At 69.9% G+C, this 57,671-nt stretch carries 40 protein-coding genes, 1 tRNA gene and 3 pseudogenes (2 of these 44 cut by a window edge); 26 read left to right on the top strand and 18 right to left on the bottom strand.

Annotated elements, in window-relative coordinates; all coding sequences use genetic code 11:
- Together ABD481_RS21560 and ABD481_RS21555 are read left to right on the top strand one after the other, a co-directional pair.
- Positions 1-774, top strand: partial view of an AMP-binding protein gene (locus ABD481_RS21560; RefSeq protein ID WP_344667517.1) — the final stretch only. Its footprint begins 834 nt before the window's first position; the window shows 774 of its 1,608 coding nt (coding positions 835-1,608); the start codon falls outside the window, past its left edge; the stop codon is at positions 772-774.
- A gap of 17 nt (positions 775-791) precedes the next feature.
- Positions 792-929 (top strand): hypothetical protein, encoded by a 138-nt coding sequence (locus tag ABD481_RS21555; protein ID WP_344667516.1) that lies wholly within the window; start codon positions 792-794, stop codon positions 927-929.
- Positions 930-1,097: 168 nt separating this feature from the next.
- Here ABD481_RS21555 and ABD481_RS21550 read toward each other — a convergent pair whose 3' ends face one another.
- From ABD481_RS21550 to ABD481_RS21530, 5 genes are all read right to left on the bottom strand, one after another.
- Entirely contained in the window at positions 1,098-1,649 is a 552-nt protein-coding gene (locus ABD481_RS21550) for a DUF2087 domain-containing protein (protein ID WP_344667515.1), read from the bottom strand.
- A 30-nt stretch (positions 1,650-1,679) separates the two neighbouring features.
- Positions 1,680-2,021 (bottom strand): DUF6204 family protein, encoded by a 342-nt coding sequence (locus ABD481_RS21545; protein ID WP_344667514.1) that lies wholly within the window; start codon positions 2,019-2,021, stop codon positions 1,680-1,682.
- Positions 2,018-3,640 carry an MFS transporter gene (locus ABD481_RS21540; RefSeq protein ID WP_344667513.1) on the bottom strand — a complete coding sequence of 541 codons (1,623 nt, stop codon included), beginning with the start codon at positions 3,638-3,640 and terminating at the stop codon, positions 2,018-2,020. The genes ABD481_RS21545 and ABD481_RS21540 overlap by 4 nt, the downstream gene beginning before the upstream one ends.
- A gap of 208 nt (positions 3,641-3,848) precedes the next feature.
- Entirely contained in the window at positions 3,849-4,511 is a 663-nt protein-coding gene (locus ABD481_RS21535; RefSeq protein ID WP_344667512.1) for a TetR/AcrR family transcriptional regulator, read from the bottom strand.
- A gap of 50 nt (positions 4,512-4,561) precedes the next feature.
- Entirely contained in the window at positions 4,562-5,773 is a 1,212-nt protein-coding gene (locus ABD481_RS21530) for an MFS transporter (protein ID WP_344667511.1), read from the bottom strand.
- Positions 5,774-5,889: 116 nt separating this feature from the next.
- Between ABD481_RS21530 and ABD481_RS21525 the strand changes: the two genes are divergently transcribed.
- Positions 5,890-6,726 (top strand): helix-turn-helix domain-containing protein, encoded by an 837-nt coding sequence (locus ABD481_RS21525; protein WP_344667510.1) that lies wholly within the window; start codon positions 5,890-5,892, stop codon positions 6,724-6,726.
- Between the two features lie 292 nt (positions 6,727-7,018).
- Here the strand turns inward: ABD481_RS21525 and ABD481_RS21520 are convergent, their stop codons facing one another.
- On the bottom strand, positions 7,019-8,620 hold the full coding sequence (locus ABD481_RS21520) for a serine/threonine-protein kinase (protein WP_344667509.1): 1,602 nt from the start codon (positions 8,618-8,620) through the stop codon (positions 7,019-7,021).
- 374 nt (positions 8,621-8,994) lie between these two features.
- On the opposite strand from ABD481_RS21520, the gene ABD481_RS21515 reads away from it, so the two are divergent.
- Positions 8,995-9,228 carry a hypothetical protein gene (locus ABD481_RS21515; protein ID WP_344667508.1) on the top strand — a complete coding sequence of 78 codons (234 nt, stop codon included), beginning with the start codon at positions 8,995-8,997 and terminating at the stop codon, positions 9,226-9,228.
- Positions 9,229-9,242: 14 nt separating this feature from the next.
- Here ABD481_RS21515 and ABD481_RS21510 read toward each other — a convergent pair whose 3' ends face one another.
- From ABD481_RS21510 to ABD481_RS47420, 4 genes are all read right to left on the bottom strand, one after another.
- A complete protein-coding gene (locus ABD481_RS21510; RefSeq protein ID WP_344667507.1) occupies positions 9,243-9,557 on the bottom strand; it encodes a hypothetical protein in 315 nt (104 codons plus the stop codon).
- Between the two features lie 198 nt (positions 9,558-9,755).
- Positions 9,756-10,073 carry a hypothetical protein gene (locus ABD481_RS21505; RefSeq protein ID WP_344667506.1) on the bottom strand — a complete coding sequence of 106 codons (318 nt, stop codon included), beginning with the start codon at positions 10,071-10,073 and terminating at the stop codon, positions 9,756-9,758.
- The gene (locus tag ABD481_RS21500; RefSeq protein ID WP_344667505.1) at positions 10,015-10,941 is read right to left on the bottom strand and encodes a hypothetical protein; all 927 of its coding nucleotides are present in this window, start codon (positions 10,939-10,941) and stop codon (positions 10,015-10,017) included. Before ABD481_RS21500 ends, ABD481_RS21505 begins: the two co-directional genes overlap by 59 nt.
- Positions 10,887-11,243 carry a helix-turn-helix domain-containing protein gene (locus tag ABD481_RS47420; RefSeq protein ID WP_425559246.1) on the bottom strand — a complete coding sequence of 119 codons (357 nt, stop codon included), beginning with the start codon at positions 11,241-11,243 and terminating at the stop codon, positions 10,887-10,889. Before ABD481_RS47420 ends, ABD481_RS21500 begins: the two co-directional genes overlap by 55 nt.
- A 649-nt stretch (positions 11,244-11,892) precedes the next feature.
- Here ABD481_RS47420 and ABD481_RS21495 point away from each other — a divergent pair.
- The 3 genes from ABD481_RS21495 (at position 11,893) to ABD481_RS21485 (ending at position 15,115) form a co-directional block, all read left to right on the top strand.
- Positions 11,893-13,125 (top strand): extracellular solute-binding protein, encoded by a 1,233-nt coding sequence (locus ABD481_RS21495; RefSeq protein WP_344667504.1) that lies wholly within the window; start codon positions 11,893-11,895, stop codon positions 13,123-13,125.
- Positions 13,122-14,126, top strand: a complete 1,005-nt coding sequence (locus ABD481_RS21490) for a carbohydrate ABC transporter permease (RefSeq protein WP_344667503.1) — start codon at positions 13,122-13,124, stop codon at positions 14,124-14,126. Before ABD481_RS21495 ends, ABD481_RS21490 begins: the two co-directional genes overlap by 4 nt.
- A 140-nt stretch (positions 14,127-14,266) precedes the next feature.
- Positions 14,267-15,115 carry a carbohydrate ABC transporter permease gene (locus ABD481_RS21485; protein WP_344667502.1) on the top strand — a complete coding sequence of 283 codons (849 nt, stop codon included), beginning with the start codon at positions 14,267-14,269 and terminating at the stop codon, positions 15,113-15,115.
- On the opposite strand, the gene ABD481_RS21480 is transcribed toward ABD481_RS21485, so the two are convergent.
- Together ABD481_RS21480 and ABD481_RS21475 are read right to left on the bottom strand one after the other, a co-directional pair.
- Positions 15,081-16,388, bottom strand: coding sequence for an MFS transporter (locus ABD481_RS21480; protein ID WP_344667501.1), 1,308 nt, complete (start codon positions 16,386-16,388; stop codon positions 15,081-15,083). The two genes, ABD481_RS21485 and ABD481_RS21480, sit on opposite strands and share 35 nt — an antisense overlap.
- Positions 16,389-16,464: 76 nt before the next feature.
- Positions 16,465-17,127, bottom strand: coding sequence for a response regulator transcription factor (locus ABD481_RS21475; RefSeq protein WP_344667500.1), 663 nt, complete (start codon positions 17,125-17,127; stop codon positions 16,465-16,467).
- A 469-nt stretch (positions 17,128-17,596) separates the two neighbouring features.
- On the opposite strand from ABD481_RS21475, the gene ABD481_RS21470 reads away from it, so the two are divergent.
- The 12 genes from ABD481_RS21470 to ABD481_RS21415 all read left to right on the top strand — a co-directional run bounded on the left by ABD481_RS21470 (position 17,597) and on the right by ABD481_RS21415 (position 47,138).
- Positions 17,597-19,075: a cupin domain-containing protein gene (locus ABD481_RS21470; RefSeq protein ID WP_344667499.1), complete on the top strand. Its 1,479-nt coding sequence runs from the start codon at positions 17,597-17,599 to the stop codon at positions 19,073-19,075.
- On the top strand, positions 19,068-21,455 hold the full coding sequence (locus ABD481_RS21465) for an amino acid adenylation domain-containing protein (protein WP_344667498.1): 2,388 nt from the start codon (positions 19,068-19,070) through the stop codon (positions 21,453-21,455). The genes ABD481_RS21470 and ABD481_RS21465 overlap by 8 nt, the downstream gene beginning before the upstream one ends.
- A gap of 8 nt (positions 21,456-21,463) precedes the next feature.
- Entirely contained in the window at positions 21,464-22,450 is a 987-nt protein-coding gene (locus ABD481_RS21460) for a hypothetical protein (RefSeq protein WP_344667497.1), read from the top strand.
- A complete protein-coding gene (locus ABD481_RS21455) occupies positions 22,447-27,765 on the top strand; it encodes an amino acid adenylation domain-containing protein (RefSeq protein WP_344667496.1) in 5,319 nt (1,772 codons plus the stop codon). The genes ABD481_RS21460 and ABD481_RS21455 overlap by 4 nt, the downstream gene beginning before the upstream one ends.
- Positions 27,762-37,373, top strand: a complete 9,612-nt coding sequence (locus tag ABD481_RS21450) for a non-ribosomal peptide synthetase (RefSeq protein ID WP_344667495.1) — start codon at positions 27,762-27,764, stop codon at positions 37,371-37,373. The genes ABD481_RS21455 and ABD481_RS21450 overlap by 4 nt, the downstream gene beginning before the upstream one ends.
- Entirely contained in the window at positions 37,370-41,101 is a 3,732-nt protein-coding gene (locus ABD481_RS21445) for a thioester reductase domain-containing protein (RefSeq protein ID WP_344667494.1), read from the top strand. Before ABD481_RS21450 ends, ABD481_RS21445 begins: the two co-directional genes overlap by 4 nt.
- The gene (locus tag ABD481_RS21440) at positions 41,101-42,075 is read left to right on the top strand and encodes a thioesterase II family protein (protein WP_344667493.1); all 975 of its coding nucleotides are present in this window, start codon (positions 41,101-41,103) and stop codon (positions 42,073-42,075) included. The genes ABD481_RS21445 and ABD481_RS21440 overlap by 1 nt, the downstream gene beginning before the upstream one ends.
- A 13-nt stretch (positions 42,076-42,088) precedes the next feature.
- Positions 42,089-44,728 (top strand): penicillin acylase family protein, encoded by a 2,640-nt coding sequence (locus ABD481_RS21435; RefSeq protein WP_344667492.1) that lies wholly within the window; start codon positions 42,089-42,091, stop codon positions 44,726-44,728.
- A complete protein-coding gene (locus tag ABD481_RS21430) occupies positions 44,710-45,252 on the top strand; it encodes a hypothetical protein (protein WP_344667491.1) in 543 nt (180 codons plus the stop codon). The genes ABD481_RS21435 and ABD481_RS21430 overlap by 19 nt, the downstream gene beginning before the upstream one ends.
- Positions 45,245-45,466, top strand: coding sequence for an MbtH family protein (locus ABD481_RS21425; protein WP_344667490.1), 222 nt, complete (start codon positions 45,245-45,247; stop codon positions 45,464-45,466). The genes ABD481_RS21430 and ABD481_RS21425 overlap by 8 nt, the downstream gene beginning before the upstream one ends.
- Positions 45,467-45,468: 2 nt before the next feature.
- The gene (locus ABD481_RS21420) at positions 45,469-45,696 is read left to right on the top strand and encodes a hypothetical protein (RefSeq protein WP_344667489.1); all 228 of its coding nucleotides are present in this window, start codon (positions 45,469-45,471) and stop codon (positions 45,694-45,696) included.
- Positions 45,697-45,791: 95 nt separating this feature from the next.
- Complete coding sequence (locus tag ABD481_RS21415; RefSeq protein ID WP_344667488.1) at positions 45,792-47,138, top strand: MFS transporter; 1,347 nt, start codon at positions 45,792-45,794, stop codon at positions 47,136-47,138.
- A 58-nt stretch (positions 47,139-47,196) separates the two neighbouring features.
- Here the strand turns inward: ABD481_RS21415 and ABD481_RS21410 are convergent.
- Positions 47,197-47,289: pseudogene (locus tag ABD481_RS21410) on the bottom strand (thioredoxin-disulfide reductase); the annotation flags it as partial.
- A gap of 282 nt (positions 47,290-47,571) precedes the next feature.
- Entirely contained in the window at positions 47,572-48,189 is a 618-nt protein-coding gene (locus tag ABD481_RS21405) for a hypothetical protein (protein ID WP_344667487.1), read from the bottom strand.
- 736 nt (positions 48,190-48,925) lie between these two features.
- Between ABD481_RS21405 and ABD481_RS21400 the strand changes: the two genes are divergently transcribed.
- Entirely contained in the window at positions 48,926-49,171 is a 246-nt protein-coding gene (locus tag ABD481_RS21400) for a recombinase family protein (protein ID WP_425559247.1), read from the top strand.
- Positions 49,172-50,000: 829 nt separating this feature from the next.
- Here ABD481_RS21400 and ABD481_RS21395 read toward each other — a convergent pair.
- Positions 50,001-50,162: pseudogene (locus tag ABD481_RS21395) on the bottom strand (transposase); the annotation flags it as partial.
- Positions 50,163-50,435: 273 nt separating this feature from the next.
- Positions 50,436-51,356, bottom strand: coding sequence for a hypothetical protein (locus ABD481_RS21390; protein WP_344667486.1), 921 nt, complete (start codon positions 51,354-51,356; stop codon positions 50,436-50,438).
- Positions 51,357-51,758: 402 nt separating this feature from the next.
- Between ABD481_RS21390 and ABD481_RS21385 the strand changes: the two genes are divergently transcribed.
- Together ABD481_RS21385 and ABD481_RS21380 are read left to right on the top strand one after the other, a co-directional pair.
- Complete coding sequence (locus ABD481_RS21385; RefSeq protein WP_344667485.1) at positions 51,759-51,905, top strand: hypothetical protein; 147 nt, start codon at positions 51,759-51,761, stop codon at positions 51,903-51,905.
- A gap of 21 nt (positions 51,906-51,926) precedes the next feature.
- Complete coding sequence (locus ABD481_RS21380) at positions 51,927-53,492, top strand: asparagine synthase-related protein (RefSeq protein WP_344667484.1); 1,566 nt, start codon at positions 51,927-51,929, stop codon at positions 53,490-53,492.
- Here the strand turns inward: ABD481_RS21380 and ABD481_RS21375 are convergent.
- Entirely contained in the window at positions 53,485-54,078 is a 594-nt protein-coding gene (locus tag ABD481_RS21375; protein ID WP_344667483.1) for a GNAT family N-acetyltransferase, read from the bottom strand. The two genes, ABD481_RS21380 and ABD481_RS21375, sit on opposite strands and share 8 nt — an antisense overlap.
- Before the next feature lie 276 nt (positions 54,079-54,354).
- On the opposite strand from ABD481_RS21375, the gene ABD481_RS21370 reads away from it, so the two are divergent.
- The 4 genes and pseudogenes from ABD481_RS21370 to ABD481_RS21355 form a co-directional block, all read left to right on the top strand.
- Positions 54,355-54,426, top strand: a tRNA-Ala gene (locus ABD481_RS21370).
- 258 nt (positions 54,427-54,684) lie between these two features.
- Positions 54,685-55,062, top strand: a complete 378-nt coding sequence (locus ABD481_RS21365) for a hypothetical protein (protein WP_344667482.1) — start codon at positions 54,685-54,687, stop codon at positions 55,060-55,062.
- Between the two features lie 282 nt (positions 55,063-55,344).
- Complete coding sequence (locus ABD481_RS21360; protein WP_425559244.1) at positions 55,345-55,581, top strand: transposase; 237 nt, start codon at positions 55,345-55,347, stop codon at positions 55,579-55,581.
- A 157-nt stretch (positions 55,582-55,738) separates the two neighbouring features.
- Positions 55,739-56,308 (top strand): annotated as a pseudogene (locus ABD481_RS21355) (helix-turn-helix domain-containing protein); the annotation flags it as partial.
- Positions 56,309-56,579: 271 nt separating this feature from the next.
- Here ABD481_RS21355 and ABD481_RS21350 read toward each other — a convergent pair.
- Positions 56,580-57,671, bottom strand: the 3' portion of a protein-coding gene (locus ABD481_RS21350; RefSeq protein ID WP_344667481.1) for an IPT/TIG domain-containing protein. Its footprint extends 1,500 nt past the window's final position; only the last 1,092 of its 2,592 coding nucleotides appear in the window; its start codon lies off the right edge, out of view — the gene reads right to left on this strand; the stop codon is at positions 56,580-56,582.

Here is a 57,671-nt window from a genome sequence, read left to right as displayed (position 1 = left end):
CGCCGCCCGGACCTCGACCTGTCCGCGGTCCGCTACGTGTGCACATCCGGTGGCGCCGTTTCGCAGCACATGATCGACGAAATCGCCGCCACCTTCCCGAACGCCCGGCTGTACCTCATGTACGGACTCACCGAAGCGTTCCGCTCCACGTACCTGGAACCGGAGCAGCTCGCCGCCCGCCCCGGATCGATCGGCCGCGCCATCCCGGACGTGGAGCTCCTGGTCCTGGACGACGACGGCCGCCCCGTGGCGCCGGGCGAGCGCGGCGAGCTGGTCCACCGCGGCGGCTGCGTGGCGAAGGGCTACTGGAACGCGCCGGAGCAGACAGCGGAGCGTTTCCGAACGCTGCCGCAGCATCCGGGCGAGACCGTGGTCTTCTCCGGCGACATCGTGACGGCCGACGAGGACGGCTACCTCTACTTCATCGGCCGCCGCGACGCCATGATCAAAACCAGCGGCTTCCGCGTCAGCCCCACCGAGGTCGAGGAAATCGCCATCCGCTTCCCGCACATCGAGCAATGCGTCGCCGTCGGCGTACCCAACATCGAGATCGGCGCCGACATAGCCCTCGTCTACACCGCGCTCCACCCCATCGACGAGACCGCCTTCACCACCTTCCTCCGCGACACCCTCCCGCGCCACATGGTGCCCCGCCACCTCCTCGCGCAGAGCACGCTCCCCGCCACCGGCAACCAGGGCAAGATCGACCGCGCGAGCGTCGCGGAGTCCGTTCTGGCCCGACTGGGCCCGCGTCCGTCGAGCTGGCGAGTGTGATCAGGGATCTGCGTGCGGTGCAGACGATCGCTGTCGACACGTCCGGCGGACGGTGGTTCGGCTCGGGCTTCCTGGTGACCTCCGACCTGGAGCTCACCGTGCCGCCGCCGGAATACGACCCGGACCCGGAGCGCTCGCCGTGCGAGGGGATGTGATCGGGCGTGTGACCTGGGCGTGGCCTGCCTGCGGTTGTCGAGCTGCGATCCTGGCCAGATGTTCTTGTCGCTCGCGTACCGTGCAACGCGCCGTGTGAGTGACGCAGTGCGCGCGGAACCTTGTCATGGATCTCGGCGGCCGGGCCATCAGTCTCATCCCCCCTCGCGTCAGCTGAACAGCGACCGGTAGCGACCGGAATCACGGCTCAAGAACCCAGCGTCGACCAGCGCGCGCCGAAGCGAGGCGACGTCCAGAACACCGCCCTCGCACCAGGGCCGCAGGCGGTCGTTCACCGTACGCTCGTCGTACTCGAAAAACTCGCCAAACTCTTCGTCAGCCGTGAACGCACTGGCGGCAATGCGTCCGAGCACTATGCGATAGGCGGAGTCGTCCTGCTCCGGCAGGTTCACAAGGACCCTGCCACGGAGGAAACCACGCAGCAGTGGGTCGGGCTGGTCGGCCGCCGCCTCGTCCGCCAGCCGTCGGGCCGCCCTCTCGCCGGCCACGGCGAGGACGGCGTCGTCCAGAGCCACTGAGCCGCGGCCCTGGACGAACAGGCCCGCGCGGACGAGCCGCCCGATGGCCGGAGCGGCTTGCGGCGCGCCCAGTCCGGAGGCGGCGAGGATCTCCGGAGAGGTCGACGCCCCCAGAGCGACCGCCGCGAACACCCGGCGGAGCACCGGATCGGCGAGTTCGACGGCGAGTTGTTCCGGAGTCATGAGAGACGAAGTCCTTTCCCCGGGCCGGGTTCAGCGGCCCTTGCGCTTGATCTTGATACCGGACAGGTCGGTGGCGGCGGACCGCAGATCACCGCACGTGCCCCCGAGCTCGGCGATGGCCGCCGCGGCGAGATGCTCGGCCTTGCTCAGCACGTCGGCCACGTCGGCCTCGCCGGTCTCCTCGGTCGCGGGCACGAGGCAACGGAACGTGAAGGTGAGCAGCGCCGGCTCATAGGTGACGGTGCCCTCCTCGGTGAAGCGGGCTTTGTACAAGTCGTGGTCGTCCGCCTGCGCGATCAGGGCGGCACGCTGCTCGTCGGTAAGGACGTCGAACTTGCCGTGTGTGATGACCTGGTAGGTCTTGGGACTCACGGTGCTTCTCCAGGTGTCGATGCAGTCGGCCCCAGCCGGTGGGCATGGTGCGGCAGGAGGAACAGCAGACCCGCGATGAGAACCAGGCCTCCGGCCGCCCAATACAGAGCCTTGCTATAAGCCGCGATGAAGGTCTTCGAGCGGATCTCGCTGAGCGTGCTGTTGATCACCTGTCGGCCGGCACCAGCGTTCTGGCTCGGGTCCTGAATACTGGCGAGCAACGTGGCGCAGCTGGCGGGAACCTTGGTCAAGTCGGCTTGGCCGAGTTGATCGGTCGCGCAGGTTCGCAGCGTCGCTGCTTGGGCCGGTGCGACCGCGCGGACAGTGGCGATGACCTTGTCAGCCTGCTGACCCGCGTTGCCCGCCAACGCCGAGAAGAAGACGCCGCCGATGATCGCCACGCCGAGGGCCGCGCCGAGTTGGCCGACCGTGTTGATGACGCCGGACGCGGCACCGGCCTCCTGCGGCTCGACCTCGCGCAGGATCAGACCGGTCAGCGGGGCCATGAGCAGGCCCATGCCGGAGCCGAGCAACAACATCGACGGGGCGACGTGCCAGGAGGTGACGCCGTCGCCGGCGTGCTCCGCGACCCACGCGTAGGACGCGATGCCGAGGATCATCATGAGGGCGCCCGCCACCAAGGAGTACCGTCCGAACCTCGGGAAGATCGTGCGGACGGCGATGGTGCCGACGATCGGCACCCCCAGCGAGAACGGGATCGCCGTCAAGCCGGTGTGCAGCGCCGACCAGCCCAGGCCGCCTTGCAGATACAGCGTCCAGCTGAGGAAGAACCCCGCCGGAACCGCGCTGAAGAGGAGTTGCGCGAAGACGCCGATGCTGAACGCGCGGACCTGGAACAGGGAGAGGATCACCAGCGACGAGCCGTCCCGACGGGTCTTGAACCGCTCGTAGAACACGAAGCCCACCATGACGGAGCCGGCACCGACCAGACTGGCGATGCTCCAGGCGGGCCAATCCAGCTCGCGCCCGAGCATGAGCGGAAACATGAGCAAGAGCAGCCCGACGATCGCGAGCAGCACGCCGATCAGGTCCAGCCGGGTCGTGTGCGGGGACTTCGACTCCCGCATCCACTTCCGGGCGCCGATCAGGGCCGCCGCCCCGACCGGCAGGTTGACCACGAACACGCTCCGCCAGCCCAGACCCAGCGGGTCCGCGTCGACCAGCACGCCGCCGAGAATGGGGGCGGCGACGACGGCCAGGCCGATCATGCCGGCGTAGAGGCTGACCACGCGGCCGATCTCGCGGGGGTCGAACGTGACGTGGATGACCGCCAGGACCTGGGGCACCATCACCGCGGCGGCCACACCCTGCAGGATGCGGGCGGCCACCAGCATCTCAGAGCTCTGTGCCGCGGCGCACAGCGCGGAGGCCACGACGAAGCCGGTCACCCCCGCCATGAACATCCGCTTGCGGCCGAAAATGTCGCCGAGCCGGCCGCCGGTGATCAGGACGACCGCGAAGGACAGCGTGTAGCCGGCGGTCACCGCCTGGATGGTGACCGCCGAGGCACCGAGGTCGTGCTGGACGGCCGGGATCGCCACTGTGACGATGTTGACGTCCAGCAGGTCCATGAAGGTGGCGACCAGCAGGACGGTCAAAGCGAGCCACCGCTTGGGATCCGGCGCGGGCGCGGGCGCGGGCGTGGGTGCCGGTGCGGGCGCCGGCGCCGGCACCGGCGCGGGGGCGGGGACGGGGACGGGCGTGGGGACGGGGGAAGCGGTCGAGGGGGAGGACAGTCCGACAGCCGGCCGCTGCCCCTGCCTCGTTTCGCTGGTCAAGGCTTCTTCTCCGTGTTCGAAGTTCGAACTAGTTCGTGTCCGGCGCTTGGCGGGCGAGGGCGCTCCAAGAGCGCATCAGCAGCTCGACGGCGTCCACAACGACGTCCGCGTCGCTGTCCTCAGGGGAAAGCACCCGCTGGATGGACAGGCCGTCGCCCAGCGAATGCATGATGAGGGCCAGGAACTCCACCGGGGCCGGAGGCGTCACCGAGCGGGCGGCGAAGCCCTGCTCCAGCGCCTGGGCGAGCGCGGCCCGCGAACGCCGCTCCCGGTCGGCCAGCACCGGCAGCAACTCCGGGTCCCGCATGCCGTAGAGCCAGAGCTCAGTACGTAGAGCCAGCCAGCCGGCGAGCGTCTCGTCCCGCTCGCGGTGCCAGGTCCGCAGGTGTTCCAGCAGACCGTCGAAGGACTCTGCCTCCTGACTGAGCGCCTGCATCTCCTCCAGCTCGCGCTGAGTGCGCTGCTCCAGCAACGCGAGCACGATCTCGCGTTTGCCATCGAAGTTGCCGTAGAACGCGCCGCGGGTGTACCCGGCGCGCTCGACGATCTGCTCGACCGAGGTGCCGTTCACCCCGCTCTCGGCGAACAGTTCGGCCGCCGCCTGGAGCAACTGTTCACGGGTGAGTTCCCGGCTCTGCTGCCGGGTGAGCCGCTTGGTGACGGGGATCGCCTCCTGCCAACTGAGATACAAAACTGTATTCCAATACAAGACTGTATCTGAAGTCGGACCCGAGTGGTGACCTAGGCAGGCCTCACCGTGCCCCGGCCCGCCACCATCGCGACCATCGCCTGGCCGGCTGCGGCGACGCAGAGCAGGACGACCGGTGCGTGCCACCCGGAACTGACGGTGTGCAGCAACCCGAAGACCACCGGCCCCACGGCGGCCACCAGGTAGCCGATCGACTGGGCCATCGCCGACAGCGCACCCGCGCCGATCGCGTCCTGGGCGCGCAGGCTGAGGAAGGCCAGTGCGAGCACCAGGCTCGCTCCGCCGCCCAGCCCGAGGACGACACTCCACAGCGGTGCCCATCCCGGCGCCGCCAAGAGCCCGAGGTAGCCGACAAGCAGGACCACGGAGCTCGCCGTCGCCACCGCACGCTGATCACGGGCCCGCCGCAACACCGCGGGCACCGCCAGACTGGTCAGCACCGCGACCGCCTGGAACAGGAACAGCGTCCATCCCGCCCCGGCCGCGCTCATCCCTTCGTCCTGGAGGATCTGGGGCAACCACGTCACGACGACGTAGAAGCCCAGCGACTGCAGTCCCATGAACGCCGTGACCGCCCACGCCAGCGCCGATCCCCACGGCAGCCGGTGCCTGCGGACCGCGCCCGGGACCGGCCGCGAAGCGTGCGTCTGCGGGAGCCACAGCACGACGGCCACGAGCGCGAACACGATCCAGCAGCCCAGCGCGGTGTGCCAGCCGCCGGGGGCGGCCTGGCTGATGGGCACCGCCACTCCGGAGGCCACCGCGGCGACACCCCCCATCACCGTGGCGTACGCACTGGTCAGCAGGCCGACCTTGGCGGGGAAGTCACGCTTGATCAGGCTCGGCAGGATCACGTTGCCCACCGCGATCCCGGCCCCGATCAGCACCGTTCCCGCGAACAGGCCGGCCGTCGCAGGCACCCACCGGACCGCGATTCCCAGCGTCAGCACGACAAGCGCACCGCCCAGGAGCCGCTCCGGTCCCCACCGGGCAGCCAGCCGCGGGACCAGTGGAGACACCGTCGCGAACGCCAGCAACGGCAACGTGTTCAGCAAACCGGCCACGGCCGGGGCCAGCCCCAGGTCGTCCTGCACCCGGTCCAGCAGCGGCCCGACGCCGGTCAGGCTCGCCCGGAGGTTCGCCGCCACCACCAGCAGACCCCACACCAGCAAGGCCTGCCCGGAACGCCGCCTCGCGCCCTTCTCCGGCCCCTTGTCCGACCCCTTATTCGATGACTTCTCCATACCCGCCACGATCACGTCACAGCGTGGCGGGCAGCCAGGCCGGGTTCGAGGGTGGCCCCGCACAGGGCCACCCTCGGCACTGCCCCCTCAGCACCGAAACGCCATACGCTCGCGGCATGGGCACGCCGTTGGGGAAGTTCATCCGCGCCAAGCGCGACAGCATCCAGCCCGAGACCCTGGGACTGCCGGAACAAGGCCGCCGCCGGTCTCCCGGGCTGCGGCGCCAGGACCTCGCCGCGCGGGCCGGCATCAGCGTCGAGTACCTGACCCGCATCGAGCAGGGCCGCGACCGCAACCCGTCGACGGCGGTCGTCAACGCACTCGCCGACGCGCTCAGCCTCGACGTCCCCGAGCGCAACCGCCTGCGCTACCTCGTGAAGATCACCGGCGGCGAATGCGCCGTGCACTTCCGCCCCGCGCCCCCGCCCCGGCAGGTCAGACCCCTGGTCCTGAAGACGCTCCAGCTCCTTGAACCGGACATCGCCATCGTGACCAATCGTCTGGGCGACATCCTGGCCCGCACCAGCGGCTACGCGGCGATCACCGACGGAACCGGACTACTCGACGCCGCTGCTCCCAACCTGACCCGCTACATCTTCACCGACCCCCGGGCCCGGGCGTTCTTCGCCGACTGGGACGACGTCGCGGACGAACAGTCCTTCGACCTATGGCTCGCCCCCTCGGCCGAGAACCTCGAATGGCTCACCGCCACCCTCGCCCCCGTCGCAGGCCCCGAATTCACCCGCCGCCTGGACCGCCACACCGTGCCACACCGCGGAACCCTGCGCCTCAGCCACCCAACCGGACCCGAACTCCGCCTGCTCCGCGAGACCTTCGAGCTCCCCACCGACTCCCAGCAACTCGTCGTCTTCCACCCCGCGGACGAGCAGACGGCCGAGGCGGTCGACCGACTTCGTCGGCGGCCCCAAGGCCGCCTCAGGTCGGTCTCGTAACGCCGGCAAACAGACCTGAGGGTGCCGACGAAACCTGTGCGACCAGGCTGTATCACGACGAGCTCTGCGGTTATCTGGAAAACAAGCACTCCGTACCTGCGCTACGACACCGCCCTGGCACGCGGCTGGGCCGATCGCCACCGGCATCATCTACTACACCCGGTACCTGCGCCAAGAACAACAACGCATCCACCAGGCCCGCTCCGTTCTGGTCATGGGCGTGGTGATCTGACGGACGAGGAGTGGGCGCGGTTGCTGACGCGCAAATCATCTTGGCGACATCTCGGTGGGGTCAGTGCGACCTCGTTCTTGGCGCCGTCTCCCAGAAGGTCTCGCTATCGCACAAGAGTTGTTCGACGCCGAGGGTTCGCAGTGCGGCGCGCAACGCCGGCTCAGTGACGCCCGATGCATCAGCGGGGGCGATCACGTAACAGCCCGTCACCTCGACAAGCCCGCGATGGGAGACCTTTTCGACGGCCTTGGGGGTGATGTCGCTCGCCAGTTGGTCGGATCCCTCCTGCACGATCTCGGACTTCTTCCAGGCTCCTCGGGTGCTCTGTATGAGCACGGACCTTGAGACGGACCGCCCCTTGTTCTCAGCCATGACACCGCGGACAAGCCGACCGTCGACGATCGAGATGCGAGCGATGTCCGCCCATGGGATCTGGACCTGTGCCCGTGCGCCTCGCTCCCGACCGGAGATCATGATCCCGTCCGTTGCCACGCCCAGGAATCTCACGGTCCTCGTCATGACGCCAGCGAAAAGCCCCCCGATGCCCATGACCACCCCAAACAGGCCAATGCCGGTGACGAAGAGACGGGCAACGATACCGCCGGTGCCGTATCCAGCAAGCGGAAGGAAGGCCATAGGCGAACTCACGACGATTGCGACGATGCCGCCGAACAGTGGGAGTGGTTCGATTCTGCGGGCGGGACCGGAGAACACCGTCTCTTGGCGGTCGAGCTCTTGCCGGTCGAGTGCGGTCGGCGCGGTGGCTGCGATCGCGATGCCGTGCAGTACGGCGACTTTGGTGTCGGCAACGGTCGGCGTTTCGACGCTTAGCGGAGCTTCCCGTTTTCCAAGTCGCCCCTGGACCTGCTCCAGGATCTGTTGGCTGTGCGCGGCCGACGGCCGTTCGTCGGGGTCCTTTGCGAGGAGCCGATGTATCAGGTCGCCAACGTGGTCGGCGGCCCCTTCCCAGCGCGGGGGTTCCACGTCCAGGTGCTGGCGCATCCATGCAGCAGCGGTCGGGCCCGGGAACGGGTAGTCACCCGTCAGGAGCGCATACAGGGTTGCTCCGAAGGCGTACATGTCGGCCGCGGGAGTGGCTTTCTGGCCCAGCCACACCTCCGGAGGCATGAACGGAGGAGAGCCCATGACCACGCCGGTCGAGCTAAAGTGTGCGGTCGCCTCGGCATAGCTGGCGATCCCGAAATCCAGGATCTTCACCGAGCCGCCGGCCAAAAACATCAGGTTCGCGGGTTTGATGTCCCGGTGAACCACGCCCCTGCGATGGGCGTAGCCCAGGGCGTCGGCGACGGTGAGCATCAGGCCCACCGCCCGCTCGACGGGCAGCCCTTGGGGGTGTTCCTCGAGGAGCTGACCGAAGGTGCGTCCGTCCAGGTGCTCCATGACGAAGTAGGGATGGCCGTCCTTCTCCCCGACGTCGTGGACCACCGTGATGTTTGCGTGCTGGAGCGCGGCGACAGTCCTGGCCTCCTGCTGCAACGAAGCTCTGAGCCTCGGGTCCCCGCCAAGCTCCGCGAGGACGATCTTCACCGCGATGTCCCGGCGCAGCTGCTCGTCATACGCTGCCCAGACCTCCCCCATTCCGCCACGTCCCAGCCGGGCCATCAGGCGGTACTTCTCACCAAGCAGCTCGCCAGCCTCCACCTGCGACACCCTCCCCAGTCCCCGAGCCGAGGCGCTCCGACCGACGACAAGTAAATCAGCAACCTGGGTACATCCGACGAGTAGCGTCCCTTGCGATACCGAGCGTGCGACTGCCCGGCAAGTCGTCAGCGTTCCTCGACCGCTGCGCGACACCCAACGCTTCGCAGGGACTGCGCGTACGGCAGAAGGCAGCCGAAAGCGCAGTTCCGTCGTCGGCCACAGCGGCCCAGCTGTGCCACGGTCTGAACCCGAACCCTCGGGCACTCACATGTCCCGCACCCTCATGGGCACCGCGAGCCGGGTGTCGATCTTGCGCGGCTGTTGTCGAACGCTTCGCCGGTCGCCGGTGTCGTCCGCGCGTCGGAGGCACTGATGTGTGCTTCCGACGGCTGCTCGAGGAGCTCAACCTCACCGACGAAGAGAAGGAAGCCCTCGAAGGTGGCCACGAGGTCATCACCGCTCTGCTCGACCGCCTCGCCGACACCCCCACCCCGGCAGGGCCCACGCCCTGCGAACTCGGCACGACCAGCATGTTCATCCCACTGGGTGCCTTGACGGGCGGTCTGACCAAGCCATCGGAGACCCTCGACGACAAGGAAGCCTTCTGAACCTCAAACCGCAGTCACCGCACCGCCGCGACCAAGACCGACATCAGCAACACAATCCCGAAGATGGCCGCCACGGCCCTATTGAACGCCACAACGGTCCTGTTGCGCTCCGCATCGGCCTCCCTTCCCAGCCACGGGAACCGATCCGCGATGCCACGAACGTTAAGGGCAATCAAGATCAATGTCAGGCCAAGAGCGATGACCCCGAGCAGAAACCCCACGGCAGCACCGCCGTGAAGCTCGGTCGGCTTCCCCGCGATGACGACACCGAGCGCACCACTCGCCATCTCACAAACCTCCACGTCGAAAGTCCTGCTCAGCACCGGCATGCTACGACGCCACCCGCGAAACAACGCCAGAGGGCCAGCCCCAGTCCCCAAACCTCTGTCCGCACTGGCTACCTGCACCACCCCGCGAACCGACCAGGACCGTTACCGAACATTCTCAATAACGTGCCTTATGTGGCATCTGTTTTGTCAAGCCAGCGATGGATTGGTGTAGTCAGGATTGGCTTGCCAGGCTTGGGATCAGCCAGTCCAGCCGGTGCCCGGTCCGTCGATCACCTTTGCGAAAGTCCAGTTCACCGTGTCGATCTCGACGGTGTATGCCGTCAAGACCTCGGCGATCGCGCTGAGCATCGCCTTGTTGATTGCTTCACGGCGCTGTTGGATCTGGTCTTCGGCCTGTCCGGAGCTTGCGGGCTTGCTGGTTGAGTCGGTGAGGGTGACCGGAGCGTTCCAGGAGATGACGACATGACCGCCAACGTCTTCGACGAGGGCTCCAGGGCTACTGGCGCGAGGCCAGCCGGGTGGTAGGTCGGGGAGAACGGTGATGCCGGCCATCATGAGGTCCCAGCGGACGCGGCCCGCTGGCGGCATCCAGTTCTGATCGGCCAGGCTCATAGTTCTCCCCTTTCAACAAGCGTGCTATGCGCCTTGGCACTCTAACCGTGCAGTTCATGGTGCTCCATGGGGGCTCAGATGTCGGTCCTGGCGCAGCCGACTTCTGTGTGACCTCGATGGTCGGAAGGAGCGTCGCCTGGGCCGGGTTGCCGATCTGTTGCGGCGTAGGTCCGGCAAGGGTGGGGACGTCGGCGATGACGCGCGGGTTCGGTCCGAGCAGCGCGGCGACACTGCGCGGGGTGGCCAGCACCCGGTAGGGGTCGAAGCAGCGTGGCATCCACTCCCAGTCCTGGGCGTCCAGGAAGAACCGGCGCAGCGCGGAGATCCGCCCAGCCTTGGTCGGGGCCTGCAGCGGCTTGCCGAGCGTCTCGCCGAAGCCGACGGTGCGCTGGACGTAGTCCCAGACGCTCATCCGGTCCAGCGCCGTGACCCAGGCGGCGCAGGTCTGCCGAGTCCAGACCGCCGGGTCGGCGGCCTCCGGGCACTGGTCGGCGGCCCAGCGGCCGACTTTGAGCAGGTTGGAGCGGATGCTTCCGCGAGCTCTCGGCGTGAGCGTCGAGGTGGCGTGCCGACGGTCCACCCACTGCTCCCACGCCTCCGGGCCGCCGCTGGCCCGGCTGCTGTGTCCTCCGGTCTTGTGTTTCGGCGGATCGCAGAACCCGAGCGCGGCGGTCGCGCGCTGCATTGCGAACAGCGTGTTCAGCCGGAGGCCCGGCAGCATCCGCTCGGCGCGGATCCGCTCGAACGGCTCGGTGGTCATGTCCTCGACATGCGGGCTGCCGGCCAGCAGAACCACCTGGCAGACGACCATCGGCAGCAGCCGGTCCTGCTCGTCGCCGAGCTTGTAGCCCCAGGACGGAGCGCCGTACGAATCCTGCCGACCTCGACGTCCAGGTCTGGTCCGGGCCGGCCGTGCGTGACCGGACCACGTTCCAGTTCGGCCTCCAGCGCCGCCAACTGCTCATCGGAAAGCTGCGGATGTTTTGGCGGCCCCTTGCTGGCCAAACCCACCTGGCCACCGGCGGTCCAGGCCGCCTTCCAGCGCTGCACCGTGCGCACATGCAGCCGCAACGCCTTGGCCACGGCAGCGTTGTCGTCCCGGGCATCAGGCATATCGCCGAAATCCAGACCCCGTCAGTCCCCTGCGACATCACTCTTTGAACCCCAGTAACCAGATTCGACGCGGCGCCGGCTTTGGCGAACTGATCCGCGAATACGAGCACGCCGCATAAAAGGGCCGGCTCGCGCCAAATAGCCGATTTTTCGACCATCACGCAGAGAGCCCCGTCGCTGGGAAATCGGTCCCCGGCTCGGGGCGACTGGGCAAACGCCGACCACTGTCCTGGCGCGCCTCACTCGACCTTGAGGCGGTCACCGTCGCGCAGGCCGCCCGCAGGCCGCCCGCAGGCGCCGTAGGACGCACTGCGTCCGAATAGGCTCCGATTTACCTATTCGGCTCTATAGCTGCGCATTTCCCGCGCATCCCTTCGGGTGCCGTTGACAACCTTGTCAGCGATCTCCTACTCTCGCCCCACCTTATTTTGTAGGCAACTTTACTAACAGGATGGCTTTGATACGTCCGCGTCGATCCCGGATGGCCGCCACCCCATCTGCGCGCACTGCACCTCGCCTGCGATCTCATATCCGCCTCCTGCTGTGCGCCGCCCTTGTCACCATCTCGGGGGCGGCGTGCACGGGGGCGCCGCTGCCCGATGTCAGGCCGCCGGACTCGGCGACCGCTTACGGTCCCGAGCGGCCGCCGGTGACCTTGACCGTTTGGCACGGGTGGACTGACGAGCGGGAGGCTTCGGCGTTTCAGGCGATGCTCGATCGCTTCCACCTGCTGCATCCGAACATCGGTGTGCGGGCGGTCGGAGGCGTCACCGACAGTCAGATCATCAACGGCATCCGCTCCGAGCAGAACGTCGATGTCGTGTCCTCCTTCACCACTGACGACGTGGGGCTGTACTGCGGCAGCGGTGCCTGGGTCGACCTGAACCCGTTCTTGCGGTCCTCGGGGATCGACGCTGCGAAGACGTTCACCGCGCCGTCGCTGGCGTACTCCGCCTATCACGGCGACCAGTGCGCGCTGCCTCTGCTCGGCGACACCTTCGGGCTCTACTACAACAAGGCGATGTTCGCGAAGGCCGGTATTGAGCGGCCGCCGCGCACATTGTCGGAGCTCGAGGCCGACGCTGCGAAGTTGACCGTCCGGGCCGCGGACGGGTCGCTGCGGGTCGCCGGGTTCCTGCCCGACGTCGATTGGTACGAGAACGCCCCCGACCATCTGCAGTCGGTCTTCGGCATCCGCTTCCAGGACGCCGACAACCGTTCGGTGCTGGCCGGCGATCCGGGCGTCGCCTCCGAGTTGCGCTTCCAGTCGCGGATGATGGCGGTGCTCGGTGGGGCGGACGAGGCGCAAGCTTTCGCAGCCGGGCCGGCGGCCGGTGACGAGAACAGCGCGGCCAACGCCTTCCTGACCGGCAAGGTCGCCATGGCGGTCGGGGGAGAGTGGACCACCGCCGAGATCGCCGCCGACGCGCCCGACCTGGACTACGGGACGGCGCCGTTGCCGGTGGCCGACGACCGCGTTGCCGCCTACGGGTCCGGCACGGTGACGGGCACCGTCATCGGCATCGCGCGCACGACGCGGCACTCGGACGCGGCCTGGGAACTGGTGCGCTTCCTGACCACCGACACCGGCGCGCTCACCGCGTTCGCCAACGCCATCCACAACGTGCCGACCACGTACGCGGTCGCGGCCGATCCCGCGCTGGCCGCGGATGACCGCTTCCGCACTTTCATCGCCATCGCCGCCGACCCCCGGTCCACGAGCACGCCGCCGTCGCCGAACGGCGGCTACTACAAGAGCTCGTTCCAGCGGTTCGTCGCCGCCTATGAAGCCGGTCGGGTCACCGATCCGCAGTCGGCGCTGCGTGCCCTGGACCGGGAGATCGACTCGGCCACCGACCAAGGACGGGAGCCCACCCCATGAGTGCTGCCAGGACTGTGCGGCACGACGCCGCCCGCCCGGTGCTGCCGGGCGGGACGCCCGTGCACCGGTCGGTGCGGCGCGTACGCCGGCGGGAGATGGCCACCGCCGCCGCCCTGATGGGGCCGTGGATCGCCGGCGTCGGGCTGTTCGTGGTCTACCCGCTGGCCGCGACCGTCTACTTCTCTTTCACCCACTACAACATGCTCGACAGGCCGCGGTTCGTGGGTCTGCACAACTGGGCTTTCGTGCTGGGGCACTACCCGCCGTTCTGGACGTCGCTGCGCAACACCCTGTGGCTAGTCGCGGTGATGGTGACGTTGCGCGTGATCGCCGGATTCGGGCTGGCGATGCTGGTCGTCCGGGTGCGGATCGGCGGCCGGCTGATGCGCACGGCGCTGTTCGTGCCCTATCTCGTCCCGCCGGTCGCCGCCGCCCTCGGCTTCGTCTACCTGCTGCGGCCCGGCGACGGCCCGGTCAACCGGCTGCTCGGCGCGGTCGGGATCGGCGGACCCGGCTGGTTCGACGACCCGGCGTGGTCCAAGGCCGCGCTGACGCTGCTGGCGTTGTGGGGCGTCGGCGACGTGATGGTGGTGTTCCTGGCGGCGCTGGCCGACGTGCCCAAGGCTCGCGTCGAGGCGGCGTTGATGGACGGCGCCACCGGCTGGCAGCGGTTCCGCCACATCACGCTGCCGGAGATGTCGCCGACGCTGCTGTTCGCCGCGATCACGGGGGTCATCGCCGCGTTGCAGTACTACACGCAGGCCATGGTCGCGTCGCAGGCCGCGAGCGGCGATCTGGCCGCGCCCGGGCTGACCGCCGAACCCGGCTTTCCCGAGCAGTCCACACTCACCTTGACACAGACCTTGTACTCCCTGGGCTTCATCCACGCTGACACCGGCGCCGCCAGCGTCGTCGCCGTGATCCTGTTCGGGTTGTCGATCGGGCTCACAGCGCTGCTGCTGCGCCGCCGCTCCGGGTTCGCCGCGGGCGTGCTGCGGTGACCGCGCCGCTCGCCGCGGGACCGCTGCCGGATGGCCCTCAGCCGCCGGCCGACGCACCGGTCAGGCGCCGGAGCGCCGGACGGCCGGCCCACCGCCGGCCCGCCCGCACCGGCGCTGTGGGCCGCGGTCGTCCGCCCGGTATGCCCAGGCCCCGCCTGACCGCCGGCCGGCGCAGGATGCTCCACTGGGTTGCGGTCCATTCGCTGGCGATAGCCGCACTGCTCTGCTTCATCGGACCACTGTTCATGCTGGTGGCCGTCAGCCTGATGACCCCCGAGGAGTCGCTGTCAGGCCATTTGCTGCCGGAGCACCCGCAGTGGCACAACTTCGTCGACGTCATGCGCCGGGCAGGCGTACTGCGCTGGTGGTTCAATACCCTGCTCTACGCGGGAGCCGCGACCGTGGCGACCGTGGTGTCCTCCGCGCCGGTCGCCTACGCCCTGGCCCGTTTCGACTTCCCCGGCCGCCGTGCCGCATTGCTGCTCCTGCTCACCGGCATGATGCTGCCGCCGCAGGTCACCGTGGTGCCGATGTACATCCTGTGGGCCAAGCAGTTCCACCTGGCCGGGACGCTGTGGCCGCTGATCGTCCCGCTGCTGTTCGGCGACGCGTTCTCGATCTTCTTGCTGCGCCAGTTCATCATCGCGGTTCCCCGCGACCACATCGACGCCGCGCGCGTCGACGGCTGCGGCGAGCTCCGGACGATGCTGCGGGTGGTGCTGCCGATGGTCAAACCGGCCCTGGCGGCCGTCGCGCTGCTGCAGTTCTTCCTGCGCTGGAACGACTACTTCGGACCTCAGGTGTACGTCGCCACGAATCCGAAATGGTGGACCCTCTCCTACGGCCTGCAGACGTTCCAGGCATCCGAGCACGTCGAATGGAACCTGCTGACGGCCGTGAACCTGCTGGTGACCGCACCCGTCGTGCTCGTCTTCTTCTTCGCGCAGCGGGTGTTCATCCAGGGGGTGACGCTTCCGGCCGCACGGTAGCCGCAGAGCCGTGGTGTGGCAGCTCCACACCCTCCATCGTCGCCGAGGCCGAGGTGCGTCGCAGCGCCGTCACCGCTAGGACCGCCCCGATGGTCGCTACGCCCGCGCCGCTCCACCACACCAGTGCGTCGCTCGCTGCGGCGTGGATCTCGAGTGCGGCCATCGGGCCGATGGCGTAGGCCAGGGAGACGGAGCCGTCGAAGGCGCCGAGGTAGGCGCCGCGTTGCTGGGGCGGGGCCAGGTCGGCGGCGAGGGCTTGGGCGGTCGGGGTCCAGGCGATCTCGCCGAAGGTCGACAGTACGACCACTGCTGCGATCGTCACTGCGGAGGTGTTCAGCAGGAACAACAGGAACGGTCCGCCGGTCAGGGTCGCTGCCACGATCACCAGTACTCGGCGCGGCAGGGTGTCGCCGAAGCGGGTGGCTCGTGCTTGGAAGATCACGATCAGTACCGGGTTCAGGGCGATGAGCGCTCCCCAGGCCGCGACCGGCAGGTGGTAGGAGGACACGGCCGCCACGGGGAGGAACCGGTCCGTCGCGGCGAGGGTGAGCGTGATCATCGTGACCGAGGACAGGAACAGCAGGAAGGATCCGTCGCGCCAGAGCGCGCGGTCGGGGGTCTGCTCGCCGGGTGGTGCGTGGTCGCGGCGTGGGGGATCGTGGATCGACAGGCGTGCGGTGACGACCGCCACCGCGCCGCAGGCGGCGAGTCCGCCGAACATTGTCGGCCAGCTGCCGATCGCCACCAGGAGTGCCGCGCCGGGCGGGCCGAGGATGACCGACATGCTGCGCAGGACGCGCATTGCCGCGTACGCCGATGCGCGCTCGCCGTCCGGGACCGTGTCGGCGATCAGTGCCGAGGACGCGGCGCTGCCCGGAGGGCCGAGCGGGCCGAAGGCGACGACCAGGGCCAGTCCGAGCAGCACGTGGTCGCCGGCGGCCATGAAGGCGGCGATGCACACTGTCTGCGCGGACCAGCTCGCCAGGATGACCGGCCGTCGTCCGCGCCGGTCGGACAGCCGGCCTCCGAGGTAGCCGGAGCCGATCCCGGACGCGGCTCGGAAGAACAGCGCGAGGCCGACCGCCCCGGGTGCGGCGTGCAGCCGTTGGACAGCCCAGATCGCGACGTACGCCGAGAAGCCGGAGGTGGCGAGCCCCTGGATCGCCGTCGCCGTGATCAGGGGTCTGATTCCACTCGGGACGTCGGTCAATCCGAACAGTCGGAGGATCCGGTTGCCGACGCGCGCCGGGTGGGCTCCGTCGCTTCGGCTCATGTCATCTGCATAGCAACGCCGGGGCGTCATGGCGAGCGGGCAGGTTCAGCGTTTGCGGTGCGGCGAGTGCCACGGATCAGACCAGTCCGCGCTTCGCGGCGGCCACTCCGGCCTCGAAGCGGCTGGAGGCGTGCAGCCGATCGCACAGCGAGGTCACCCGCCGCCGGTAGGTGCGCACCGAGATCTCCAGCCGCCGAGCCGCCTGCTCGTCCTTCAGCCCCGCCGACAAGCATCGCAGGATTCGTACTTCCAGCTGCGACAGCTGCGGCAGCGCCGTTCCTAAGGGCGGCGCCGGCCGGGCCTGGTGGAAGGCCCAGGTGGCGACGGCGAGGACGGCCGGGGCGCGCAGCACCGTGCGTTCCCGCTCCGGCCGATCCTGCTGTTTGGGGAGCACCACGGCGATTGAGTCGATCACGGCGAGCCAGGTGGTCAGTCCCGGCAGTATCCGGATCTCGACGCCGGGCCGGGTCGGCGGGGCGAAGGACTCCAGCTCGCCGGGGCCGCCCGCGGTCGTGGGCATCCGGGCGGCCCGCTGGATCTGTAGCAGCTGGCCGACCTGCGGCGGGTTCTTCAGGCACGATTCCTCCACCTCGCGCAGACAGCCGAGGATCTCCCGGTCGGCGCTCTCGACGGCCTGCTTGCGGTCGTACGCGCCCAGCACGTCGTCCACGGCGGCGTGCAGGCGTGCGGCCAGGTCGGGGCAGTCGGCCCGGTCGAGCACCGCCGCGGTCTCCGCCATGGGTCCATTGGCACCCCCGAGCATCGATGCAACCCCTCCCAAAGGCGGATCGAAACGCCTCGCGAGATTCGTCCCGGGCCCGCGGCGCACCCGATGCCCGGGTGCGCCGTTGTCTCCCGACGTGCCGGCGCCGGGCCCGAACCGGCGGCCGTCCGCCGCCCTGTGGCCTGGGCGGCTAACCCCTGCATTACCTCGAATCATGACCATGCGGTCCGCTGTGAGGCAAGCCTGACTTACCCGACTGGAACCACTATAAGGGTTCTTATATGGCGACGTCCCAGATGGCGGCCGTCAAGGGGTTCGGACGATGACCACAAGTCGCCAACCCCCGCCGGTCCACCGATGTTGGCCATTAGTGGGCAATTGCTTGCTGTCCGCCATATGCCCTGGTGAACATGCGTGTCATACCGGGGCGAACGCCGACCGGGCGCGAGCGGCCGACTGCCCGCAGACACGCGAGGGGGACACCGTGACCCTGATTCCCACTATCAAGCCCGGCGAATACTCCGCCGAACTCCCCGCCGAGTTCTCCGCCGCCGAGCTGGCCGACTATCTGAGTGTCTACTGCGCCAACCCGCTGTTCCGCAGTGCGCGGTTCGAGGAGCTGGAGATCGACGACGATCCCTACCGCCGCCCGGTGCGCCCGGAGGATCTCAGCTTCCTGCGGTTCGACCGCCCCTTCGGCCGCCCCGACTCCTCGCGGCTGTCCGCGCTCATCGGGCACCGCATGCTGCTGAACATCCACGACACCGCCAAACCGATGTTCGCCGCGAAGATGACGCCGGAGCGCTGGGAGGAGTACCGGCTGTTCTACGGGGAACGCAACCGGGTCCTTGGCGAGCTGGTACGGCCGTTGCTGGAGAACCACGTCTTCGGCTTCGTCCACGAAGCCGTCGCCGAACAGGTCGCCGACACGGTAGAACCGGGTGTCGCGGACCTGCGAAGCCTGCTTACCGACCTCGCCGAGGAGCGCCATCGCGCGGCGGAGGAGGTCGTCGGCCTGGTCGCCGCAGCCGGGGCTGCTGACGAGGCCGCGAAGATGACCGCGGTCCAGCTGCTGGCCGGCACCATCAACGCGCCGCTGCGGATCAGCCCACTGATGATCCCGGGCCCGGACGGTGCGGGTGGCGGCGGCCTGGCGCCCCTGGCGGCCCTGGCGAACACCCGCGGCGAGCCCCACCCGATCGACACCATCCTGGCCGCGATCATGGACGTGTGCGGATTCGGCGTCCAACCGCACCGCTACTACCAGTACTACCTGCCCTCCACCCTCGCCGCGATGAACTACCTCAACGCCACGGCGCGCGACCACGGCCGGGTCTTCGAGTTCCTCGGCGCCATGTGCGTGCGCACGCTCGACTCGCTCGCCCTGATCGGCGGCCACGGTGGCCGGCTGGCCGAACTCGCCGGTCCCGCCGACACCGCACGGACCGAGGCCGCACTGGCCCACACCGCCCCGGAGGCGGAGACCGCCGCGGCGATCGAGGAGATCACCCGCACCGTTCTGGAACCGCTGTCCCACCGCTTCGGCCCGCCGGCCCTGGCCGCCTTCAACCGCGGCGCGCGCGAATACGCGCTGCTGCTGGACGTCCACCACGACGACCTCACCGTGCAGCTGCGCTGGATCGACAGCGCCGAGGCCTACCGCGCCAAAGCCGAGCGCCTCCAGGCCGCCATCGACGAGCACCACATCCCCGTCGCCCTGGACACGTTCGTCGAGTCCTGGGAGGAGTGCTCCACCACCCACGTCCACGACGACGACCGGCTGCTGGTCATCGAGAGCGGCGAGATGGAGTTCTGGAACTGCTTCTCCGGAACCCACAAGTTCCGCCCCGGGGACAAGCTGTTCATCCCCAAGCACCGGCTGCACGGCTCGGTCGTGCTCTCCGGCGAGTGCGTCTACCACCAGCCGGTGATCAACGCCGACCTGGACCAGCGCTATGGCTGAGTCGACCGTCGGAGGGCTGCTGCCGGACATCCCCGGCAAACGGCTGTTCCGCACCGATCGCCCGGAGGTGCCGCAGGACGCCCCGCAGTGGCTGGTCCAGGCGCTGGAGGTCTTCCGCGCCGACGTCGGGCACGCCGAGTACCCCTGCCACTTCGGCCGTAACGCGCTGCACCTCGGCGAGTTGTTCGGCACCTGGATCGGCGAGGACGGCGAGGACGGCGACCTGGCGACGCTGCGCGACGACCTCGCCGCCTTCCTCGACGCCACCCGGCCGTTCGCTCACCGCCGCATGGCGCTGTCGGCGTTCTTCGCCCCCGAGCCCGGCGCCGACCACACCGCGCACGGCCGCCGGTTCTGGACCGTCCTGCGCCGGCTGTGCGACGCCGACGACCGGCCCTGGCCCGACGAGATCCCCACGGCTCCGGAGCACAACCGCTGGGAGTTCTCCTTCCACGGCGTCCCGATGTTCGTGTTCGCCGCCGCCCCGACCCACATCGCCCGGCGCAGCCGCAACCTCGGACCGGGACTGGTCATGCTGTTCCAGCCGCGCAACGTCTTCGCCGGGATCGAGGGCGGCAGCCCGGCCGGCGTCGTCGCTCGGCGCCGGATCCGGGAACGGCTGGCCGCCTGGGACGCGGTCGAGCCGCATCCGTTGATGGGCGACTACGGTGACCCGTCGAACTTCGAATGGAAGCAGTACTACATCACCGACGCCGACGACGGCGCGATGTACGAAGCCTGCCCGTTCAACCACGGGTTCCCCGAGACCGCCGATGACGCCGCCGATGACGCCGCCGCTGGCGCCGACGCGGACGCCCACGACAACGACGACGCCCTCGCGGTCTCCGCGCCCGCCGACCTCGACGGCTTCGTGTCCCGACAGTTCGAGGAACAGGCGGCGAAGACCCCGACCGCGGTCGCCGTGATCGCCGGTGACGAGGTCCTGGACTACCGGACCCTGGATCGGCGCGCCAACCACCTGGCCCACACCCTGATCGCCGAGGGAGTCCGTCCCGAGGACCGGGTCGGCGTCGTCGCCGACCGCGTCGCCGACACTGTCGTGGCACTGCTCGGCGTGCTCAAAGCCGGTGCCGCGTACGTCCCGATCGATCCCGCCCTGCCCGAGGACCGCAGGGTCCTGATGCTGGACGAGTCGGGCGTCGACGTCGTCGTGGCCGCCGGCCGGCGGTTCGGCCAGGTCCCGGTCGGCCCACGCCGCCTGGTCGCCGCCGACGCGTCCGGCGAGCCGACCGAGGGATCCCCGGTCACGGCGGCGACCCCGGACAACCTCGCCTACGTGCTCTACACCTCCGGCTCGACCGGCGTCCCCAAAGGCGTCATGGTCACCCACCGTCAGCTGGCCCTGGCCACCCTGGCCCAGCGGGTGCCCGAGCGGCCCCGGCCCGAAGCCTTCCTGCTGCCGATCTCGTTCTCCTTCGACGCCTCCGGTGTCGGCCTGTGGTGGACGCTGACCAGCGGCGGCGCGCTGATCATCCCGGCGGACGGCGACCATCGCGACCCGGCCCGACTGCGCGAGCTGATCCAGCTGTACGGCGCCACGCACACCGACTGCACGCCCGCGCTCTACGACCTCATCCTTGGCAACGACCCGGCACCGCTGGCCAGCCTGCGCTGCGCGATCGTCGGCGGCGAAGTGCTGCCGCCGGCCCTGGCCGCCCGACACCGCGCCCTCCTGCCGGAGTGCCTGCTGGAGAACAACTACGGGCCGACCGAGGTCGCGGTCTGGGCCGCGACGCACCTGCTTCGCGACGACCATGACCTGCCGGGCGACCGCGTTCCGATCGGGCGCGCCATCGCCTGTACCCGGGCCCACGTACTGGACGACGGCTTCAGTCCGGTCGCCGACGGCGAGATCGCAGAACTCTTCCTCGGCGGCGGCAACGTCGCCCGCGGGTACCAGCTGCGACCCGGCCTGACCGCCGAGCGGTTCCTGCCCGACCCGGATCCTTCGGCATCGGGAGCGCGGATGTACCGCACCGGAGACTTGGTCCGCCGCACCGAGACCGGACTCCTGGAGTTCCACGGCCGGGCCGATTCGCAGGTCAAAGTCCGCGGCCACCGGGTCGAGCTCGGCGAGGTCGAGGCCGCGCTGCGCGTCCATCCGCAGGTCGTCGAGGCCGCCGCCGCGCTGCGCACCGTCGCCGGCGAACCGGTGCTCGTCGCCTATCTGGCGTTCGCTCCCGGGGCGCAGGTGTCGGACGTCGCGGTGCGCGCTCATCTGGCTCCGCGGCTGCCGGCCTCGTTCCTGCCCTCGCGGATCGTGCGGATGACGGCGCTGCCCCGGCACGCCAACGGCAAGCTCGACCGGGCCGCGCTGCCGGATCCCGCCTCCGAGGCCGATCCGGAAGGCCCCCGATGAAGCTTGTGATGGTTCGCCCCACATATCTGCCCACTGATGTCGGTTCCCTGCGATCCGGCCCGGTCACCGCCGCCGTCGCCGAGCTCGGCCCGCTGGTCGCCCGGCGGGCCCTGAGCGACACCGAACTGCTCGCGCGCCTGGCCGACGTCCCGATCCGTCCGCCCGGGATCAAGCTCGACCGGTCGGCGTTCACCGGCGGCCTGCCGCGCAAGGAACGGCTTTTCGCCGTGCACGACGGGTTCTTCGGCGTGTTCCGCGCTGCCGACGCCGCGACCGAACTGCTCGCCCACTGCGCGCTCGTCGGCTACCGGACCGTATTGCGCGAGGCCGTTCGCTGCGGTGCGACGCTGGACGACGAACAGTGGGGGAGGCTGCGGCACGGCATCGAGGCCACCATCGCCTACATCCTCGGCCTGCCCATCGGCGCGCCGCAGCCCGCTCCGGTCCCGATCGGAAACGCGGCGCTGGATCCGCACCGCCGCTGGCGCAGCGGCCATCACATGTTCTTTCCGCTGATCCAGGCCATCGTGCTGGGCCTGGGCTGCTTCCAGTCCGCGGTGAACGCCGGTCGGATCGAGGCCGCCGACGAGGCGTTGGCCTTCGCGACGGTCGTCATGTCCGCGTCCGGTGACGCCATGTGCTTCGCCTCCGACTTCCAGCCCGGCGACTACGGCGGCGCGGTCCGGCCGGCCATGGCGCCGCCGTATCTGCCGGTCGGCCTGTCCGGGGTCATGTCCGAGGACCACGACCTGCTCATCCGGCGCTTCCGCGAGCTGCGCGAGGTCTTCCCGACCCTGGACGGGCCGCTGGCCGCGCGGCGCGAGGAGTTCATCACGGCCGTCGAGGCCACCTACGACGCCCACAAGCGGGTGTGCGCCAAATTCGACGGCGAGCACGTGGTCAGCCTGCGCATGAGCACGGACAGCACGGCCAAGGCCGTCGGGGTGCTGGAACAGCTGGAACGGTCCCGCCTCAACACCCTGAGGTCCCTATGACGATTCCGGAGACCCTCGCCGAACTGCTCGTCCGCCGCGGTGCGGAGCAGCCGGGCCGTGAAGCCCTGACCTTCCTCGGCGACGACGGGAGGGCCGTCGAGCTCACCTACGCCGAGCTGGACGCGCGCGCACGGGCCATCGCCGCCGCGCTGGCCGACACCTGCCGCGCCGGGGAGCGAGCGCTTCTGCTGTATCCGCCGGGACCCGAGTACGTCGCGGGCTTCTTCGGCTGCCTGTACGCCGGAGTCATCGCGGTGCCCGCCTATCCGCCGTTGGACGCCCGCCAGGCGGCCCGCCTGACGGGGATCGCCGCGGACGCCACTCCCGCCGCCGTCCTGACCGAGGCCGCGTTCCTCGGCATGGCCCGCGACCTCCTCGAACCGGTGCTGCGCGGGACCGGCGTGGCGCCGACCTGGATCGCCACCGACACCGCCGCGTCGGTGGGCGGGCCGTGGCGAGTGCGGCACAACCCGGAACGGGTCGCGTTCCTCCAGTACACGTCGGGCTCCACCGGGCAGCCCAAGGGCGTCGTCGTCACCCACGCCAACCTGCTGCACAACTCGGCCTTCATCCGCGACCGGTTCGGACACTCCGAGTCCAGCCGCGGCGTGATCTGGCTGCCGCCGTACCACGACATGGGGCTGATCGGAGGGATCCTCCAGCCGGTGTTCGCCGGGTTCCCCGTGACGCTGATGTCCCCGCTGAGCTTTCTGCGCGAGCCCTGGCGATGGCTGCGCGCCGTCTCCGATTACGGCGCCACCACCAGCGGAGGTCCGAATTTCGCCTACGACCTCGCGGTCCGCAAGACGACGCCGGCCCAGCGCGAGGCGCTGGACCTGAGCCGGTGGACGGTGGCCTTCACCGGCGCCGAGCAGGTGCGTCCGGCGACACTGGACGCGTTTGCTAAGGCTTTCGCGGCGGCGGGTTTCCGCAGGCGGGCCTACTTTCCGTGCTACGGACTGGCCGAGGCCACGCTCATGGTGACCGGAGTCCGCTTCGACGCCGATCCCGAGGTCACCGCGTTCTCCGCCGATGCCCTCGCGGCCGGTGGCTGTGCGCTGCCGCCTGAGGTCACCGCCGGCGCCGGCGCCGACGCCTCCGAGCGGCGCCTGGTGTCCTGCGGGACGCCTCCGGCCGACGGAGCCGTCGCGATCGTCGATCCGGACAGCGGCTCGCCGGTCGAGGAGGGGACGATCGGCGAGATCACGGTCTCCGGGCCGTCGGTCGCCGCGGGGTACTGGGGTGACCGCGGAGCCGCCGAGTTCGCCGACGGCCGGGTCCGCACTGGCGATCTGGGATTCCTGTACGGCGGCGGGCTGTACATCACCGGACGTCGCAAGGACCTGATCATCGTGCGCGGTCGCAATGTCGCCCCGGACGACGTCGAGCACACCGCGGCGGCCGCGCACCCGGCACTGCGTCCCGGCTGCGGCGCGGCGGTCGCCGTGGAAATCGGCGGCGAGGAGCGGTTGGCGGTCGTGCACGAGGTCCAGGGGCCGAAGCCGCTGCCGCTGGCCGAGATCTCGGGAGCGGTGCGGGCCGCGGTACTGGGAGACCACGGCGTGGCCGTGTCCCGCGTGGTGCTGCTGGGCAAAGGCGGTCTGCCGAAAACGTCGAGTGGGAAGGTACGGCGCTCCGAGTGCCGCCGGGCCTTGGCTGCGGACGAACTGCCGGTGCTGTTCGACGACGGTGCCGGGACTAGCGCGGCGCTGAGAAGCACCGCCGCCGAGCCGACACTGACACCAGCGCCAGCACCGACACCGACACCGACACCGACATCGACACCAGCGCCAGCACCGACACCGGCCCCTGACGCGGCCGAGACCGGCCCGGCCACCGAGGCGCTCGTCGACCTGCTCCGGCAGGCGGCGGCCGGGGTGCTCGGCGTCGCGACCGGGACACTCGACGCCGACGTGCCGCTGGCAGCGCTCGGGCTGGAATCGGTCAAGGCCGCTGACCTGGCGGTGCGCGCCGAGGCAGCCGGCATCCGGTTGCATCTGCCGGACCTGATGTCGGGTGCTGACCTGCGGACGCTGGCCCGTTCGGCGACCGGCACCGAGCCTGCGCCGTCCGCCTCCACCGACGCCCTCACCGAGGGCGAACGCGCGATGTGGTTCCTGCATCGCCTGGCTCCGGACTCCACCGCCTACCACCTCGGCCACGCGGCCGACGTCGCCGGCGCCTTCGAACCTGCCGCGTTCTCCGCCGCGCTGAACACCGCGATCGCCCGTCATGCGGCTCTGCGCACGAGGTTCGGTGTCCGCGACGGCGAGCCCTACCGGATCGTCGGCCCGTCGTCGGTCGACTGGGCATCCGTCGACGCGACCGGCTGGGAGCCGACCCGCGTGGACCGTGCGATCCAAGCCCTGGTCGACGAGCCCTTCGACCTGGAAACCGGGCCGCTGTGGCGGATCCGCCATTGGCGGCTCGGTACCGATCGCCATGTCCTGGCGCTCGCCGTTCACCACATCACGGCGGATCTGTGGTCCCTGACCGCCCTGATCCGCGAACTGATCGGGGCGGCGGCGCCTTCCTCGCCGACGCAGGGCCCGGACATGGCCGCCGCCGTCCACGCCGAGCGCGCCTACCTCTCCACGACCGAGGCACGAGAGGCCCTCGGCCGCTGGCACCACCGCCTGGCCGATCCGCCGGATCCGCTCGACCTGCCCACCGACCGGCCCCGCCCCGCCGTCCAGAGCTTCCTCGGCGTGCGCCATCTCCACGACCTGTCGCCGGACACCGCGCGAGCGGTCGACGCACTCGCCGCGTCCGAACACGTCTCGCCCTACACCGTTCTGCTCGCCGCCTACGCCTGGCTCCTGCACGCCTATACCGGCGCATCCGACCTTGTCATTGGCGCGCCCGCGCCTGGACGCCTGACCACGGAGACCTCCGGCGTGCTCGGCCTCGCGGTCAATGTCGTCCCGGTGCGGTGCGAGCTCACCGTTGACGGAACCTTCCTGGAAACGGTCCGGCATGTCGCCTCCCGCGTGCGCGAGGCGCTGGCCGGACAGCGGATCCCGTTGCCACGCCTCGTCGAGATCGCCCATCCCGACCGTGACCCAGGTCGCAGCCCGCTGTTCCAGACGCTGTTCGCGCTCCAGCAGACCTCGGCCGACGACCCGTTGACCTCGTTCCTGCTCGATGCCGGATCCGTCGACGTCGGCGACCTCCGTTTCACGTCGCGGCCTGTCGCCACCACCGGCGCGCAGCTTGACCTGTCTGTGGAGATCGTCCGCACCGCCGAGAGTCTGCGCTGTGGTCTCACCTATGACAGCGCGCTCTGGGATCCCGACACGGCCATCCGCTTCACTGGCCATTTCGCCTTGCTGCTCAGCCAAGTCGTCGCTGACCCGGCGATCACCGCTGAACAGGTCGATCTCCGCTCCCCAGCCGAGAAGACCGACTGGAACGCCCCGGTCGCCGCAGTATCCGACGAGCTCATCCACGAGGCCGTCGATCGCCACGCATGTCAGACTCCGCATGCCATCGCCGTCCGAGACGGTGACCGTACGATCTCCTACGGCCGCCTGACGCGCTGGAGCGACGCCCTCGCCGACCGCCTGCATCAGCTCGGCGCCAGGCCGGAGGCTCGGGTCGGAATCCTCGCCGACCGTTCCGCCGACTTCATCGCCGCGGCTCTCGCGGTTCTCAAGGCCGGCGCGGCCTATGTCCCCCTGGACCCCGATCACCCCACCGCGCGCCTCGCCTCCCTGGCCGACGATGCCGGGATCCGCCTGCTCATCGGCCCGGAGCCGTACGCGTCCGACCTGGCGCGCGCCCTCGGGCGGGGCGTGTCTCCGGTGGACTCGGCCGAACTAGACGCCGAGCGCGCCGCGCCGCGCAAGATCGCACGCCCGGACAACGCGGCGTACGTCATGTACACGTCGGGTTCCACCGGAGAACCGAAGGGCGTCTGCGTCACCCACACCGGAGTCGTCAACCTGCTCGATGCTCTGGCGAGCGAGGCCGGCGACGTCTGTGCGTGGTGGACCAGCGGCGGCTTCGACGTCTCCGTGTTCGAGATCTTCAGCGCATTGCGCGCCGGGGCCACGGTCGATGTGGTGCCCGCCGAGATCCGGCCGCACGCCGAGCAGTACGTGCAATGGCTCGCCGAACGCGGCATCACTCATGCCTACGTCCCGCCCTTCGCGCTGAGCGCCCTGGAAGCCGGGATCTCGCGGTCGGGATTGCGGCGCCTCATAGTGAGCGTCGAACCGACCCCGGAGCCGTTGCTGCGGCGCATCGCCGCCGGGCTGCCGGGGCTGCCGGGGCTGCCGGGGTTGTCGGGGCTTTCGGTGGTCAACGGCTACGGTCCGACCGAGGCCACGATCTTCGCCACCCTGCACCGGCTCGACCCGGACGGTTCGGGTTCCGGCATGGTGCCGATCGGCCGTGCGGTGCGGAACTGCCCGGTCCGGGTGCTGGACGCCGCGGGCCGTCCGGTCCCGGTCGGCGTGCCGGGGGAGTTGCACGTCGGCGGCGTCGGCCTGGCGCGCGGCTACCTCGGGCGTCCCGGAGCGACCGCGGAGGCGTTCGTGCCGGATCCGTTCGCCGAGCGGCCCGGTGCGCGGATGTACCGCACCGGGGACGTGGTGCGGTACCGGCCCGACGGACATCTCAGGTTTCTGGGACGCCGCGACCAGCAGGTCAAGCTGCGAGGGGTGCGGATCGAGCTCGGCGAGGTGCAGGCCGTGCTGGCCGCCCAGCCGGGCGTGGGATCGGCGCTGGTGGTGACGCGGCCGATCGGCGGACAGCCGGTGCTGGTCGGCTACGCGGTGCCGGACGGGCCGGTCCCGCCGGCGCCCGCCGACCTCCGAGCCCGTCTCCGCACCGTCCTCCCGGCGCCGATGGTGCCCTCGGCCGTCGTCGTCCTCGACGCCTGGCCGGTGACCGTCAACGGCAAGCTCGACCGCCGCGCCCTGCCGCTCCCGGAGGCGGTTCGCGGCCCGGCGTTCGAACCTCCGGCCGACGACCGCGAGCGCACCGTCGCCGACATCGTCGGCGAGCTGCTGGGCGGACGCCGCGTCGGACGCCACGACGATTTCTTCGACCTGGGCGGTCACTCCCTGCTGGCCGCGCAGGCCGCTCTCCGGATCGGAGCCGCGCTCGACGTCGACGTGCCGGTGGTCGCGCTGTTCAGCCACCCGACGGTCGCGGGGCTGGCCGAGGCGTTGGCCGCGGCCACCGCGCCGGCGGCGCCGATCACCGTCCTGCCCCGGGCGTTCGACGACCCCGCCGCCCTGGCCGCGCGCATCGCCGCGTTGCCCGACGACATCGTCCAGCTGCTGACCGACGAGGTGAGTGGAGCATGACCGACCTGTCAGCGCCGAGGCGCCAGCTGGCCGAGCGCCTGCATGCCGACGCCGAGCGCGGCCTCACGACGTTTCCGGCGACCGCCGCACAGCGCCGCATATGGCTGCTCCATCACCTGGCGCCGCACAGCTCGCGCTATACGATGCCGGCCGCGCTGCGCCTGTATGGCGAGCTGGACCTGCCCGCGCTCCAGCGCGCTCTCACGGCCGTCGCGACCCGGCACGAGGCGCTGCGCACCGTTTTCTCCACGATCGACGGAGTCCCGGTGCAGCAGGTCCATGCTGAAGCCGATATCCGGCTGGAGATCCGTGAGCGCAACGGGGTGGAGCCCCTCGACGCCCTGCGCGCGGCTGTCGCAGAGCCCTTCGACTTGGCCGCCGGTCCTGTGGTGCGCGCGATCCTGTGGCCGATGGACCCCGGCGAGTACCTGCTCCTGATCGCCGTGCACCACATCGCCGCAGACGCCTGGTCTCTGCCGATTCTGCTCACCGATCTGGCAGCGGCCTACCGCACCGAGCACGACGGCGAGACACCGGCTTTCGCGCCGCTTCCGATCCAGTGCGGTGACTACGCGGTCTGGGAAGCCGGAGCCGATGCGCGTGCGCAAGCTGACGCGGCCGTCTCGTACTGGCAGCACACTCTCGCGGATCCGCCCGAGCCGTTGGACCTTCCGACCGATCGTCTCCGCCCGACGAGCGAGGCGGGCCCGGCCGCGACGTATCGCACGGTGATCCCAGCACACGTCGTGGGGCAGCTTCGTAGCCAGGCCCGCGAATCCCGGACCACTCTGTTCACCGTTCTGCACGCCGGGCTGGCCGCCGTCCTGCGGCGGTTCACGGGCTCCCACGACCTGGTCGTCGGCGTCCCGGTCTCCGGACGGATCCGTCCGGAGACGGCCGCCCTGGTCGGCTGCTTCGTCAATACGTTGCCGCAGCGCACCGTCATCGACGACGGCACCGGCTTCTCGGCGCTGGTGGAACAGGTTCGCGACCGCGGTCGCGAGGCCCTCGCCCATCAGGCCGCGCCGCTGGAGCGGATCGTCGCGGCATCCGGTGCCGCGCGGGTTCCGGGCCGCGCGCCGTTGTTCGACGTCGGACTCACGCTGCAACCCCGCCTCGATGTCTCCGACCTGCTGGCCGGAGTGCGCGCCGAGCCGGTGCCGATCGACGCCTCCGATGCCAAGTTCGACCTCGGCTGTCTGATCGAGGAAGACGGCGAGGCCCTGCACATCGCCTGGGAGTACCGCTCCGATCTGCTCGACGCCGCCACGGTCGGCTCGTTGGCCGACTGTTTCGCCGGGTTCCTGGCCGCGGCGGTCGCCGACCCGGCACGGCCGATCGGTGAGGTGCCGCTGGCCACGGACGCTGCCGAAGCCGAAGGTCCTCAGGCGCGGTCGCAGCACACTGGGACAATCGTCGACCTGTTCGCCGCGATGGTCACGGCGAGCCCGAACGCGCCGGCCATCGTCGATGGCGACCGTACCCTCAGCTACCGCGACCTGGACCGGCTCACCAACCAGATCGCCCGGGCCCTGCGCGGTCGCGGAGTAGGCCCGGAAACCCCGGTCGGCGTGTGCCTGCCACGGTCCGCGGACTTCGCGGTGGCGTGCCTGGCAGTGCTGAAGGCCGGCGGGCACTACGTGGCGCTGGACGCCGGATATCCGCAGCAGCGTCTGGAACTCATGCTCGCCGAAGCCGGAATAGCCCACGCCATCACTACGACTCCGGGTGCTGATTTCCTCGCGACGGTCGACACCCTGTTCATCGATCACCGCGACTCCTGGGCCGAACAGTCCGAGAGCGCGTTCGAGGAATCGCCGCATCCTGACATGCTGGCGGCTCAGATCTTCACCTCCGGCTCCACCGGACGCCCCAAGGCCGTCGCGCTCACGCATCGCGGCGTCGTCGACCTGGTCCGGCCCGGCGACTACAGCGGCCTGGGCCCGGACCGGACCCTGTTGTGGCTGTCGTCAGTGTCCTTCGACGCGGCCACCTGGGAGATCTGGGGCACGCTGTTGCACGGTGCGTGCGGCGTGGTGCATCCCGAGTTGGCGTTCACCGCTGAAGCGATCGGTGCCGCCATCCGCGAGCACGGTGTCACTGCGGCTGTCATGGCGACCGCGCTGTTTCACGCGGTCGTGGACGAGGATCCGGCAGCGCTGTGCGGGCTGCGGACCGTGCTGATCGGCGGCGAGGCGCTGTCGGTTCCGCACGTACGCCGCGCTCTGGCGGCTGCGCCCGGCCTGATCGTCGTCAACGGTTACGGCCCGGCCGAGGCGACTACCTGTGTCACGGCGTATCCGGTGTCGGTTGGCAGCAGGGATATCAGCGGTCTGCTGAGCGTTCCGATCGGCCATGCGGTCAACGGCAGCCGAGTGGTTTTGCGCGACGCCGACGGCCGTCCGGTGCCAAGCGGGGCGGTCGGCGAGGTGTGGATCGGCGGTCCCGGGCTGGCTCGCGGCTACACCGGTCAACCTGCGCGGACAGCTGAGCGTTTCGTCCCCGGGCCGGACGGCGAGCGCTGGTACCGCACGGGCGATCTGGCCCGCCGGCTCGGCGACGGTTCGCTGCTGTTCCGAGGACGCGGCGACTCGCAGGTGAAAATCCGCGGCCATCGTGCGGAGCCGGGCGAGGTCGAGGCCGTGCTCATGCGGCACCCAGCGATCACGGCGGCCGCCGTGACCGCACACCGGCTCTCAGCCACGGACAACCGACTGGCCGCGTATGTGGTCATCGACCACCCGACCGCCATGGCGGAACTGCGCTCCTGGCTGGCCACGACCCTGCCGGACTACCTGGTTCCCGCCTCGCTCTCGGTGATCGACTCCCTCCCGCTCACCCGCAACGGCAAGGTCGATCCGACTCGGCTGCCGGTACCCCGCTGGGCCGAACACTCTGCCGACCCGGCCCGCCCTCGGACCGCGACCGAGGACGCCGTCGCCCGGATCTGGGCGGAACTGCTGGGTGTGGAGGACTCTGCGATCGGCCCCGACGACGACTTCTTCGACCTCGGAGGCCACTCGCTGCTGGCGTCGCGCCTCGTCTCGCGCCTGGCCGCACGGCTTGGCGTCGCCCTCGACCTGATCACGGTGTTCACCCGCACCACGCTCGCTGCCTTGTCCGAGGTCGTGGCGGCGGCCGAACCCGGCTCGGCGGCCGGCGCGATCGAGCCGGGACCACGCCCGGCGCCACTGTCGTACGCACAGGAGCGGTTGTGGTTCCTGTCCCGCCTGGAGCCCGATTCCCCGGCCTACCATCTGCCGCTCTCGGCGCGGATCATCGGGCCGCTGGACGCTGCCCGCCTGGCCACGGCCTGGGACACGGTGGTGGCCCGGCACGAAGTCCTGCGCTCGGTGGTTCGGGAAGGTGACGAGGGGCTCTTTTCCGTCCTGGCCGAGCCGGTCGCGCTGCTGTATGTCGACGCCGCCGCCGATCCGGCGCTCGCCGACCGCCTGCTCCTTGACGTCGTGCGGCGGCCGTTTGACCTGGCTCGGGAGGTCCCGGTCCGGGCCCTGCTGGTCCGCGTCGGCGACGAGGAGTACGTGCTCTCGGTCGTCGTCCACCACATCGCCGCGGACGGCTGGTCGGCGGCGATCCTGGCCGAGGAGATCGGTGCGGCGTATTTGGGCCGGGCCGAAGTCCCGGCCGAGTCGGTCGTCGTCCAGTACGGCGACTTCGCACACTGGCAGCGGAACAGGATGACCGGGGCGGCCCTAGGCGCCCTCACCGCCTTCTGGCGCTCCGAACTGAACGGCGCCCCTCTCGTGGTGGAGCTGCCGGCCGACCGCCCGCGGCCGCCGCGCCAGCGGTTCGACGGAGCTGCGCTGCCGCTGGTGGTCCCGGCTGCGCTGGCGGTCCGGATCAGGGCTTTGGCCGCCTTGGCGGGTTGCACCGAGTTCATGGTGCTGGCGGCCGCATTCGCCGCCATGCTGTCGGCCTACAGCGGGCAGCACGACGTGCTGTTCGGGACGCCCGTCGCGGGCCGCCCGCACCCGGATGTCGAGCGCACCGTCGGCAGCTTCGCCAACACCGTGGTGCTCCGTGCGGACCTGTCCGGGGAGCCGACCGCGCGCGAGCTGCTGGCGCGGATGCGGCGGGTGTGCCTGGCGGCGTACGCGCACCAGGACCTGCCGTTCGAGAAGCTCGTCGAGGCGCTGGCCCCGGAGCGGGACCTGTCCCGGAACCCGGTGGTGCAGACGATGCTCGCGCTGAACAACACCGCCCCGCCGCGCCTGGAGCTGCCGGGACTGCGGGTGCGGCCGCTCGCGGCCGAGTTGCCGGTCACGCGGTTCGACCTGGCGCTGTGGCTCACCGATGGCGACGACGAAGGCGGTGACGGTCATGACCGTGGTGGCGATGTCGGCGGTGGCGGCGATGGTCGCGGCGAAGGCCGTCACGGCCGTGTCGGTCCTGGCGGTGAAGACCGCGCTGGTGACGCTGGTGGCCGGGGGTTCGGGGGAATCGGCGGCTTCTGCGAATACGACACGGCGTTGTTCGATCAGCAGACCGTGTCCGGAATGCTCGGGCACTTCGTCGAGCTCCTGGACGCGATGACCGCTGACGCGGACGTCGTGCTCGAAACGATTCTGACAGAGACCGACGCGCAGTCCTTGAGCGATTGGGGTGACGGATCCGAGCTGCTGGTCGGTGAATCCGTACTGGCCGCAGTCGCCCGAACCGCCGCCGCCGATCCGCACCGGTCGGCGATCGCTGCGGAGGACGGCTCGGTGTGGAGCTACGGACAGCTGTGGCAGTCCGCCGGGAAGGTGGCCGCGCAGCTCCGGTCGGCCGGTGTCGCGTCCGGCGCGGCCGTCGGGATCTGCGCCGGACGCACTCCTGGCACGGTTTCCGCGCTGCTCGGATGCTGGCTCGCCGGTACGGCGTACGTGCTGTTGGATCCGGCGCTGCCCGAGGCGCGGCTGCGGCGAATGGCGGAGATCGCCGATGTCGCCGTGGTGCTGACGGATTCGGAGTCGGCAGCCCGGATCACCTTCGCGGCGGTGCTGCCCATCGACGCCGACGTGATTGCCGGTTCGGCCGCTCTCGTCGACCGGTCGCACGCGGTGCCGGCGGACAGCCCCGCCTACATCCTCTTCACCTCCGGCAGCACCGGCGAACCCAAGGGCGTCGCCGTCCCGCATTCTGCCCTGACCGCTTTCCTCGCCGCGATGACGGGCCACGAGCCCGGATTGTCCGCGCGCAGCCGACTGGTCGCGGTCACTCCCTTCACCTTCGACATCGCAGCCCTCGAACTCTTCGGCCCGCTCACGTCCGGGGCCTGTGTCACCCTCGCCGACCCGGCCACCACCCACGACGGGACGGCGCTCGCACGGCTGTTGGAGGCTGCCGACTGCGACGTGCTGCAGGGCACCCCGGCCACCTGGCGGCTGCTCCTGGACGCCGGGTGGCGGCCCGGACCGGGCTTCCGTGCGCTGTGCGGCGGCGAGGCGCTGCCCGTTGGGGTGGCGTCCGAACTGCTGAAACACGGTGCCGAGCTGTGGAACCTCTACGGGCCCACCGAGACGACCGTGTGGTCCACCGTCGCGCGCGTCGACGACCCCGACCGCATCGGGATCGGGCGACCCATCCCCGGCACCGCGCTGAAACTCGCGACCGGATCGGGCTCCCGCGTCCCGGTCGGCGCGGTCGGCGAGGTCTGGATCTCCGGAGCCGGACTGGGCCTCGGCTACGCCGGCCGCCCGGCCGCCACCGCTGAACGCTTCGTCCCGGCAGCCGATGGAGCGCGGTGGTACCGCACTGGGGATCTGGCGCGCTACGACCGGGCCGGGCGCCTGGCGCATCTGGGCCGGGCAGACGCGCAGCTGAAGATCCGCGGCTACCGCGTCGAGCCCGGCGAGGCCGAGTCCGCCCTCACCGCGCATCCCGGCGTGTCGGCTGCGGCAGTCGTCGCGCGGGAAGGCCGTCTCGTCGGCTACTACGTGCTCGACCCGACAGCGAAACAGGGTCCTGATCCCGTCGGGCTGAGGACCCACCTGGGCAGCCTGCTGCCCGGCTACCTGATTCCCGATCTGCTGCTCCCGCTCCCCGGGCTTCCGTCGACGCCTCACGGCAAGCTCGATCGCGTCGCGCTGGCGGCCCTTCCGATCCGGCCCGCAGCCACCGGTCCGGACCTCGGCCCGCGCGGCGGACTGGAGGCCCTGGTGGTCCAGGTCTGGTCCGACGTCCTGGGCCGCCCGCTGGCCGGTGGCGACGACTTCTTCGCTGCCGGGGGCCACTCCCTGGACGCCGCCCACGCCGCGACCCGCCTGTCCGCCGTGCTCGGCACGGACGTCCCGGTGCTGACAGTGTTCGAACATCCCAGTCCGAGTGCGCTCGCCGACTGGGCCCGGGCCCGGACCGCCGGACCCGCCGACCCGGTCCCGGTGCTGCCCGGCGACGGCCCGTTCCCGTTGTCCTCGGCCCAGGAGCGCCTGTGGTTCCTCGCCGAGTACGCACCCGAGTCCCCGGCGTACAACGTCCCGATCGCCGCTCGCCTGACCGGCCCGCTCGACGTCCCCGCGTTGCGTCGCGCGTTCGATGCGCTCGTGGTGCGGCACCCCGCTCTGCGGACGGTGTTCGAAGACGTCGAAGGCCGCGCCGTCCAGCGCAGCCTCCCGGCGTCGGAGGCGGCCCTGAGGGTCATCGATCTCGCCGCTGTTCCGGACCCCGAGCAGCTCGCGGCCGTGCTGGCCGACGCCGCGGCCACTCGGCCGTTCCGTCTCGCCGAGGGCGAGCCGCCGTTCCGCGTCACCGTGATCCGGCTGTCGGAGCACGATCACGTCCTGGTCCTGCTGCTGCACCACATCATCGCCGACGGCTGGTCGGTCTCGCTCCTGGCGCGCGACCTGGCCGCCGCCTACACCGGGACCGAACTGGCCGAGCCCGCCCTGCGCCACAGTGACTACGCCGCTTGGCAGCGCGGCCGCGGCGCCCGGGCCGCCGGCCAGCTCACCCGGCGCCGCGAGGAACTCGCCGGCGCCCCGCACACCCTGGAGTTGCCCGCCGACCGGCCCCGACCGCCCGAGCGCCGCCACCGTGGCCGCACGCTGCCCCTGGCGGCCGGGACCGGCCTCACCGGACGTATCAGAACCCTGGCCCAGGAGTCCGGCGGCACCGAGTTCATGGTGCTGCTCGCCGCCTTCGCCGCCACCCTGACCCGGTTCAGCGGCCAGGAGGACCTGCTGATCGGCACTCCGGCCGCCAACCGGACCGTTCCCGGCGCCGCCGACGTCGTCGGCCTGTTCGCCGAGACCCTCGTGCTGCGCGTCGACACCTCCGGTGATCCGACCGTGCGGGAACTGCTGGGCCGCGCCCGCCGCGCCTGTCTGGACGCCTACGCCGCCCCCGACGTCGCGTTCGAAACCCTGGTGGAGGCGATGGCGCCGCAGCGCGACCCGGCCCGCAGCCCGCTGTTCCAGGTGATGATCGCGCTGAACAACGCCGCGGGCGCGGTGCCGGAACTGCCCGGCCTGGCGGTCGAGCCGCTGGCGGTGCCGAACCGCACGGCCAAGTTCGACGTCGTCCTGAACTTGATCGACACTCCCGACGACACCCCCGACGGCATCGCTGGCGGTCTGGAGTACGACACCGACGTCTATCAGGAACCGTTGATGGCCCGGTTCGCCGAGTACTACGTGCGAACCCTGCGCGAGTTCGTCGCCGACCCCGACCGGCCGCTGTCCGAAATCAGCACCCTGAGCCCGGCCGAGCAGCAGACCTGGCTGCGCGACTTCAACCGGGTACCCGCCGACTACGACCCCCTGGTGTGCCTGCACACCCTCGTCGAGACCCAGGCCGCCGCGACTCCCGACGCGGTGGCGGTCTCCATGGCCACCGACCTCGGACAGCCCAGGCCCCGGCTCACCTATGCCGAACTCGACAGCCGCGCCAACCGGCTCGCCGGGCACCTTGTCGACCGTGGCGTGCGGCCCGACGACGTCGTCGGCGTCGCGCTGCCGCGCAGCCTGGAAGCGGTCGTGGCCCAGTACGCGATCCTCAAGACCGGCGCCGGATTCCTGCCCCTGGATCCGGCGCAGCCTCCGGCACGGCTGGCCGACATCCTCGCCGACGCCGGCGCGCGCCTGGTCGTGACCGACACCGCGGGCGACCGGGTCCTGCCGCCCGAGCCCGCGCACATCCACATCGACCAGCCCGAATGGCAGACGACCGGCGACGCCGGACCGCTGTCCGTGGCCGTCTCCCCGGGGCATGTCGCCTACGTCGTCTACACCTCCGGATCCACCGGCAAGCCCAAGGGCGTGCAGATCGAGCACCGCGCCATCTGCAACAACCTGCTGTGGATGCAGCAGGACTGGCCGCTGGACGCCTCGGACCGGATGCTCCACAAGACCACCACCACCTTCGACGTCGCCGTGAAGGAGGTGTTCTGGCCCCTGCTGGCCGGCGCCGAACTCGTTTTGGCCAGACCGGGCAGCCAGCGGGACCCGGAATACCTCGTCGACCTGATCGAGGACGCGGGCATCACCATCACCCACTTCGTGCCCTCCATGCTCGAACTCGCGGTGGAGGCGCTCGACGCCGCCGGCGCCGTGTTCCCGGACTCGCTGCGCTACGTCATGTGCGGCGCCGAGACGCTGCCGGTCGCGACGCAGGAGGCGTTCTTCGCCCACGGCTCTGCCGACCTGCTGCACATGTACGGACCCACCGAGACCGCGATCGCCGTCACCGGCTGGACCTGCAAGCGGGCCCAGTCCCGCAGCCGGGTGCCGCTCGGCGTCCCTATGCCGCTGGTGGAGCTCTACGTCCTGGACCGCCACGCCAGACCTGTTCCGCCCGGCGTGTGGGGGGAGCTGTATGTCGGCGGCGCCTCGCTGGGCCGCGGATACCTGGGCCGGGCCGCGGAGACCGCCGCGGCGTTCGTGCCGGACATGCTCTCCGGCCGCAGGGGCGCGCGGCTGTACCGCACCGGCGACGTGGTCCGGCACGGCCCCGACGGCCTGCTGGAATTCCGCGGCCGCGCCGACAACCAGATCAAGATCCGCGGCTTCCGGGTCGAGCTCGGCGAGATCGAGGCCGCCCTGGCCGCCGAACCGGACGTGCGCCAGGCAGCCGCCGTGCTGCGGGGCCGCGGCGCCGACGCCCGGCTGGTCGGCTACGCAGTACCCGCGCCCGGGGAGGACCTCGATCCCGAGGATCTGCGCCGTCGGCTGCGCGGCCGCCTGCCGGACTACATGGTCCCGGCCGACATCGTGGTCCTGACGGCGATGCCGCTCGGCGACAACGCCAAGATCGACCGCGCGGCCCTGCCCGACCCTGTGCCGAGGCAGCGGACCGGATCGGCAGCCGCGCCACGCGACCCCTTCGAGACGGCCGTCGCCGAAGTCTGGGCCGAGATCCTCGGCACCGACACCGGCCTGGTCGGCGTCGACGACGACTTCTTCGTCCTGGGCGGCAACTCGCTGCAGGCCGCGCGCATCGCCGCCCGGCTGCGCGAACGCTTCGGGTGCGAGCTGCGGCTGCGCGATGTCTTCGTGGACCCCACGGTCGCCGGGATCGCCCGGCTGCTGCGCGCCGCCGGCCAGACCACCACCATCCGGCGGCAGGTCCGCCGGGCCCAGACCACCCAGTCCGAGAGAAGACTGCCATGACCACTGTGCAGGACTCCGCCGGCTTCGACGCCGCGACGCAGGACGTCTTCCCGCTCTCCTTCGCGCAGGAGCGGATCTGGTTCCTGGAGCAGCTCGATCCCGGCAGCGCCGCGTTCACGATCACCGCCGCGCTGCGGGTCCAGGGCCGCCTCGACGCCGTCGCCCTGGACCGTGCGCTGACCGCGCTGGCCGATCGGCACGAGGTGCTGCGGACCAGGTTCGACCACGACGGGACCGCGCCGGTGCAGATCATCGCGCCGGAAGCCAGGACGGTGCTGCGCGTCGTCGATGTCAGCGGCCTGCCGGGGGAGCAGGCGCGCGCCGCGGCCGAGTCGGTCGGCAGGCAGCAGGCGGGGTCGTCGTTCGAACTGCGGCAGGGTCCGCTGATGCGCGCCGCGCTGGTGCGGATCACCGCGGACGAGGGGCTGCTGTTGATCGTGCTGCACCACACCGTCTGCGACGGCTGGTCGGCCGACCTGCTGGTCCGGGACCTGGCGGAGCTGTACCGGGCCGAGGTGCGCGGGGTGGCGGCGGAACTGCCCGAGCTGCCGATCCAGTACGCGGACTTCGCAGTCTGGCAGCGCGAGACGTTGGCCGACAGCGGTCTGGACGAGCAGCTCGCGTACTGGAAACGAGCACTGGCCGGCGTCCCGCGCGTCCTGGACCTGCCGACCGACCACCCGCGCCCGCCGGAGCAGGACTTCGGCGGCGCGATGGCCTCCCGGGAGATCGGACCGGAGCTGGCCGCGACGCTGGTCGACGCCGCGCGATCCGAGGGCGCGACGCCGTTCATGCTGCTGCTGACCGCGTACCAGGCCGTGCTGGCCCGGCGCTCCGGACAGCCGGCGTTCATGATCGGCACGCCGGTGTCCGGACGAACCCGCCCGGAGACCGCCGACCTGCTCGGCTGCTTCATCAACATGCTGGCCCTGCCTGTCGACGCGTCCGGCGACCCCACCCTGCGCGACCTGCTGGCCCGCGCTCGCCGCACCTGTCTGGACGGATACGCGCACCAGGACCTGCCGTTCGAGCACCTCGTCACCGAACTCGACCCACCCCGTGACCTGGGCCGCGCGCCGCTGACGCAGGTACTGCTGGCGGTGCAGGACGGGCTCTCGGGCGAGGTCGGGGTCGACGGCGCGACACTGTCGCCCGCGCCGGTCGCTGGCGGCGTGGCCAGCTACGACCTGACGCTGGATGCCCAGCTGGCCGCCGAAGGGTTCCGGCTGAACCTGGTCTACGCGACGGCGTTGTTCGAGGTGGGGACCGCCGAGGGGATCCTCGCAGACGTTGTCGCGGTGCTGACCGCGATGGGCGAGGACCTCGGGGTGCGGGTGTCGGCGCTTCCGGTCGGGGCAGGGCTGGCGGCGGTTGCTGAGGTGAGCTCCGACGAGGCGCAGAGGGTTGCCGAAGAGGTGCTTGGGATCAGGCGTGTACCCGAGAGCCTTGCCGAACGCGCCGGTTCGGAGATCGGAGCGATAGCTGCTTTGTTCTCGGATCGCCCTGTCGTGGTCGGGATCTGTGTTCGGGATGAGACGGTTCGCGAGTGCGCTAGCGCGATCGCACGCCTCTTGGGCACCCCGTTCATCGAGCTGGATCCCACCGCGCCGCCCGCATACCTGGCGCGGCGCCTTGATCGTGGCGTGGTACTCCTCACAGATCGTGAAGACCTGAAAGATCTTCAGATCTCAGTCATCGACCCCACCGCTGGCGCGCAGGCGATGGATTCCGGCGGCGACTCTTGGGATCGGCTGGCCCGAAGGCTGTCGCAGAGCTTCCATCCGCTGGTGCCAGCCCAGGTCAGCAGTGATTTGTACTTCCCGCTGCGTGCTCTCGCGGGTACCGACCCGACGCTCGGGCTCACCGACTTCACTGGTTGGCCGGCCCTCCCCGGAGCCCGTGGCGAACTCTGGTTCTCCGGCACGGTCGAGCCACTCCACCATCGCGATGGCGCTGCGCGGACCGCCGAGGTCCTCACCCCGGCGCCGGACGGCGCGCGCTGGCTTCGTACCGGCCGCACCGCACGGCTGATCGACGGTGTCGTCGAACTCCTTGACTCGCCGGATCTGGCAGAACTCGAAGCTGCCCTGTGCGCCCACCCGGAGGTCACCGCCGCTGCCGCCGTTCGTACCGCCACCGGTGAGACCGTCGCGGTGTACGTCGCCGAGACCGTCGCGGAACCGGATCTCGTTGCCTTCCTGGCCTCCGAGCTCCCCGCTCGGCTCCTGCCCGACCGGTATCTCGGGCTGTCCGAGCTGCCCGACACTCCTGAAGCGCTCCTCGCCGCGACCGCGCGGCGAACCAGCGGCTACGAAGGCGCCGTCCGTCCCCGTACTCACCTGGAGCGGGCGATCCTGGACTGCTTCGGCACGGTGCTGGACCGTCGCGACATCGGTGTCCACGACGACTTCTTCGAGGCCGGTGGCACGTCGCTCACCGCTGCGCGGCTGATCGTCGCGCTGCCGGAGGCCGTCGGGATGCCGGTGCCGCTGAAGACGCTGTTCACGCACTCCACCGTCGCCACCCTCGCCGCCGCGCTCGAAGGCCCCGACGGGCCCGGTGTTCCCGACAGCGCCGTGGCCGCCGCGCTGCATGACGAGCAGCTGCCCGCCGACGTCGTCCCCTCCGGCGTCGCGAGGCCCGTGCCACCGGACGGCGGCCTCGGGCGCGTGCTGCTTACTGGAGGCACTGGGTTCCTTGGCGGCCACATGATTGCCGAGCTTTTGCGGAACGGTGCGACCGAGGTCGTGTGCCTGGTCCGTGGTGAGAATCCCGCCGAGCGTCTGGCGGCGAACCTGGCCGACTACGACCAGGACGTCGACGTCGCCAAGCTGACCGTCCTTCCCGGCGACCTCACCCTGCCGCGTCTCGGTCTGGACGAGGCCGGCTTCGCGGAGCTCGCCGACCGGCTCGACGTCATTTACCACTGCGCCGCGCACATGAACTTCATCCTTCCTTACCGCGTGCTGCGCGCCCCCAACGTCGTCGGCACCACCGAGATCCTGCGCCTGGCCTGCACCGGGCGTCCGACGCCGGTCCACTACATCTCCACCATCGACATGCGGGTCGGCGACGTCCTGCCCGAACGCCCCGGACCCTTGGACGTCGGCACCTCCGACGGCTACGTGCTCAGCAAGAAGACGGGGGAGCACCTCGTCCTGGAGGCCGGACGGCGGGGCCTGCCGGTCGGGGTGTACCGGCCGTGGCTGATCACCGGCGCCACCGGCACCGGCGCGGTCGGCATCCGCGACCAGCTGGCGCTGTGCCTGGCCGGCAGCCTGATCGCGGCCCTGATGCCCGAGGACACCCCGATCCCGCTGCACGTGCTGCCGGTGGACCAGGTCTCCGGCGCGATCGTCCGCCTGTCCCGGCTCGCACCGCGGCCCAACCCTGTGCACCAGTTCTACAACCCGCAGGTCGCGCCGATGAAATCCATCCACGAGTACCTCACGCAGACCGGCTACCGGTTCGACACCGTGCCGTACGCGCAGTGGCGCGTACAGCTGGCCCGCCGCACCGCCGGACGCCTGGACGGCCTGGCCGCCCTGCTGTCGATCGACGGCCCGATGAACGGCGACCCGGGCGTGGTCGAGATCGACAACACCCTGTCCGGCCTCGGCGGCGACGCCGGCTTCCCGGCCATCGATGTGGAGTACGTCGCGAAGACAGTCGCCTTCCTGGTCCGGCAGGGCATGGTGCCCGAGCTCAGCGAGAGCGGGGCGCGGTGATGACGGCTGGGACCACCGGGCTGTGGCTGCGCTGGGCGGCTGATGCTGCTGCTGGCACTGCCAATGCCACCACCGCGGTTGCCATGAACGCTGCCGCCGCTCGCACTGCTGGTGCTGTTGCCACCGCCGCCGCTGAACCCGCTGCTGCCGGCATCGCGGTTACCACGAGCGCTGACACCGCTCACACTGTCGACGCTGCTGCTGCCGGCACCGCTACCGCCGCCGGCACCACCGCCACCGCCACCGCCGACTCCGCCGTCCGCCTGTTCTGCCTCCCGCACGCCGGCTCCGGCCCGGCCCGCTACCTGCGCTGGGCCGACCGTCTGCCCGGGATCGACCTGATCGGGGTCTGCCTGCCCGGCCACGAGCGCCGCGTCGTCGAACCGCCGCTGCGCCGCGTCGTCGACATCGTCGACGCGCTGGCCGACGCCATGGCGCCGCACCTCGACCGACCCTTCGCCCTGCTCGGCCACAGCTTCGGCGGCCTGCTCGCCTTCGAACTCGCGCGCCGCCTGGAAGCCGACGGGGCCCGCCCGCTGCACCTCTTCATCTCCGGCGCCGCTCCCGCGCCGTCCCGGAGCGCCGACCCGCCGGTGCGGACCCTGACCGATCCGGCCTTCCTCACCCACGTCCGCCGCCTCGGCGGACTGGACCCCGACGTCCTGGCCCATCCCGACCTCGTCGACCTCGTCACCCCGGCCCTGCGCGCCGACTACGAGGCCGCCGAGGCCCACACCCCGGACCCCGCCGCGACCGTGACCGCACCGATCACCGCGCTCGGCGGACTGCACGACCCCGCAGCACCACCGGGCGCCTTGACCGCCTGGGGGCGGTGCTCCGCCGGACCGTTCACCCGCGTCACCCTGCCCGGCGGCCACTTCGCCCTGTTCGACCAGGAGCACAACGTGCTCCGCACCGTCCGGACCACCCTGACCGCGGCCGACCGGGCCACCCACGCGGCGGGCCGCACCTGAAGGAGGCAGCACCTTGAGATCATGGAGAAGGGACCTGACACCGCGTGGCCGGCTCGGCCTGCGCGCGGTCTCGCTGGTCGGGGCACTCGTCCTGGCCGTGGCGGTCCTGGAGGTCTCGGTCGCCGGGGCCGGCACCATCCCGCCCCTCGGCGCCGCCATCAACCCCGGCACCGGCGTGTGGACCACGGCCGACCAGGGCGACCCGCCGCACGACCAGAACCTGAAGCTGCCCGGCCTGACCGGCGGCGCCACCGTGTCGTTCGAGAGCGACGGCACCGCCCACATCCAGGCCGGCACCGACGCCGACATGTACCGGGCCCTGGGCTACACCCATGCCCGCTTCCGCCTGTTCGAGATGGACATGGCGCGCCGCCAGGCCGAGGGCCGGCTCGCCGAGACCACCAACGACCCGGCCGCGCTGCCGTCCGACGAATACGAACTCGACCTCGGCCTGCTGCGCGCGTCCCAGCGCGACTGGGACTCGCTGCCGGCCCAATCCCCGGCCCGCGCCGTTCTCACCCAGTACACCCAAGGTGTCAACGCCGCCATCGCGCAGATGAAAAAGGACAACTCGCTGCCGCTCTACTACAAGCTCATGAACTTCCCCGTCGAGCAGTGGACCCCGGTCGACAGCCTCGCGGTGCAGCGGCTGGAGACCCAGACCCTGGCCTTCGACCCGCTGCCGACGGCGTACAGCTACATCGCCGGCGCGTTCGGCCGGCAGAAGTTCGAGCAGCTGTACCAGCCCGTCGGGCAGAACCCGCAGTACCCGTACGACCCGGGCCCCTACCAGAAGCTGCCGCTGACCCCGATCCCGGCGCGCGACGACGGGGCGCCGACGCCGACGGGAGGCACGGTGCCGCAGGCGGCGGGCCAAGCACAGGAGTTCCAGACCGGCTCCTCGCAACAGGCGATCGAGGCCTCGGCACAGTTCCAGGACCGACTGTCGCAGTTGCCCGCGAACGCCTACCACACCATCGGTGACAGCAACGCCTGGGTGGTCTCCGGCAGCCTCACGGCCTCCGGCAAGCCGATCCTGGCCTCCGACCCGCACCTGAACCTGACCATGCCGTCGATCTGGTACCAGGTGGAGCTGCGCTCGCCGTCGTACCAGCTGGCCGGCGTGACAGTGCCGGGCATCCCGGCGGTACTGGACGGCAAGAACCAGCACATCAGCTGGGGCCTGACCAACTCCCAGCGGCCCGGCACCTTCTACTACCTGGAGCAGACCGACGCCGCGCATCCCGACCAGTACTACTGGGACGGCCAGTGGCGACCGATGACGAAGATCGTCAACAAGATCAAGCAGCATGACGGCTCGACAGTCACCTACACGACCCGGATGACCGTGCACGGTCCCATCATGACCGTCCAGGGGGTCACCGCCGCGGTGTGGTTCGCCGGGACTCTGCCCAGCGACAACCTCGACAGCATGCTGACCGTGGAGAAGGCCACCAGCTTCGACCAGTTCCACCAGGCGCTGCGCTCCTGGAACACCCCGGCGCAGAACTTCGCCTACGCCGACGACTCCGGCAACATCGGCATCGTCAACGCCGGCCTCCAGCCGCAGACCTCCGACAGCTGCCTGCCATGGCTGCCGATGGCCGGGACCGGGGAGTGCGACGTCACCGGGAGCATCCCGTTCGAGGCGCTGCCGATCACCTACAACCCGCCGTCCGGGTTCGCGCAGACCGCGAACCAGCGCGAGGTCGGCACCGACTACCCCTACTACTACGGTCGCGGCTACGACTTCTTCGACCAGGGCTGGCGGTCCACCGAGATCACCAAGGCGCTCACCGGCGCGACCGGGGTGACCTCGCAGCAGATGCAGGACCTGCAGATGTCGTCGGCCGATGATGTGGCGCGCGCGATGCTGCCGACGGTGCTGTCGTATCTGCAGGCGCCGGGGCAGCAGTGGGACGCGGTGCAGACCGCGGCGCTGAACGATCTGAAGAGTTGGAACTACGGGGTGGACGCGAACTCCACGGCGGCCACGATCTGGGGCCGGTTCATGGTGCTGTACGGGTACGCCGTGTGGCATCCGGTCTGGCAGCAGTACAAGGTTCCAGCGCCGCCGCGGGACGTGTTTACGCCCAGGAAGAACGACAGCACCTATGCGGTCGACGGACTCAATGGCCTGTTGATCAACATGACGATCTCGGACACAGCAAACCCGGTGTTCGCACCCGCGGGTTCGACCACGCACACCGCGCCCGAGGTGGTGCGGCAGGCGTTCGCGGCGGCGGTGGCCGACCTCAAGAGCAAGCGCGGCGCGGACGTGAACACCTGGAAGCTCGGCAACGGGCACAAGGTGATGATCGCCTCGCTGCTGAAGTCGCCGACGCTGGACGAGGGCCCGTTCCCCTCCGGCGGCAGCGGCCGCACCATCAACTCCGTGGTCAGCGCGGCGCCGGTGCGGCACGGCAAGACCCTTACCGGCGTGGCCGTCGGCGGTGCCAGCTGGCGGATGGTCGTCGACTGGGGCACCGGACAGTCGGTCGGCATCTATCCCGGCGGGCAGAGCGAGAACCCCGCCTCCCCCTGGTACTCCGACCGGCTCGCCGACTGGTTCGCCGGAAAGAACAGACCGATCATCGAGGGCGACCAGGCCCTGGCCGCGACGAAGGGGCGGACATGGACACTCAATCCCTGACCCGGCGGCTGCCGGGATGGCGCGCCACGACGAAGAACCCTGACGGGTACGACGGCGCGGCCCCCGATCGGACGCTGGTCCGCGGCCTGGCGATCGGCGCCTCCGGCGTCGTCCTGGACTGGATCGGCAACCAGCTCGGATGGTGGTGGGTCACCATCCTGACCGGCATCGCGGCCGCCCTGCTGCTGCGCGGCCGCGCGGTGGCGGCGTTCACGCTGGCGGTACCGCTCGTCAGCTGGGGTGGCGACTTGTTCCGGCGCTGGGTCGAGATGGACACCACGCGGATCTCCCGCGTCACCATCGGCCTGGCCGGTATCAGCGACGACGCTGCTTGGCTCGGCTACGTGCTCACGCTGCTGTACGCGGTGCTGTTGTGCGCCGCCGGCGCGTGGGTGACCGCGGCGGTGCGACAGGTTGTCGGAGCCACCCGGGACGTGAAGGGCGGGGGCGGGGAGGTCCCGGTGCCGACCGAAGTCCGCACCGAAGTCCGCACCGAACAGGAGGAGACGGTCGGCGATGTCTGACGACGAGGACACCCGCGAGTACGCGGTGGTGATCAACCATGAGGAGCAGTACTCGATCTGGCCGACCGGCCGCGAACTGCCGAACGGCTGGACCGAGGTCGGCGTCCGCGGACCGAAGCGCGACTGCCTGGACCACATCGACCAGGTGTGGACCGACATGCGGCCGTTGAGCCTGCGCAAGGCGATGGCCGCCGCGCAAGCCGCAGGGGAGTGAGGATGCTGCGATACAGCCGGGCCTACCCGCCCGACGCGCTGCGGGCGTTCGAACCGGCGGCCGAATGGGTCGGCGCGCACGCCTCGCAGGGCCCGCTGTTCCTGTGGGACGACCTGAGCATCACCGCCGACGCGTTCGCCGACGAGCCCGCGTACCGCGACGAAAGCGTGGAGTGGCAACGGTTCTGTCGAGAGCAACTCCGTTTCGCCATTCCGGACGACCTGGGCTGAGGCCCCTGCTCGCGGGAAGCCGCCGGACCGGATCGGGCCCGGTCCGGCGGCACCCGTCCGATCCGATTCCGGCGGCTGCGAAGGGAGAAGGCCCGATGAGCGTCGAACCTGAGGCGGGCTCCGCGCAGGCGGCACCCGCCGATCGTGGCGAGCCCGTCCGCGACTCGGCCGGTCGTGACTCGGCCGTTCGCGACTCGGCCGGCCGTGACCAAGCCGGCCAAGCCGTCCCTCCGTTCGCCCCGCTCCGCCGCCGCGATTTCCGCATCCTGGTCGGCGGCCAATCCCTGTCAACTCTCGGCGACATGGTGTACCTCGTCGCCCTCCCGTTCCTGATCCTCGGCGCCGGTTACGCCATCAGCGGCCTGAGCCTGACGCTCACGGGCTTCGGACTCGCCCGGATCGTGACCGCCCTGCCCGGAGGGATGCTGGCCGACCGGTTCGGCGCCAGGCCCGTCATGCTGTGGGCCGACGTGGTCCGCTGCGCGGCGCTGACCGCCCTGACCGCGACCGCGGCACGAGGAACGCCCGCACTGGCCCAGCTGGTGATCACCGGCGTGCTCCTCGGGGCGTGCGAAGGCGCACACCTACCCGCGTACCGATCCATCACCCCGATCCTCGTGCCCGACGCGGAGCTGCCCGCCGCCAACACCATCAGCATCGCGACGAACCTGTTCGCCAACGTGATCGGGCCCCCCATCGGCGGCGCGCTGGTCGCCGTGCTCGCGCCGTGGCCCGCCGTGGGCGTGGACGCCGCGTCGTTCGCGGTGTCCGCACTGGCGCTGATGGCCATGAGCCATCGACCACGGCCCGGAGCCGTCACCAACCCATCCCCGGCCACGACCGAGCTACCAATCAGGCCCCTGTCTCTCGCCGCCTTCGTCCGTTCCTCGCCGCTGTACCGCACTGTCCTCCTCATGACCGCCGTCCTCGGCGCATCAGTCGGAGGCACACTCGAAGTCGCACTCCCAGTCCTCACCCGCACCCGCCCCGACCTCGGCCCCTCCGGCTACGGCTGGCTGATGGCCGCCCTCGGCGCAGGCATGCTCACCGGCGGCGCATCAGCCGGCCCACTCCTCTCCCGCCACCGCCAAGGCCTGATCGTCATCACGGCGCTCGCCGTCAACGGCACCCTGCTCGCCACCCTTCCCCACGCGGGAGGCCTACTCCCCATGGCCGCAACGATGACCCTGATCGGCGCACTCGACGGAGTACTCGCCGTCCTGGTCATGACCGCCACCCAACGCATGCCCCCACCACACCTGCTGGCCCGTGCCCAAGCACTGATCAGCCTGGTCACTTTCGCCATGTTCCCCCTGTCGGTCTCCGTCGCCGGCCTGGTCCTCTACCACTGGCCCCCAGCCGCGATGTTCCACCTCACCGGGCTCGGCTTCGCGGCGGTCGCCGTGTGTGGCCTGGCAAGCCGGAGCTTGCGGCGGCTCTAGGAGTTGCCATCTGTTCGAGTCTCTGTCATCAGCCATCGCCGCGAGGCACCGCTCGGCAGCCCGGCCTGTTGGTACGCGACGAGCGGCCCTCGACCGCGAGGTAGCCTTCCTCATCGAGGTCGAGCTGGCCTGCGAAGAGTTCGACGCGGGGTCATGGCCGATGGGATGGCGATGAACAGGCCGGCGGTCCTGGCCAGATGTTCTTGTCACTCGCGTACCGTGCAACGCGCCGTGATCTGGGTTCTATAGCGGTCTTGCGCTGTCGTAAAGTCTCCAAGGGTGCTGAGCTGCTGGTTTTTGCGTCACGAGAGTGTGGTCCTGCGTCGTCGGATTGTCAGGGTTCGCTGCGAGTCGGTCGACCGCTTCTGGTTCGTGGCGCTCTCGTCGTTGATCCCGTGTCGGCGGGCGATCCGATGTGGGGCCGTCGCCGGATTCAGAACCGGGCGTTGAAGTCGAGGCCTTGAGGCCCGGTCGCCAGTGGGCTGTTTGTGGGGGCGACGCTGTCGTCGACTTCCTCGAAGTCGAGCCGGGCGACGTCGATCGCGCCGCCGCCGGTCAGCATTACGCCGAAGTGGATGCTTGTAGCGTCGGCCGTGACGTCGAGGACGACGGCGGCCGGCTGCCAGTCGGTGGTGCCGCTGAGCGCCCGGTCACGCATGTTGTCGAACGCGGCGCCCTTGCTGCTGGTGTCGTCCACCCGCATCCACATACCGGCCCAGCCGCTGACATCGAGGCTGCGGAGCTGCGCGTGGAGGCGCACGCGTCGGCCGCGGTAGTCGCCCGCGGTGAAGCTCTGCATCATGGTGCCGAACCCGGTGCCTCCGCTGCCCTTGCTGCGCAGCCTGACGGTCCGCGCGGTCTGGTAGGAGACGGACGAAGGGAGCAGGCCGAACTCGTAGTTGCCCGGACGCTCGCCGCCCATGAACCACGGGGCCGGAACCGGCTCCAGCGGCGTGGCCTTGGTGATGTTGGCCAACGCCTCGGTGTAGCGCTCCCCGGTCTGCTGCATCCGCTCGCGAACGAGCTTCTTGAGGTCCTTGTTCTGCGTCACGACAGCCTCCACGCGAGTACCGCCGGGGCCGGCTCGATGAAGTGAGGTGTGTCCACGCGACAAGCGGTCCGGGAGTACGCCCCCCTTCGCTCGAAGATCGGTCACGCCCCGGACGGACCCGTCGAGCTCGGCGTCGGACTACGCCGTGGATCCAATGGTGGGGTGGGGGTGTAGGGAAGTCAACGTTGCCGCTTACGTCCGCGCGTCGGTCTCGTGGCTGACACCAAAAAGAGCCCGGCCTGCTACCCCTACAGGCAACTGAGACCGGGCTTGCTAGGCGCGTGTCTCCGAACTCTGCTGCGCTGAGCGGCGTGTCCGGCTCCTGGGGAGCGCGTCCACGCCGTTGGGTGATCAAGCAATGATGTCTCCTCGAAGCGTTCTGGCAGCGTTGACGGCCACGTGGCCGCGTCAGTACAGACGGTCTCCGTTGATCCACCACACGACACCAGTTCGGGTAGTTGATTCCGTCGGCGCGGCAGCTGCGGCGCGACCATTGGCCTCGATCAAAACCTCCAGCCCTGGCTGGGCGTACTCGGCCGGGGCTTTCGGTGTTCTCCTTGGTCGCGGTTTTCGGTCTGGTCAATAGGGCATGTTCTGCCAGTCCCTGCTGACGCCTTGGCCGTAAGACGAGGTGCTCGCGCAGGCACTGGTTCATACTGATCCTGATTCCGAGGAGCAGCCAGCCCCTCATCAGACCCGCCGTCGTCACTGCCGTGTGATCTTCACGGTGTACGAGATGAAGCGCCTGGGCCGCGACGCTGCGGAGCTGACGGCGTTGCCCGACCACCTCACCGCGCACGGCCTGGTGTTGGAGAGGCTGGTCGGCCTCCTGCCGGGGATCTACGCCCCGTCCGGGCCCGGCAAGCTGCTGTTCGCGTTCTTCGCCGCGATGGCCGAGACCGAGCGGGAGAACATCCGCTGCACACCGTGCTGCGCCGCCGCGCCGGCGAGGAGTCCGTCGAGCAGATCGCCCCCGACCTGATCATCGCCAGCGGCGAGCGTCAGGGGAAGCACCCCTCGGTGTCCAGTCCACGGGTCCTCCATGGCGGTGACCCCGAGGATCAAAGGCCGAATCAGAGTGTTTTCGTGCTTACCGGTTTCGCAGGTCCTGGTAGCCACCAGCTGACCAGACCATGTTCTGGAACTGCAGGGGATGTAGCAGTTGGCCGCGAGGCACCTCCACTGGGCCGGCTGCGGACGAAAAGAAGACCCCTGCGCACCGGTGGCAGAACCAGCCTTGGTGCCAGATCGCCAGGGCGGCGGGCAGACCGCGTTCTACTCGCCGGTTGCGAGCCGACGCTGACGCTGAGATCTGGATTGCCCAGATGATCCAGATCGGCAAGGCTACGAAAAACACGATCGTTGAAAGGCACGTCGCCGGCTCGGTAGTCGGGTAGGGAAGCGGGCGAGGCGCCAACATCGCGGCAACCTGAGACATCGCCACGCTCGTTGGCTGCCCAGGTGTTGGACTGGCCCCTGGGTAGCGGCTGGAGTACATGCTTACCGTGCCAGCCCCGTAGACCGCCGGCACCGAGACCACCAGATCGATCTGCCGGCACTGCGGGCAGGCGAAGTTCGATACATGCACGACGTCGTCCGAGGACATTCGGGGCACCCCTCGTCCTTCTACAACAGTGACCCCTATTCATTGCTCGCTTGGGCAGGGTATCGACCAGATTGCCAAGCGTCGATCGATGCCGCAGCCGGACACCAACCTGCCGGAGCCTGTCAAGCGTCTGGTTGATGGGTTCTGGCACGGGAAGCGTGAGCCGGTGACCCTGGGCGAGATCCACTCAGTTGGGGTTAAGGATTCACAGGCGAAGTAGATCGAGGTTCGCCCGGCCGTACATCTGCCTTCTCAGGTATTTGATGCGATTAACGATGCCCTCAGCCGGGCCATTGCTCCACGGGAGCGTCAGGCCAGCGGTGACAGCGGCGTTGTCACGTTGCAGGCCATCAGCGAAGTAGTGAAGCTCTGGGAGATCATCGGCTGGCTTCGTGTGGGGTCTGGCCCGCTTTCCGGGATGGGCGGTGTGGATCATGCCAGCAGGATCTGTTTGCGGAGCAGCGGGAAGCCGTCGCGGCCGTACGTTCCGCGTTTGAGGGCCTTGATGCGGTTGACCGCGCCCTCGGTGACGCCGGAGCTGTAGGGCTAGAGTTAGGCAGCTGCCTGCCTGGCCCAGGCGATCTGGTCTCTTCTGGAACGCGCCGGAGGCTTGGTCCAGGGCAAGCCTGGGTTCGGCGATCTAAGTTTTCAAGCCGGCGTCGTTGGCAAGGGCAAGGATCGCCGGTCTGGAGGTGACCTCCCCGGGGGCCTCGGTGTGGGCGTGGCGCAGGGCGGTGGCGACTTCGCTTCGGTGGCCGGTCCACTGGTCGTATACGCGGGCCAGGTCGATCCAGTAGCGGGCGCGGCGCTCCGGGGTGGGCAGTCGGCCGGGGTTCAGGGCTCTGGCTGTGTTGATCCCGCCGCCGACGTTGCCCAGGGCGTACTCCATGCTCAGCCGGTACAGCCTGGCCTGGGCGGGCCCGAAGAACCACAGTCCGTGGGCGATGTCGGTGTCGAAGTGGCGGGCGGCGACGGTTTCGGCCTCGCGCATGTAGTCCTCGGCGCGGGCAGCGTCTCCGGCCACCGAGGCGCTGTAGCTGGCGGTGAGGAACAGATGGCCGTAGGTCGCGAAATCGTTGGCCGTGCGTAGTCCCTCGTCGGCGAGCTTGGTTGCCGCGTCCACGGTGATTGTGTAGGCGGTGCGGGAGCGGCTGGTGGCCGGTTTGCCGGTGCCGGAGCGGCCTGAATGCCGCAGGGACATGCACCGGCAGTATGCCGCCTCGGCCACGGCGAGCCGGTCGCCGGACTCGGTTGCGGCCGCGGCGGCGCGGTCGGCGGCCAGCAGTGCATAGTCGTCCTGGTCAGTCTTGATCAGGTATTCGGTGGCCAGCGCCCATACGTCAGCTGTCAGCCGCTTGTCGTCGCCGGAGACGACCCGATCGACCAGGCCGGGAAGTCTCTTGCCCAGAGAGGTGTGCTTGCCGGCGCGGAAGTCGCTTTGAGCCTTGGCCAGCTGCCCGCGCAGCGTCGCAGGGGCTTCGGTGATGCCGGTAGGCCGGAACATCGCAGCTTCCAGCGATAGTCCGGCCGTGCCGAGCAGCAGGTCGCGACGGTCCAGCACAAGATCCTCCTCGGCAGTGGCGGCTGCTGCTTCGATCCTGTCAGCTGAACGTGGCCCTGGGAGCGTTTTCGCTGCGCGCAACACGCCGATATCCACGTCGAGCACAGCTGCGACGTGCGGAAGCCAGAACGGGCCGGGGGCGCCCTCGCCCTTCTACCAGCGTCGCCACTCCGACCGGTCGAACGTGGGCCGCACCGCTCGCAGCTCGCCGACCACGTCGCGCTGGGACTTGCCCAGCTCGTTGCGGCGAGCAAGGATCACCGCGGCCAGATGATTGTAGGTGGCCCCTGATTTACCCCCTGGCATACCCCCTCTATTCCCCCTCTTCAGCAGCGTTCACCGGCGGTTTCATGACCACGACGGGGCGAGCCCTCGCCCCGATCATGAGAAGGGAGCCCCACAATGGCTGCGAAGACGAAGACGAAGGCGGCGGCACTGTTCACCGGGCCCGACCGGCTGCGAGTGCAGAGCCTGGCCGAGTCGCATGAGTACAAGAAGACGTCGGGATCCTCGGACACCGCACACACGTACGACACCACGGCCCTGTAGCCCGACGCCAGGGCCGCTGACGTGCTGACATTCCAGCTCACACCGTATGCGGACGCCTCCTGGCAGGCCGTCGACGGCGGGTACACCGCCGCCGACGGCGCCAGCCGCGTCACTCCGATCAACCACCCAATGGTCGAACACGCCGCCTACACCGACAGCGTCCGTACCTTGATCGTCGTTCGTGAGAGGGCAACCGGCCGAGCCAGTCTCGACTCCAGCATCCATTACGCCGGCCCCGAAATCCTGGACCAGGTTGCTGCCGAAGCCAGCACCTGGCCCGGGGACCATGTGCTGGTGCACACAGCACCGGGGATGCCGGTAACAGTCACCGCCGGTGCCGCGCGCACCACGCCGCTGTATCTGTCTGCCGACGCCGAGCGGCTGTACGGATCCTGGGACATGGCGGACCTGAAACAGTTCGCCACCGGTCTGCACGCCGTGGAAGTTGCTCGGCTGCTGGTGTTCCGGCCGCGGTACTCCACCCAGACCGTGTTCGAGGGGATCCACCGGCTCACCGAGCGCGCGACCGCGCACTTCGGCGGCGCCCTGCACATCAGCTACCCGGCCCCGGCGCTGCACCACGACCCGCGCGAACTCGCCGACGACGCCGACGTGCTCGGCGTGTTCGTCGAACTGCTGCACGAGGCGCTGGATGCCCGGCCGTGGCAGCCGGCGACCACCGTGTTCCACTTGTCCGGCGGGTTCGACTCCGGCTGTATCGGCACCACCGCCGCCAAACGGCACCCGCACCAGATACGGACCGCAGCGCTTCTCATCGACGGACCCGGCCGGGCCCAACAGGAACGACGCCGCGCGGGAATGCGTACCGTCCTGCCGTTCGCCGACGATATGACGATCGACGCCGCGAAGCTGCTGCCGCTGGACCCCGAATGCCCCCGGGTACGCGGCAAACTCATCTCACTGTACGATGAACCGCTGTTCTTCCCGTTCAGCCAGCTCACTGCGAAACTGGCCCGCACCGGCACGACAGCGATCGTCACCGGCCTGGGTGGGGATGAGTTGGTGGCGCTGTCCGAGAGCGAGGCCCCGCACCTGGACCTGAACCGGATGCCGGTGATGCCGCCGTGGACGGGACCAGCTGCGGTAACACTGCTGGAGTACGCCGACGTCGGCACCGCCCCGCCGGCACCAATCAACTCCATGACCCTGCTGGCGCTGGAGAGCACCGCCCCGCCGCTGCTACGCGAGGGAATCTGGCCGATCCACCCGTTCGCGAACCCGCCGCTGGTGGAGTTCGGCGAACAACTGCCGTACGGCTGGAGGGACTTTAAGCAGCTCCAGCGCCGCCTGCTGGAGCGGCTCGGACTCGGAATGGACGTAGTACGCCCCATCCAGCGCGAATCCTTCGCCGAAATCGTCCAAACCGCACTGGCCGGGTCCGGCACCACCCTGCTGGAGCGGATGCTCGCCGACGGCTCGCCCCTGTTCGACCGCCAGCTCATCGACGCAGACGCGGTCGCCGCTGCCGTCAAGACGATGACCGAAGGCCGCTACACCGAAGGCCAGGAGTCCAAACTCTTGGAGGTGGTCCACCTGGACCTGGCGGTCCGGGCGTTCCTCAGCTGACCGGCACCACAAAGCCCGCCGCGAACAACGCTTCCAGCCCTGCAAGCCGCTGGGCGCGGCGGGCCATCAGATAGACCAGGCTGTTCTTGCGCTGGACCTCGTGGACCAACTCGAAACCCTGCCTGGCGTAGTAACGGACGAGGCTGATTTCAGTCGTGCCACGCCGCACGAACTGCTTGCCCTCAGCCGCAGCCTTGTCAACAGCCCACCAGGCCATCAGCGATCCCGGCCGCGCGTGGCGGAAGTCCGGGTGCGTGCAGGTGGTGAACAGATAGAACGAGTCCTGCTCGGCCTGCTCCGGCGTCCAGCCCCACTGCGGCCTGTCCCCAGCCAGTGTTGTACAGCCAATCACCCGCTCGTCGGCGGTAAGCACCCACATCAGCGTGCCATCCACCGCAGCCTGGCCTGCGAGATCATCAACGACCCCGCTCCAACTGGCAAAACCCTGCCCCTCCATCCACACCGACCGGGCAGTGATCACCGCCGCGACAGCCGGGACATCGTCCGGACAGGCCGGTCGCATCGCAAACACTACGAAGACCTCCGGAACGAAAGCAAAAGCGGCAGGGGCCCCCGAGTCTGCCACGGGCAACCCACAAGGGCCGGTCTAGACCAAGGACACCGCCGGATCGGGTGCAGCTCAGCAGGCCGACATCCCGCAGTCCACCAAAAAAATTACTGTCCTGCCTTTTAGCCTGCGGACTTCACTGCTGCGGCGTTCTGAGACCTCAGCCGCAGCTAGAAAGTCATTCGTGCTGCATGCCCTTCACCGGAGCCTATGGTTCGGAGGGATAGAGAAGTTCGGTCGTTCTCGTTGGTCTTACAAACCCGAGGTCGCCGGTTCGAATCCGACCCCCGTCATCGGCTTGTGGTGTCAACGGCAGCACGGCCGCCTTGCACGCGGCTGGTGCGGGTTTGAATCCCGGGGGGCCACCTCTCATCGGCAAGGCGCCGGGTGCGGACCGGCGTTTCCGAAGCGTAGACGTTGGCAGCCGCCAGGTTGGCCAAGCTGCGCTCGACGTGAGGCCACCCCTCTTTGGTGGGCTTCCACCTATCAGTGGCCGGGTGGCTGTACGGAGTTGGAAGGAATCCGTGCGTCGCCAGGGCGGATTGGCTAATCATTGGTGACAGCAGCCTCACGTCGATCCATAGCGTAGCGCGCTGCATCACTACATCTTCGAGGGGGAGAGAAATGCGCAAATTGACTACAGCGGCACTGGTGGCCAGTGTCGGACTGTTCGGCACAACGCTGCTATCGGCAGCTCCAGCGCATGCAGACACTTATTCCGCCAGCACTCCGAATTGTGTGGCCGAGACTGTTCAGGTCACGGCCCACTGGGCCGAGGCCAGTTGGTGGAAGTTTCGTGGTGACGTGAACGTCTGTGCGATGGAGCTCGTGCAGCGAAATGTCACTAATGGCGGCAAGACACAGACGACCTGGGTTGATAAATACTCACCCTCCACAAGTCAGCTCTACGACAATGACGGAACACACCAGGTCCAGACCTGCGTCTATGACATGGAACTTAACGAACACGTATGCAGTGATTGGGTCAACTCAGGTATATAACGGCCTAGTGCCGGCTGTAAATATTCACATTTAGTGACCAGCTGCGCCTCAACATGGCGGCTATGCGGGGCGTGGTTTCCGCGCTCCGCATGACTTAAGGCACTCCACGGCCAGATGCCGGTCCCTTCGTTCAATCCAGCGGCCATACAGCAGCGCCGCAGCGGCGGCGGGAGGTCAGCCCAGAGACGACGAGAGGGGCTGCCTAGGGCTTTTCTTTCAGATCGGTGGTTCGTTGGTCCGGGTGTGGGGTTGAACGATGTGCAGTAGGTACGGATTGAGCCGTTGTTGCCGGACCGGATGCCGCGTCGGGGTGGGCGGTGGCGGGATCATCGGCAGGTGATCGACGCGATCGAATGGAAGTACCGGAACGGGTCGCCGTGGGAGGAACTGCCGGAGCAGTTCGGATCCTGGGAGGGTGTGTACACGTGGCTGCGGAACCGGGCGCTGTGCCGGAGATCCTGGAGCGGGAGCTGTTCACCTCCCTACTGGAGGAGTCCGCAGCCGAGACCGCGTCGATGATGAACACGCTGGCTGGCATATCGATGGCAGGGTCCTCTAGCTGTACTGACCATTAGGTTGGTGACGGGGGTCACGGCTGAGCGATCTTGAAATGGGTGAGGGCCTTCTGGCTGGGTGTGGATTGCGACATCTACGCCCGGCAAGCAGGAAGGCCCTCATGGTCCACCGTAATGCACCGTTGTCCGAGACTGGTCGGGAGCGGCTGGCCCGAGCCATCGTGGAGGACGGCTGGCCGCTGCGGCGGGCCGCCGAACGCTTCCAGGTCAGTGCGACGACGGCCAAGCGCTGGGCCGACCGGTACCGGCAGCACGGTGCGGCCGGGATGGCAGACCGGTCGAGCCGCCCGCATCGCAGCCCGCGCCGGATCCCGACCCGCACCGAGCGGCGGATCGTCAAGGCCAGGCTGGCCCGGCGGTGGGGTCCGGCCCGGATAGCGTTCCTGCTCGGGCTGAACCCGGCCACCGTGCACCGCGTCCTGATCCGGTACAAGCTGGCCCGGCTGGCGCACCTGGACCGGGCCACCGGACAGCCGGTACGCCGCTACGAGCACACCGCCCCAGGCGACCTGGTGCACGTGGATATCAAGAAGCTCGGCAACGTCCCCGACGGCGGCGGCCACCGCATCCACGGCAAGGCCGCAGGCAACCGCAACAAGCAGCGCACCAACACCGGCCAGCGCAAAGGCGGCAAGCCGGTGATCGGCTACAGCTACCTGTCTGCAGCGGTTTGAAGTGGATCTGGCCCACATTCCGTGATCCGGTAGAGCAGGTGACTGGCTCAGCAGCAGCGTTCAGCCTTGAACGATCGACCGCCGACAGCGCCTTTACGGAAAGTGGGCCAGAACCACACGAAGCCGCCACACACAAGCAGGGCACGGCAGTGCACGCAGTAGACCGGTTCAGGTCAGGTCGGCCGTTGTCAGCGCCGCTTTCCAATGCGTTCGCCCTACGCCCCTCCTTTGCGGAGAGACGCAGGGCGAACATTCATCGTCTTGGTGTTCAGCCGATTTCGATGCCGCCTGCGCCGATGGGCAGGACCGGCAGGGTAACGCCGTTGATGGTCAGTTGCAGCCCCGGGGTGCTGCCGGTGCTGACCAGGTTGGCGGTGGCCGGCAGCGAGAGTGGCAGCAGGCTGCCGACGGTGACGGTGGCGGTACCACCCAGGGTGGCGGTGCCGGTGCCGGTCGACCCGGTAGTGGTGGGCAGGTCCACCTCGATGTCGACACCCAGGGCGCCGAGCAGCAGGCAGTCCACTTCGCCTCCGCTGCTACCGCTGCTGGTGACCTCGGCGGCGGCGGCGCACTGCCCGCCGGACAGCGAGACCCCGAGCAGGGTGGTGGAGAAGGTGCCGATGGTGGCCGCCGCGGCCGGGGTGGCGGCGGTCGTCGGGCCTCCGGTGGTGGGGGAGACGGTGACGTGGCCGGACAGGATGGTGCCGCCCACGGTGGTGGTGTTGTAGGTCAGGGTGAAGGTGCCGGTGCCCTTGCCGCCGTTGGTGGCGGTCAGGGAGAAGGAGCAGGAGCTGGTTGTCCCGCTGATCGTGCAGCTGGCGGTGCCCTGGGCGTGCGCGGTGCCGTCAGCGGTGACGTAGAGGTCGGTGAAGGTGCCGTCGTGGATGTGCACGCCGTCGGGCTGGTCCTCGAATTCCAGATGCCCGCTGACCGAACCGGTGGCCGACGTGCGCTGGGCGGCGACGCTGAACTCGCCGGCGTGGGAGCCGACCGGGATCCGCCCGGCGCCCTGGATCTGGGCGATGGTGGCGACGTAGGTGTACTGGTCCCCGGACCCGGTGGCGCTGGTGCCGCCGGGGGTGGTCACTGTCACGTGGACGGTGCCGAGGCTGGTTGAGGCGGGGGCGGTGGCGGTGATCTGGGTGTCGGAGACCACGGTGAACGTGGTCGCGGAGCTGGTGCCGAAGTGAACGGCGGTGGCGCCGGTCAGGTGCGTGCCGGTGATGGTGACGCTGGTGCCGCCGGAGGTCGGGCCGTGACTGGGGCTCACGGCGGTCACGGTGGGCGCTGCCGCGTCGTAGGTGTAGTGGTCTGCGGATCCGGTGGAGCTGGTGCCACCGGGGGTGGTGACCGTGACGTC

It is taken from the genome of Catenulispora yoronensis (assembly GCF_039531695.1).
In the GTDB taxonomy this organism is placed as follows: Bacteria; Actinomycetota; Actinomycetes; order Streptomycetales; family Catenulisporaceae; genus Catenulispora; species Catenulispora yoronensis.
This window is presented reverse-complemented; position numbering and strand designations above follow the sequence as displayed.

Excerpts from the sequence above, each read along its gene's own strand:
- ABD481_RS21455 (WP_344667496.1), top strand. The coding sequence starts at position 22,447 with ATGACGATTCCGGAGACCCTCGCCGAACTGCTCGTCCGCCGCGGTGCG.
- ABD481_RS21415 (WP_344667488.1), top strand. The coding sequence starts at position 45,792 with ATGAGCGTCGAACCTGAGGCGGGCTCCGCGCAGGCGGCACCCGCCGAT.
- ABD481_RS21475 (WP_344667500.1), bottom strand. The coding sequence starts at position 17,127 with ATGGCGGAGACCGCGGCGGTGCTCGACCGGGCCGACTGCCCCGACCTG.
- ABD481_RS21425 (WP_344667490.1), top strand. The coding sequence starts at position 45,245 with ATGTCTGACGACGAGGACACCCGCGAGTACGCGGTGGTGATCAACCAT.
- ABD481_RS21550 (WP_344667515.1), bottom strand. The coding sequence starts at position 1,649 with ATGACTCCGGAACAACTCGCCGTCGAACTCGCCGATCCGGTGCTCCGC.
- ABD481_RS21385 (WP_344667485.1), top strand. The coding sequence starts at position 51,759 with ATGGCTGCGAAGACGAAGACGAAGGCGGCGGCACTGTTCACCGGGCCC.
- ABD481_RS21420 (WP_344667489.1), top strand. The coding sequence starts at position 45,469 with ATGCTGCGATACAGCCGGGCCTACCCGCCCGACGCGCTGCGGGCGTTC.
- ABD481_RS21460 (WP_344667497.1), top strand. The coding sequence starts at position 21,464 with ATGGTTCGCCCCACATATCTGCCCACTGATGTCGGTTCCCTGCGATCC.
- ABD481_RS21485 (WP_344667502.1), top strand. The coding sequence starts at position 14,267 with ATGCCCAGGCCCCGCCTGACCGCCGGCCGGCGCAGGATGCTCCACTGG.
- ABD481_RS21430 (WP_344667491.1), top strand. The coding sequence starts at position 44,710 with ATGGACACTCAATCCCTGACCCGGCGGCTGCCGGGATGGCGCGCCACG.
- ABD481_RS21490 (WP_344667503.1), top strand. The coding sequence starts at position 13,122 with ATGAGTGCTGCCAGGACTGTGCGGCACGACGCCGCCCGCCCGGTGCTG.
- ABD481_RS21500 (WP_344667505.1), bottom strand. The coding sequence starts at position 10,941 with ATGGTCGTCTGCCAGGTGGTTCTGCTGGCCGGCAGCCCGCATGTCGAG.
- ABD481_RS47420 (WP_425559246.1), bottom strand. The coding sequence starts at position 11,243 with ATGCCTGATGCCCGGGACGACAACGCTGCCGTGGCCAAGGCGTTGCGG.
- ABD481_RS21450 (WP_344667495.1), top strand. The coding sequence starts at position 27,762 with ATGACCGACCTGTCAGCGCCGAGGCGCCAGCTGGCCGAGCGCCTGCAT.
- ABD481_RS21400 (WP_425559247.1), top strand. The coding sequence starts at position 48,926 with ATGAAGCGCCTGGGCCGCGACGCTGCGGAGCTGACGGCGTTGCCCGAC.
- ABD481_RS21510 (WP_344667507.1), bottom strand. The coding sequence starts at position 9,557 with ATGCCGGTGCTGAGCAGGACTTTCGACGTGGAGGTTTGTGAGATGGCG.
- ABD481_RS21480 (WP_344667501.1), bottom strand. The coding sequence starts at position 16,388 with ATGAGCCGAAGCGACGGAGCCCACCCGGCGCGCGTCGGCAACCGGATC.
- ABD481_RS21440 (WP_344667493.1), top strand. The coding sequence starts at position 41,101 with ATGACGGCTGGGACCACCGGGCTGTGGCTGCGCTGGGCGGCTGATGCT.
- ABD481_RS21465 (WP_344667498.1), top strand. The coding sequence starts at position 19,068 with ATGGCTGAGTCGACCGTCGGAGGGCTGCTGCCGGACATCCCCGGCAAA.
- ABD481_RS21445 (WP_344667494.1), top strand. The coding sequence starts at position 37,370 with ATGACCACTGTGCAGGACTCCGCCGGCTTCGACGCCGCGACGCAGGAC.
- ABD481_RS21525 (WP_344667510.1), top strand. The coding sequence starts at position 5,890 with ATGGGCACGCCGTTGGGGAAGTTCATCCGCGCCAAGCGCGACAGCATC.
- ABD481_RS21505 (WP_344667506.1), bottom strand. The coding sequence starts at position 10,073 with ATGATGGCCGGCATCACCGTTCTCCCCGACCTACCACCCGGCTGGCCT.
- ABD481_RS21365 (WP_344667482.1), top strand. The coding sequence starts at position 54,685 with ATGCGCAAATTGACTACAGCGGCACTGGTGGCCAGTGTCGGACTGTTC.
- ABD481_RS21530 (WP_344667511.1), bottom strand. The coding sequence starts at position 5,773 with ATGGAGAAGTCATCGAATAAGGGGTCGGACAAGGGGCCGGAGAAGGGC.